Source organism: Halomonas sp. Ps84H-12 (assembly GCF_024124725.1).
Lineage (GTDB): Bacteria > Pseudomonadota > Gammaproteobacteria > Pseudomonadales > Halomonadaceae > Vreelandella > Vreelandella aquamarina.
Map to the genome: position 1 here is coordinate 1 of NZ_JAMXSJ010000021.1, position 57,171 is coordinate 57,171.

48 protein-coding genes, 3 tRNA genes, 1 rRNA gene and 3 pseudogenes (1 of these 55 only partly in view) are annotated in these 57,171 nt (G+C 59.4%); 29 read left to right on the forward strand and 26 right to left on the reverse strand.

Annotated elements, in window-relative coordinates:
• Nucleotides 1–103: ribosomal RNA gene (gene rrf, locus NH344_RS11160) — 5S ribosomal RNA — on the forward strand; the annotation flags it as partial.
• 140 nt (nt 104–243) lie between these two features.
• On the opposite strand, the gene hisC is transcribed toward rrf, so the two are convergent.
• Complete coding sequence (gene hisC / locus NH344_RS11165; RefSeq protein ID WP_082051480.1) at nt 244–1,305, reverse strand: histidinol-phosphate transaminase; 1,062 nt, start codon at nt 1,303–1,305, stop codon at nt 244–246.
• Between the two features lie 192 nt (nt 1,306–1,497).
• Here hisC and NH344_RS11170 point away from each other — a divergent pair, with 192 nt between their 5' ends.
• The 4 genes from NH344_RS11170 to mnmH all read left to right on the forward strand — a co-directional run bounded on the left by NH344_RS11170 (nt 1,498) and on the right by mnmH (nt 5,568).
• A complete protein-coding gene (locus tag NH344_RS11170) occupies nt 1,498–1,947 on the forward strand; it encodes a copper resistance protein NlpE N-terminal domain-containing protein (protein ID WP_044630451.1) in 450 nt (149 codons plus the stop codon).
• Nucleotides 1,948–2,040: 93 nt separating this feature from the next.
• Complete coding sequence (gene radA / locus NH344_RS11175; protein ID WP_044630452.1) at nt 2,041–3,411, forward strand: DNA repair protein RadA; 1,371 nt, start codon at nt 2,041–2,043, stop codon at nt 3,409–3,411.
• 34 nt (nt 3,412–3,445) lie between these two features.
• Nucleotides 3,446–4,483, forward strand: coding sequence for a selenide, water dikinase SelD (gene selD, locus NH344_RS11180; RefSeq protein ID WP_052509969.1), 1,038 nt, complete (start codon nt 3,446–3,448; stop codon nt 4,481–4,483).
• Complete coding sequence (gene mnmH, locus NH344_RS11185; RefSeq protein WP_044630454.1) at nt 4,480–5,568, forward strand: tRNA 2-selenouridine(34) synthase MnmH; 1,089 nt, start codon at nt 4,480–4,482, stop codon at nt 5,566–5,568. The genes selD and mnmH overlap by 4 nt, the downstream gene beginning before the upstream one ends.
• 19 nt (nt 5,569–5,587) lie before the next feature.
• On the opposite strand, the gene NH344_RS11190 is transcribed toward mnmH, so the two are convergent.
• Nucleotides 5,588–6,280: a type 1 glutamine amidotransferase gene (locus NH344_RS11190; protein WP_253027912.1), complete on the reverse strand. Its 693-nt coding sequence runs from the start codon at nt 6,278–6,280 to the stop codon at nt 5,588–5,590.
• A gap of 155 nt (nt 6,281–6,435) precedes the next feature.
• On the opposite strand from NH344_RS11190, the gene NH344_RS11195 reads away from it, so the two are divergent.
• Entirely contained in the window at nt 6,436–7,044 is a 609-nt protein-coding gene (locus NH344_RS11195) for a YjaG family protein (protein WP_058577847.1), read from the forward strand.
• A 27-nt stretch (nt 7,045–7,071) separates the two neighbouring features.
• Here NH344_RS11195 and hisF read toward each other — a convergent pair whose 3' ends face one another.
• From hisF to hisB, 4 genes are all read right to left on the reverse strand, one after another.
• On the reverse strand, nt 7,072–7,845 hold the full coding sequence (hisF, locus tag NH344_RS11200; RefSeq protein ID WP_253027913.1) for an imidazole glycerol phosphate synthase subunit HisF: 774 nt from the start codon (nt 7,843–7,845) through the stop codon (nt 7,072–7,074).
• Nucleotides 7,842–8,588: a 1-(5-phosphoribosyl)-5-[(5-phosphoribosylamino)methylideneamino]imidazole-4-carboxamide isomerase gene (hisA, locus tag NH344_RS11205; RefSeq protein ID WP_172514890.1), complete on the reverse strand. Its 747-nt coding sequence runs from the start codon at nt 8,586–8,588 to the stop codon at nt 7,842–7,844. The genes hisF and hisA overlap by 4 nt, the downstream gene beginning before the upstream one ends.
• A gap of 11 nt (nt 8,589–8,599) precedes the next feature.
• Nucleotides 8,600–9,241 carry an imidazole glycerol phosphate synthase subunit HisH gene (hisH, locus tag NH344_RS11210; protein ID WP_044630459.1) on the reverse strand — a complete coding sequence of 214 codons (642 nt, stop codon included), beginning with the start codon at nt 9,239–9,241 and terminating at the stop codon, nt 8,600–8,602.
• Between the two features lie 79 nt (nt 9,242–9,320).
• Nucleotides 9,321–9,914, reverse strand: coding sequence for an imidazoleglycerol-phosphate dehydratase HisB (hisB, locus tag NH344_RS11215; protein ID WP_044630460.1), 594 nt, complete (start codon nt 9,912–9,914; stop codon nt 9,321–9,323).
• A gap of 173 nt (nt 9,915–10,087) precedes the next feature.
• On the opposite strand from hisB, the gene NH344_RS11220 reads away from it, so the two are divergent.
• From NH344_RS11220 to NH344_RS11250, 7 genes are all read left to right on the forward strand, one after another.
• Nucleotides 10,088–10,570: an acetyl-CoA sensor PanZ family protein gene (locus NH344_RS11220; RefSeq protein ID WP_044630461.1), complete on the forward strand. Its 483-nt coding sequence runs from the start codon at nt 10,088–10,090 to the stop codon at nt 10,568–10,570.
• Nucleotides 10,570–12,903: an AsmA family protein gene (locus NH344_RS11225; RefSeq protein ID WP_044630462.1), complete on the forward strand. Its 2,334-nt coding sequence runs from the start codon at nt 10,570–10,572 to the stop codon at nt 12,901–12,903. The genes NH344_RS11220 and NH344_RS11225 overlap by 1 nt, the downstream gene beginning before the upstream one ends.
• A 103-nt stretch (nt 12,904–13,006) precedes the next feature.
• Nucleotides 13,007–14,104: an A/G-specific adenine glycosylase gene (gene mutY / locus NH344_RS11230; protein ID WP_058577851.1), complete on the forward strand. Its 1,098-nt coding sequence runs from the start codon at nt 13,007–13,009 to the stop codon at nt 14,102–14,104.
• A gap of 51 nt (nt 14,105–14,155) precedes the next feature.
• The gene (locus NH344_RS11235) at nt 14,156–14,431 is read left to right on the forward strand and encodes an oxidative damage protection protein (RefSeq protein ID WP_044630464.1); all 276 of its coding nucleotides are present in this window, start codon (nt 14,156–14,158) and stop codon (nt 14,429–14,431) included.
• Between the two features lie 152 nt (nt 14,432–14,583).
• Nucleotides 14,584–14,659 (forward strand) — tRNA-Phe (locus NH344_RS11240).
• A 6-nt stretch (nt 14,660–14,665) separates the two neighbouring features.
• Nucleotides 14,666–14,740, forward strand: a tRNA-Gln gene (locus NH344_RS11245).
• A gap of 72 nt (nt 14,741–14,812) precedes the next feature.
• Nucleotides 14,813–14,888, forward strand: a tRNA-Thr gene (locus tag NH344_RS11250).
• Nucleotides 14,889–15,493: 605 nt separating this feature from the next.
• On the opposite strand, the gene NH344_RS11255 is transcribed toward NH344_RS11250, so the two are convergent.
• The 5 genes and pseudogenes from NH344_RS11255 to NH344_RS11275 all read right to left on the reverse strand — a co-directional run.
• On the reverse strand, nt 15,494–15,964 hold the full coding sequence (locus NH344_RS11255) for a phosphate-starvation-inducible PsiE family protein (protein WP_044630465.1): 471 nt from the start codon (nt 15,962–15,964) through the stop codon (nt 15,494–15,496).
• A 28-nt stretch (nt 15,965–15,992) separates the two neighbouring features.
• Entirely contained in the window at nt 15,993–16,487 is a 495-nt protein-coding gene (locus NH344_RS11260) for a PAS domain-containing protein (protein WP_197746130.1), read from the reverse strand.
• Between the two features lie 222 nt (nt 16,488–16,709).
• Nucleotides 16,710–19,559, reverse strand: a pseudogene (clpK, locus tag NH344_RS11265) (heat shock survival AAA family ATPase ClpK).
• A gap of 94 nt (nt 19,560–19,653) precedes the next feature.
• A complete protein-coding gene (locus NH344_RS11270; RefSeq protein WP_253027914.1) occupies nt 19,654–20,223 on the reverse strand; it encodes an Hsp20/alpha crystallin family protein in 570 nt (189 codons plus the stop codon).
• Nucleotides 20,224–20,258: 35 nt separating this feature from the next.
• Nucleotides 20,259–20,429, reverse strand: a pseudogene (locus NH344_RS11275) (DNA-binding protein); the annotation flags it as partial.
• 301 nt (nt 20,430–20,730) lie between these two features.
• On the opposite strand from NH344_RS11275, the gene NH344_RS11280 reads away from it, so the two are divergent.
• The 5 genes and pseudogenes from NH344_RS11280 (at nt 20,731) to NH344_RS11300 (ending at nt 27,681) form a co-directional block, all read left to right on the forward strand.
• Nucleotides 20,731–24,279: a DEAD/DEAH box helicase gene (locus NH344_RS11280; RefSeq protein WP_058577852.1), complete on the forward strand. Its 3,549-nt coding sequence runs from the start codon at nt 20,731–20,733 to the stop codon at nt 24,277–24,279.
• Between the two features lie 91 nt (nt 24,280–24,370).
• On the forward strand, nt 24,371–24,547 hold the full coding sequence (locus tag NH344_RS11285) for a hypothetical protein (protein WP_253027915.1): 177 nt from the start codon (nt 24,371–24,373) through the stop codon (nt 24,545–24,547).
• Nucleotides 24,548–25,009: 462 nt separating this feature from the next.
• Nucleotides 25,010–25,738 (forward strand): annotated as a pseudogene (locus NH344_RS11290) (IS701 family transposase); the annotation flags it as partial.
• A gap of 166 nt (nt 25,739–25,904) precedes the next feature.
• The gene (thpD, locus tag NH344_RS11295) at nt 25,905–26,888 is read left to right on the forward strand and encodes an ectoine hydroxylase (RefSeq protein WP_054645159.1); all 984 of its coding nucleotides are present in this window, start codon (nt 25,905–25,907) and stop codon (nt 26,886–26,888) included.
• A 127-nt stretch (nt 26,889–27,015) separates the two neighbouring features.
• Nucleotides 27,016–27,681, forward strand: a complete 666-nt coding sequence (locus NH344_RS11300) for a fumarylacetoacetate hydrolase family protein (protein ID WP_044630473.1) — start codon at nt 27,016–27,018, stop codon at nt 27,679–27,681.
• Nucleotides 27,682–27,769: 88 nt separating this feature from the next.
• Here the strand turns inward: NH344_RS11300 and speA are convergent, their stop codons facing one another.
• Both speA and NH344_RS11310 read right to left on the reverse strand, forming a co-directional pair.
• Entirely contained in the window at nt 27,770–29,692 is a 1,923-nt protein-coding gene (gene speA, locus NH344_RS11305; RefSeq protein WP_044630135.1) for a biosynthetic arginine decarboxylase, read from the reverse strand.
• Nucleotides 29,689–30,648, reverse strand: a complete 960-nt coding sequence (locus NH344_RS11310; protein WP_044630136.1) for a homoserine kinase — start codon at nt 30,646–30,648, stop codon at nt 29,689–29,691. The genes speA and NH344_RS11310 overlap by 4 nt, the downstream gene beginning before the upstream one ends.
• Nucleotides 30,649–30,821: 173 nt before the next feature.
• Between NH344_RS11310 and polA the strand changes: the two genes are divergently transcribed.
• Complete coding sequence (polA, locus tag NH344_RS11315; RefSeq protein ID WP_253027916.1) at nt 30,822–33,587, forward strand: DNA polymerase I; 2,766 nt, start codon at nt 30,822–30,824, stop codon at nt 33,585–33,587.
• A gap of 112 nt (nt 33,588–33,699) precedes the next feature.
• Here the strand turns inward: polA and NH344_RS11320 are convergent, their stop codons facing one another.
• Nucleotides 33,700–34,725, reverse strand: coding sequence for a Fe(3+) ABC transporter substrate-binding protein (locus NH344_RS11320; protein ID WP_044630138.1), 1,026 nt, complete (start codon nt 34,723–34,725; stop codon nt 33,700–33,702).
• Between the two features lie 224 nt (nt 34,726–34,949).
• Here NH344_RS11320 and NH344_RS11325 point away from each other — a divergent pair, with 224 nt between their 5' ends.
• Entirely contained in the window at nt 34,950–36,047 is a 1,098-nt protein-coding gene (locus tag NH344_RS11325; protein ID WP_228219524.1) for an ABC transporter ATP-binding protein, read from the forward strand.
• 27 nt (nt 36,048–36,074) lie between these two features.
• Here the strand turns inward: NH344_RS11325 and NH344_RS11330 are convergent, their stop codons facing one another.
• The 4 genes from NH344_RS11330 to dctP all read right to left on the reverse strand — a co-directional run bounded on the left by NH344_RS11330 (nt 36,075) and on the right by dctP (nt 40,948).
• Nucleotides 36,075–37,775: an iron ABC transporter permease gene (locus NH344_RS11330; protein WP_089675069.1), complete on the reverse strand. Its 1,701-nt coding sequence runs from the start codon at nt 37,773–37,775 to the stop codon at nt 36,075–36,077.
• Nucleotides 37,776–37,938: 163 nt separating this feature from the next.
• Entirely contained in the window at nt 37,939–39,267 is a 1,329-nt protein-coding gene (locus NH344_RS11335; RefSeq protein ID WP_197931357.1) for a TRAP transporter large permease subunit, read from the reverse strand.
• Nucleotides 39,264–39,767, reverse strand: a complete 504-nt coding sequence (locus NH344_RS11340; protein ID WP_044630142.1) for a TRAP transporter small permease subunit — start codon at nt 39,765–39,767, stop codon at nt 39,264–39,266. The genes NH344_RS11335 and NH344_RS11340 overlap by 4 nt, the downstream gene beginning before the upstream one ends.
• Nucleotides 39,768–39,844: 77 nt before the next feature.
• Nucleotides 39,845–40,948: a TRAP transporter substrate-binding protein DctP gene (dctP, locus tag NH344_RS11345; RefSeq protein ID WP_044630143.1), complete on the reverse strand. Its 1,104-nt coding sequence runs from the start codon at nt 40,946–40,948 to the stop codon at nt 39,845–39,847.
• Nucleotides 40,949–41,280: 332 nt separating this feature from the next.
• On the opposite strand from dctP, the gene NH344_RS11350 reads away from it, so the two are divergent.
• Entirely contained in the window at nt 41,281–43,491 is a 2,211-nt protein-coding gene (locus NH344_RS11350) for a GNAT family N-acetyltransferase (RefSeq protein WP_253027917.1), read from the forward strand.
• 27 nt (nt 43,492–43,518) lie between these two features.
• The gene (locus NH344_RS11355) at nt 43,519–44,976 is read left to right on the forward strand and encodes an aminoacyl-histidine dipeptidase (RefSeq protein WP_089675073.1); all 1,458 of its coding nucleotides are present in this window, start codon (nt 43,519–43,521) and stop codon (nt 44,974–44,976) included.
• A gap of 106 nt (nt 44,977–45,082) precedes the next feature.
• Here the strand turns inward: NH344_RS11355 and NH344_RS11360 are convergent, their stop codons facing one another.
• On the reverse strand, nt 45,083–45,559 hold the full coding sequence (locus tag NH344_RS11360; protein WP_058577861.1) for a Dps family protein: 477 nt from the start codon (nt 45,557–45,559) through the stop codon (nt 45,083–45,085).
• Nucleotides 45,560–45,806: 247 nt separating this feature from the next.
• The gene (locus NH344_RS11365) at nt 45,807–46,940 is read right to left on the reverse strand and encodes a glycerate kinase (protein WP_253027918.1); all 1,134 of its coding nucleotides are present in this window, start codon (nt 46,938–46,940) and stop codon (nt 45,807–45,809) included.
• Between the two features lie 117 nt (nt 46,941–47,057).
• On the opposite strand from NH344_RS11365, the gene NH344_RS11370 reads away from it, so the two are divergent.
• Genes NH344_RS11370 through NH344_RS11385 form a run of 4 tightly spaced genes read left to right on the forward strand, consistent with a single transcriptional unit; the run spans nt 47,058 to nt 49,750 of the window.
• Complete coding sequence (locus NH344_RS11370; RefSeq protein WP_044630147.1) at nt 47,058–47,657, forward strand: hypothetical protein; 600 nt, start codon at nt 47,058–47,060, stop codon at nt 47,655–47,657.
• Nucleotides 47,654–48,028, forward strand: a complete 375-nt coding sequence (locus NH344_RS11375; RefSeq protein WP_044630148.1) for a hypothetical protein — start codon at nt 47,654–47,656, stop codon at nt 48,026–48,028. Before NH344_RS11370 ends, NH344_RS11375 begins: the two co-directional genes overlap by 4 nt.
• 44 nt (nt 48,029–48,072) lie before the next feature.
• Nucleotides 48,073–48,699: a DUF1007 family protein gene (locus tag NH344_RS11380; RefSeq protein WP_044630167.1), complete on the forward strand. Its 627-nt coding sequence runs from the start codon at nt 48,073–48,075 to the stop codon at nt 48,697–48,699.
• 58 nt (nt 48,700–48,757) lie between these two features.
• A complete protein-coding gene (locus NH344_RS11385) occupies nt 48,758–49,750 on the forward strand; it encodes a nickel/cobalt transporter (RefSeq protein WP_044630149.1) in 993 nt (330 codons plus the stop codon).
• A gap of 2 nt (nt 49,751–49,752) precedes the next feature.
• Here NH344_RS11385 and NH344_RS11390 read toward each other — a convergent pair whose 3' ends face one another.
• Entirely contained in the window at nt 49,753–50,172 is a 420-nt protein-coding gene (locus NH344_RS11390) for an HIT family protein (protein ID WP_044630150.1), read from the reverse strand.
• Between the two features lie 166 nt (nt 50,173–50,338).
• On the opposite strand from NH344_RS11390, the gene NH344_RS11395 reads away from it, so the two are divergent.
• A complete protein-coding gene (locus tag NH344_RS11395; RefSeq protein WP_044630151.1) occupies nt 50,339–50,470 on the forward strand; it encodes an entericidin A/B family lipoprotein in 132 nt (43 codons plus the stop codon).
• Nucleotides 50,471–50,567: 97 nt separating this feature from the next.
• On the forward strand, nt 50,568–50,927 hold the full coding sequence (locus tag NH344_RS11400; protein ID WP_240312650.1) for an I78 family peptidase inhibitor: 360 nt from the start codon (nt 50,568–50,570) through the stop codon (nt 50,925–50,927).
• Here the strand turns inward: NH344_RS11400 and NH344_RS11405 are convergent.
• Complete coding sequence (locus tag NH344_RS11405) at nt 50,924–51,529, reverse strand: LysE family translocator (RefSeq protein ID WP_044630168.1); 606 nt, start codon at nt 51,527–51,529, stop codon at nt 50,924–50,926. The genes NH344_RS11400 and NH344_RS11405 overlap by 4 nt on opposite strands.
• Before the next feature lie 96 nt (nt 51,530–51,625).
• Between NH344_RS11405 and NH344_RS11410 the strand changes: the two genes are divergently transcribed.
• Nucleotides 51,626–53,020 (forward strand): PLP-dependent aminotransferase family protein, encoded by a 1,395-nt coding sequence (locus NH344_RS11410; protein WP_044630169.1) that lies wholly within the window; start codon nt 51,626–51,628, stop codon nt 53,018–53,020.
• Here the strand turns inward: NH344_RS11410 and NH344_RS11415 are convergent, their stop codons facing one another.
• The 4 genes from NH344_RS11415 to NH344_RS11430 all read right to left on the reverse strand — a co-directional run.
• On the reverse strand, nt 53,021–54,025 hold the full coding sequence (locus tag NH344_RS11415; protein ID WP_044630153.1) for a hypothetical protein: 1,005 nt from the start codon (nt 54,023–54,025) through the stop codon (nt 53,021–53,023).
• 33 nt (nt 54,026–54,058) lie between these two features.
• Complete coding sequence (locus NH344_RS11420) at nt 54,059–54,604, reverse strand: acyl-CoA thioesterase (protein WP_044630154.1); 546 nt, start codon at nt 54,602–54,604, stop codon at nt 54,059–54,061.
• A 79-nt stretch (nt 54,605–54,683) separates the two neighbouring features.
• Entirely contained in the window at nt 54,684–55,994 is a 1,311-nt protein-coding gene (locus NH344_RS11425; protein ID WP_044630155.1) for a TIGR00366 family protein, read from the reverse strand.
• Nucleotides 55,995–56,160: 166 nt separating this feature from the next.
• Nucleotides 56,161–57,171 carry the 3' portion of an MATE family efflux transporter gene (locus NH344_RS11430; protein ID WP_044630156.1) on the reverse strand. 303 nt of this gene lie beyond the right edge of the window, so 1,011 of the gene's 1,314 nt are visible here — the last part of the coding sequence; its start codon lies beyond the right edge, outside the window; it ends in the stop codon at nt 56,161–56,163.

The following is a 57,171-nucleotide window of genomic DNA, read 5'->3' on the forward strand; positions in this document are numbered from 1 at the left end:
GCGAGCGTGAACCACCTGATCCCATGCCGAACTCAGCAGTGAAACCGCTTAGCGCCGATGGTAGTGTGGGGTCTCCCCATGCGAGAGTAGGTCATCGTCAGGCACTTATACCGCAAAAAACCCAGCCCATCGGCTGGGTTTTTTGTTGCGCCGAAGAAAATTGCCGAAAAGATCAAGTGAAATAAAAACCCAGCCATTTGGCTGGGTTTTTGCATTTAAGCACTCAGAGAACTGGATAATCCATTAACCGGAGAGTGACTCTAGGGCTTCAATGAAGCTATCCATCTCATCGTCGGTGCCGATGGAAATACGCAGGAAGTTGTTGAGTAGGTTGGTATTGAAGTGGCGTACCAAAATGCCTCGCTCCCGAAGGCCCGCAAACAGCTGCGCACCGGCAAAGTCAGGGTGCTGAGCCAGCAGGAAGTTGGCTTTTGAGGGCAGTACCTCAAAGCCCAGCCCTTCCAGCCGTTGGCGGGTTCGCTCACGGGTAGTAATGACGTTGTCCCGGCAGGCGTTGAAGTGCTGGGTATCTTTCAGTGCCTCAATACCGACCACACTGGCTAGGCTATCGACCGGATAGGAGTTAAACGAATCTTTTACCCGCTGTAAGCCTTCGATTAGCTCAGGGGAGCCAATCGCGTAGCCTAGACGTAAGCCCGCCAGACTGCGTGACTTGGAAAAGGTACCGGTGACCAGCAGGTTCGGATAACGCTCGACCAGTGCCACCGTGCTCTCTGCGCCAAAATCGACGTAGGCTTCATCGATCAACACCACGCGATCCGCCACACGTTTCAGCAGTGCTTCGATGCTCTCAAGGGAGTGAGCGTGGCCAGTAGGCGCATTGGGGTTGGCAAAAATCACCCCGCTACGTTCGGAATCGTTGGCAAGCGCATCCAGGTCGACTTCCCATTGATTGTTAAGCGGATGCTTGCGCAGTTCCACGCCATACAGGTTGGCATACACCGGGTAGAAGCTGTAAGTAATCGACGGTACATCCAGCGGTGCCCCATGGCAGAAGAACGCCTGGAACGCGAACGCCAGCACTTCGTCAGAACCATTGCCAACAAAGGTTTCTGCTACGCTTACACCATACGTGTCTGCCAAGGTTTCACGCAGGGCCAAGGACGTCGGATCAGGATAGAGACGCAAATGATCAACTGCATAGTTGCGTAGTGCCTCGCTGACACCAGGGGCAGGTGGGTACGGGTTCTCGTTTGTATTGAGTTTGATAACGCGTTCACGGGGCTGCTCGCCTGGCACGTAAGGGGTAAGCTCCCTAACGGCTGGGCTCCAATATTGGCTCATAAGGGTAACCTGATTATCCTAGCGGTAATGGCACCATGGTCGCCTGATGGCCGCTAGAGCGCAAGCATTCCCATGCAGGCTAGGTGAGAACTTACTTCTACGTCAGAGGGGGTGGGCGTCGCACCTTGTAGCGGTTATGCTGTCATAAGCGCGCGAAAGAAATGTATGTCCAACACGATAAGGAGACACCCAATGCAATTCAGGAGTTTGCTAGCCGGTTCGGCTATGTTGGCACTGTTGGCGGGCTGCGCAGCTGGCCCAACGGATCAGCGCGAAGATGCAGGCATGACCGCATCACAGGCTAACTACCAAGGCACTCTGCCTTGCCGTAACTGTGACGGCATTGACCTGGATGTAACGTTGGTGGGAGAAGAGATGAGCGCCCCGGAAGAGCGGACGTTCACGCTGGATGCGACTTACCGTAATCACCCCCAGACTCCGCCGGATGAAAACTATGCCGGTAACTGGGAAGTGCTGACTGGTACGCCCTCTGACCCCGATGCCACGGTATATGAGCTAACGCCGAACGGCGACGGCCAAATCTACTACTTCCAGCGTATTGATGAACGTACCCTGGAGCTAATCGACCCTGAGCGCCGCCGTTTCGAAAATGGCGAGATGCTGCAGTTACAGCGTCAGTAATCCAATACGCGACGCTCAAAGGCGGCCACTGGCCGCCTTTTGCATTTCTGCCCACTATATCAACGTGGCGCGATAGACAGGAGCAACAAGGCGGTGGCAAAAGCAAAAAGTGCCTTTGTCTGTACTGAATGTGGTGCAGAGTACCGTAAATGGCAGGGCCAGTGTACGAGCTGCCAAGAGTGGAACACGCTAACGGAGGTCAAGCTGGCAAGCGCTCGGCCCGGTAGCGGCACCACTACCGGGCGCGCCGGGTACGCAGGCGATCTATCACGAGATGTAGTCGACCTCAGTAATGTCGATTTAAGCGAGGTGCCAAGGCTGAGCTCCACCTTTGCAGAGTTTGACCGCGTGCTAGGCGGCGGCTTGGTGCCGGGCTCCGCCGTTTTGTTGGGTGGCAACCCAGGGGCTGGTAAATCGACGCTGCTGCTACAAACTGCCTGTAAGCTTGCCCAGCAGCGGCGTATTCTCTACGTCACGGGGGAGGAGTCGCTTTCCCAGGTGGCTATGCGCGCCCACCGCCTGCAGCTACCCACTAACGGGCTGAAGATGCTAGCGGAAACCAGCGTAGAGACCATTCTAGCGGTGGCCGAGCGGGAGAAGCCGGAAATATTGGTCATCGACTCCATTCAGACCATGCACTTGGAAGATATCAGTTCTGCCCCTGGCGGCGTTGCCCAGGTACGCGAATCCGCTGCCGCGCTTACCCGCTTTGCCAAGCAGACTAATACCGTGCTGCTGCTGGTGGGCCACGTCACCAAGGATGGCACCCTTGCGGGTCCCAAAGTGCTAGAGCATATGATTGACGCCTCGCTGCTGCTGGAAGGCGGTGCCGACTCCCGCTTTCGGACGCTGCGTGGGCAGAAGAACCGCTTTGGCGCGGTCAATGAGTTGGGCGTATTCGCCATGCTGGAGCAGGGGCTGAAAGAGGTGAAAAACCCCAGCGCGATATTTCTTTCGCGTCAAGAGGAGCAAGCGCCGGGCAGTCTCGTCATGGTGGTGTGGGAAGGTACGCGACCCATACTGGTAGAAGTACAGGCGTTAGTGGATGAGTCAGCGCTGGGCAATCCCCGCCGTGTGGCTGTGGGGGTCGATCAAAACCGCCTCGCCATGCTATTAGCCGTTCTTAACCGTCACGGCGGACTGTTTACCGGCGATCAGGATGTATTTCTTAACGTGGTGGGCGGTGTCAAAGTGCTGGAAACCAGCGCCGACCTCGCCGTGCTCTTGGCGGTCGTGTCGAGTCTGCAAAACCGCGCTTTACCGAAAGAGCTGGTCGTGTTTGGCGAAGTGGGTTTGTCCGGTGAGATACGCCCGGTACCCAGTGGGCAGGAGCGTATTGCAGAAGCGGCCAAACACGGTTTTCTTCGCGCTATCGTACCGCGTGCCAACGCCCCTAAGCAGGCACCCAAAGGCATGGAAGTGATCCCCGTGGATAAATTGAGCGATGCGCTAGAAGCGCTGTAACTTCGGCTATGCTTATCTAAAAAGGAGAGGGATGATGAGTTCGATTCGATTAACCCAATATAGCCACGGAGCGGGCTGCGGCTGCAAAATCGCCCCGGACGTACTCGATGGCATTCTCGCCAAGGCCGGACCGGCAGCCGGGCATCAGCGGCTGATCGTGGGCAACCAGGGGCGTGAAGACGCCGCCGTATACGATCTCGGCGACGGTCGCAGCATGATTGCCACCACCGACTTTTTCATGCCTATTGTCGATGACCCTTTTGATTTTGGCCGTATTGCCGCGACCAACGCCATTAGCGATGTGTACGCCATGGGTGGCACACCGGTCATGGCACTGGGCATTTTAGGCTGGCCGCTGGATAAACTTGGCCCAGAAATCGCCGGTGATGTGGTGGCGGGTGCCCAGGCCGTTTGCCGTGAACTGGGCATTGCCCTGGCCGGCGGTCACTCCATTGATGCCCCTGAGCCGATGTTTGGTTTAGCAGTGAACGGGCTGGTCGATCTTGAGCACTTAAAACTCAACAGCCAAGCTAAGCCCGGCGACCTGCTGTTTCTCACTAAACCGTTGGGCGTCGGGCTATTAACCACAGCGGAAAAGCGCGGCTTGCTAGAAGCCGGGCATCATGGCCTAGCCCGTGAAACCATGCTCAAACCCAACACCATTGGTATCGCGCTCTCCAAAGTGAAGGGCGTCAACGCCATGACGGATGTTACCGGCTTTGGTTTGGCAGGGCATCTCACCGAAATGTGCAGTGCCAGCGGTGTGATGGCGCAGATTGATTTCCGCCGTCTGCCCCGGTTAGCTGAAGCGGAAGGCTATCGCCGCCAAGGTGCCGTGCCCGGCGGCACCGTACGCAATCGCGACGCCCTGGGTAGCGCGCTGCCCGTCATGGATGAAGCCCACTGGCAGTGGCTCTGCGACCCGCAAACTTCTGGCGGGCTGCTGATTAGCGTAGACCCCGCATGGGAAGATGACGTTGAGCGTATTGGTCGTGAGTACGGCCTAACGTTGGAGCCGTTCGGTACCCTAAAAGCACCCCAGGGAGACGCTAAAATCGAGGTTATTGGATGACCCTGCCGACCACGCCTGCGTCCCTTAAGGTGATTGCGTCAAACACGCCGCTGATTGATGTACGCGCCCCGGTAGAGTTTGCCCAAGGCAGCCTGCCGGGGGCGGTCAACCTACCGCTGATGGTGGATGAAGAGCGCCACCAGGTAGGCATTGCCTACAAGCAGCAGGGCCAGCAAGCCGCCATCGCGCTGGGTGAGCGGCTGGTCAGCGGTGAAATAAAGCAAGCGCGTGTCGCCGCTTGGCAGGCCTACTTAGCCCAGCACCCGGATGCGAGTATCTACTGCTTTCGCGGCGGTCTGCGCTCGCAAATTGCCCAGCAGTGGCTTGTCGATGCAGGGCTTCATCGCCCACGCATTGAAGGCGGCTGGAAAGCGCTACGCCAGCAGCTCTGCCAACGGATTGACGAAGCCGCGCAGCAGCCTATGCTGGTGGTGGCAGGGCTCACCGGCTGCGCTAAGACGAAGCTGATTAACCAACTGCCCAACGGCATTGATTTGGAAGCCTGCGCCAATCATAAAGGTTCTGCTTTTGGGCGGCAGCCCGACGAACCCACCACCCAAATCGATTTTGAGCACGCGCTGGGCCAGCGTTTGATTGGGCAGCCGGGTAAGCTTGTGTTGGAAGATGAGTCCCGACAGATTGGCAATGCCAATCTCCCGCTCGATTTTTGGCATGCCCTACAGCAAGCGCCGCGTATTCGTATCGAAATGCCGCTAGATTGGCGGCTAGATCAGCTACGCCGCGACTATATCGAAGCGCTAGAGCAGGGTTACGCCGCTCGCTTTGGCCCAGAGGAAGGGTGGCAGCGCATGCAGCGTCAACTGGCGAGCGCGTTAGAGCGGCTGGCAAAACGCCTGGGCAATGCCCGGCTACAGCGTTTGCAACGTATGCAGGCCATGGCTTTCCGTGCCCATGCCGCCGGGGATATCCAAGCCCATGAGGCGTGGCTTGCCCCGCTGCTGACCGAATATTACGACCCGCTCTACCGTTACCACTTGGAGAAACAGCAGGGAAACCGGCCCACAGAACTTCATATAGGCGATTGGGAGAGCTGTCTCGCCGCTGCCAAACAGTGGAGTGCTTAGCGGCGGCAGGTGGTGGGGGTTAAGCGCGTTTCAGCCACTGGGCCATGACGCGATCTAACAGCGGTGCCAAGCGCTGAAAGCGCGTGGGGTCTTCCAGTATCTGCTCATCGGTTTGCACAAAGTGCCCGCTGGAAGGGCTTTTCGCCGTGGGCCGCTCGTTGGCGTTCAGCAGCGGTGCTACGCTGGCCAGGGTCGTTTCAAAGTGGCATAGCAGGCCCGCCACGCGGCCTGCGTCCCAGCTAAACCCTTGCAGCGGGGAGGCGGCACTGCCGCCTAATGGTAGCGCGCCATCGGGTAGGCTAAACACCAGGCGGTGCCACATAAAGGCCTCAAACTGCTCGGGTAGGTCGAAGGTGCTTTCCGAGGCTAGAGTGACGGTATGCCAGCCGGTTTCGGGGTAGGTGCCAGGGGCGACGACCGCCTCAAGCGCTTCCGCGATCCATAGCGCCCCTAGACCAATGCCCAGAATAGGTTTTTGGCCGTCCAAGTAGCGATTGATCAGTTTGCGCTCCGCTTTATGCCAAGCGGGCGGTTCGCTCAACAGGGCTTCGGGGCCATCTAGCACGATGAGCGCATCGCACTCCCCAGGGCGAGGCGTGAGTTCGCCCGCGTAGAGGTGAAAAACGGTGTAACTATGGCCCATACTCTCAAGCCAGTCGGTCAGACGGGCGGGGCCATGGTCAGGGCCGTGCTGTAGCAGATGAATATGCATGGTAATCTCCTCGCCGGCCGAGCACATCAAACGCCGCGGGGGTCGCCCGCCGCGTGGGTGCGACGATAACGCATCGCGTTCATTTCACCAACACAGTTTCACAGACTCAGTTTCATAGACTCAGTTTCACAAACCTAGTGACCCAGGAAATCAGCATGGTGGCTAAACCCCAAGGATTTTATCAGCGGCTTCAACTGCTGCCGCTGCCCGCCCAGCAAGCATTTATGGCAGCGCTGTGCGAGCGGCTGTTACCCAACTACGCCCTTTATGAGCAAACCAGCGGCCATGGCGATGGGCACACCCTGCGCACTGTGCTGAATCTTGTATGGGAGCGCCTTAGCGTACCCAACGCCAGCATCGACTTTGCCCGCCAAGCGGAAAAGCTGGCCGAATGCGAGCCGCCGGAGGGCGATGAGAGCTTCGGCGCACGTCGGGCGCTGGATGCGGTCGTGTCAATCTCTGCGTTACTCGATACGCTGCAAGGCGAATCCCCCGAAGCCGTGCTGGATGTCAGCCGCACCTCGCGGGCTGGTGTGCGGGCGTTTATCGAACTCACCGAAGGGGAAGTGGACGCTCAAGCATTGGCGCTGCTCATTCGCGACCATCCGCTGATGGAAGACGAAAACGACTTCCAAGATGCGGTTCTGGAAGCGGTCAGCGGGTCGATCAATAAAACAACACTCAAAGAGATTCGCACGCTTGGGCGCAATAACGGCATTAGTAATTTGGGGCTAACACTGGATGAGGAAGCCGGGGCAGAGTAACTGCCCCAGCCTAAAACGTCGCGCGGCTTATAAACGCATCTCGATGCCGCGCTCGGCCATATAGCGTTTTGCTTCTGGAATGGTGTACTCGCCAAAGTGGAAGATACTCGCCGCCAGCACCGCATCGGCACCGCCTTTAAGCACGCCATCCACCAAGTGATCTAAATTGCCGACGCCGCCGGAAGCAATCACCGGCACACTCACCGCCTCAGAAATGGCATGGGTGACACCCAGATCAAAGCCAATCTTAGTGCCGTCACGATCCATACTGGTGAGCAGCAGCTCGCCTGCGCCAAACTCGACCATTTTCTTGGCCCACTCCACCGCATCCAGGCCGGTGGGGCGACGGCCGCCGTGGGTGAAAATCTCCCAGCGGTCAGGCTCGCCTTCCTTAGACACTTTTTTAGCGTCAATCGCCACCACAATGCACTGGCTGCCAAAACGCTCGGCGGCTTCACGCACAAATTCGGGGTTCGTCACCGCCGCGGTGTTGATCGAGACCTTATCCGCCCCAGCGTTCAGCATGGTGCGGATATCGTCGCAGGTACGAATGCCGCCTCCCACGGTTAAGGGAATAAACACCTCACCCGCAATACGCTCGACCATATCCACCGTGGTGGCGCGGTCTTCGTGGCTCGCGGTGATATCAAGAAAGGTGATTTCATCGGCACCCTGCTGGTTATAGCGCTGAGCGATCTCCACCGGGTCGCCCGCGTCACGAATACCCACAAAGTTAACGCCTTTCACCACGCGCCCGGCATCCACATCCAGGCAGGGGATAATGCGTTTGGCTAAGCTCATTCGCTACCTCCACTCAACTGATCGCTTAAGCGCTGGGCTTCAGCGACATCCAGGCTGCCTTCGTAAATCGCCCGTCCGGTAATTGCGCCCAAAATGCCGCTATCGGCGACATCGCACAGGGCACGAATATCGTCCAGATTGGTTACGCCGCCGGAGGCGATCACCGGTAGGCCGCCTTCGCGGGCCAGTGCGGCGGTGGCTTCCACATTGACACCCTGCATCATGCCGTCGCGGGCAATATCGGTGTACACAATGCTGGAAACACCGTCGTTAGCGAAGCGCTTGGCAAGCTCGGTAGCTTTGACGGTGGAGACTTCTGCCCAGCCATCGGTGGCCACATAGCCATCTTTGGCATCCAGGCCAACAATAATGTGGCCAGGGAAGGCGCGGCACATGTCACCCACAAACTCAGGCTCTTTGACCGCTTTGGTACCGATGATCACGTAAGAAACACCGGCGCTGAGGTAGTGTTCAATCGTCTCTGCCGAGCGGATGCCACCGCCAATTTGAATCGGCAGGTTCGGGTAAGCGCGGGCAATGGCGGTGACCGCCTCACCGTTCACCGGCTTGCCTTCAAAGGCACCGTTCAAATCCACTAGGTGCAAACGGCGCGCGCCTGCTTCTACCCAGCGCGCGGCCATGGCCACCGGGTCGTCGCCGTAGGAGGTCGCATCGTCCATGCGGCCCTGCTTTAAGCGCACACACTGGCCGTCTTTGAGATCGATCGCGGGAATTACCAACATAGTGAAACCTCTCAGGGCGTCCAGGTGACAAAATTTTCCAGCAGGCGCAGGCCCGCACGGGAGCTTTTTTCCGGGTGGAACTGCACGGCAAAGGTGGCATCGCGGCCAATCGCCACGTGAGCGCTCACACTGCCGTACTGGGTGGTGCCGAATACCTGGGCATCGTCGGCGGCATTGACGTAATAGCTGTGCACGAAATAGAAGTGCTCATGATTATCGATGCCTGCCCAGAGCGGGTGGTCGTGGTGTTGATTCACCAGGTTCCAACCCATGTGCGGTACTTTCAAGCGCTGCTCTTGCGCGTCGCGCATATTGGCCGGGAAGCGGTCTACGCTGCCTTGGAAAAACCCCAAACAGTCCACGCCGCCATTCTCTTCGCTGCGCTCCATCAGCATCTGCTGGCCCACGCAAATGCCCAGCAGCGGTTTGGCTTGGCGGGTTAACACGTCATCCACTAGGCCGCGCAGTTCGGTGCGTTCGAGTTCGCCAACGCAGTCACGAATCGCCCCTTGGCCCGGCAGCACTAGACGGGTAGCGCCCAGAATACGCCGTGGGTCGCGGGTGATGATCACATTCTCATGGGTGACGTGCTCAAGCGCTTTAGCCACGGAGTGTAGGTTGCCCATTCCATAATCGATTACCGCAATGGTCATGAAGCGCTCCTTAAGGTCGTGGGCGATAGATTCGTAGGCGAGAGGCGTGCCGTTACGCCGCTAACCGCAACGATCGGCATTATAAGCTGCCTTTGGTAGAGGGCATTTGCCCAGCCATGCGCGGGTCTTCCGCAACGGCCATACGCAGTGCGCGGCCAAAGGCTTTGAAAATGGTTTCGGCCTGATGGTGAGCATTAAAGCCTTTTACGTTGTCGATATGCAGCGTCACTCGAGCATGGTTCACAAAGCCTTGGAAAAATTCCCAGAACAGCTGCGTATCCATACTGCCAATGGTATCGCGGGTGAACTCGACATTCATATAAAGGCCGGGGCGGCCGGAGAAATCAATCACTACCCGAGAGAGCGCCTCATCCAGCGGCACATAAGCGTGGCCGTAGCGGTAGATGCCGCGCTTATCGCCAATGGCCTCGTTGAATGCCTGGCCCAGGGTGATGCCCAAATCTTCAACGGTGTGGTGGTCGTCGATATGCAGGTCGCCTTTGGCATGAATATCGAGATCTACCATCCCATGCCGAGCCACTTGATCCAGCATGTGGTCTAGAAACGGAACGCCAGTTTCACAGTTCAAGCGGCCTTCGCCGTCAAGGTTGACGCTGACCGTAATCTGCGTTTCGTTGGTGTCACGGCTTACCGTGGCAATACGCGCTGACATGTTGCATCTCCTGCGCCGGGGCGCACTCTGAGGAATAATCGGCGGGCAGCAACTGCGGCCAAAACAACCATTATAGAGAATCGGCGCCCCCATCCGCTACAATGCGGGGAATGTCGCCGCTGTTTGCGGCGCTAACATAGCAGCCTAGCTGCGTTGGCAACGAGGATTTCACCATGCCGGTGACACTGCAATATGTCGACCAGGCCCGTTGGGAAGCAGAAGAGCAGGTGCGCATCGACTTAGTGCGCATATATGAAGACGCGCCCCAAGAGCGCATGCCCACTCCCACGGTTTTGCCATTTATCGAACAGCATTTAAAGGAACAGCAATTTTTTGCCTGTGCCCACTTCAATGACCGCCTGTTAGGCGCGGTGGCGGTGCAAGAAGCCGACGACCGCGCCTGGTGGCTGTCTGAGCTATGCGTGCGTAAAACTACGCGTCGTCGCGGTGTCGGCTCACGGCTGATGGCGCTAGTGGGCGAGCAAGCCAAGCAAGATGGCCGCGTACTGCGTATTGCTACCACCACTCTGCCGCTGGCAGACCGAGTACTGCTATCGAAATTAGGCTTTCGACCCGTTGCCGAGACCTCGTCTTCTGCCCCGGACCTGCCGGCGACCAGTGATTTTGTTGAGCTAGACCCACAAGGAAAAGGGTAATGAAACAGCTATTACGTATTTTGCTGGCCGCCATAGGCATTTTAGCCATTGTGGCAGTGGCCGCCGTGGTGTACGTCACCACCTTTTTAGACCCAGAAGACTTCAAACCACGCTTAACCGCTGTGGTCGAGGAGCAAACCGGCCTGAACTTAGCTCTGGAAGGCCCGATTACCTGGTCGTTTTACCCTCGTATTGGTGTCAGCGTTGAGCAGGCGCGCGCCTGGCTGCCTGATCAAGCACAAGATGAAACCGCCTTCGCCGCCATTAACCGTGCTGAAGTGAGCGTTGCCTTTGCTCCGCTGCTGCGCGGAGAGATTGCCGTGGATGGCCTGACGCTGGATGGCATGCGCCTCAATTTGGAGAAGAACGCTGAAGGCGAGGGCAACTGGCAGCCGCTGTTGGAGCGACTCTCTGAGCACAACAACGAATCCGCTGAAACCGTGCTAGCTCCGGCAAGTGCTGGCCCCAATGCCGATGCAGGCAGCCTCTCGGTGGTATTAAGCATCGCCAGCGTCGAAGTAAAAAATGCTGATATTCGTTACCGCGATGAGCAGAATCAAGCGCTCTGGCGGGTTCAGCCGCTGAATATTTCAGGCACCAATGTGAATCCGGTACGCTCCTTCCCGCTAAAAGCCATGTTCACGCTTACTAAGCATGACCGGCTGGATGCCGAAGAGCTTGAGCGCGCGCCAAACATGACCAGCGAGGTAAATCTTGAAACACGCCTGCGGCTTGGCCTAGAAGATGAACAGATCATCTTTGAAAACACCCAGCTAACCACGCATACCCGTCAGGGAGAAGCGAGCGAACCGCAGCAGCTCAGCTTAAAAGCGGCTGAAATTGTTGCCCGTTTAGCTGAGCAACAACTAAGCGTTACCGAAGGCGTGCTGGAAGCTGGGCTGCGCCACCCAGAAAACTGGCAAGGCAGTCTTGCCGTTGCCCTAGCATTTGGCCTGGAAACCGATTTTGCCGCCCAAACCGCGCAGCTTAAAGAGGTTCAGCTCACCGGGCCGGACGGCCTGCGTGTAAGCGGCCACTTGAATGTCGAGCAACTGCTGGACGCGCCGCAGTACAGCGGGCAACTGACCGCCGCGCCGTTTACGCTGCGGCCTTGGATTTCCCGCACGGGTGTGAAGCTCAATACTGCCAGCGAAGCCGCACTTAGCGATGTCGCGCTCACCAGCCCCATCGAAGGCAGCTTGAAGCGTATCTCCCTGCCGCGCCTCTCGCTGGTGGTAGATGACAGCACCTTTACCGGCGATATTGCCGCCGCGCTGGATGGTACCCAGCTCTCCTTCAACCTAGAAGGCGATACGCTCAATCTGGATCACTACCTGCCTGGCCCCGAAACCGCGCAGCAAGCCAGCCGTGGCCTGCTGCGTAAAGCCTTTGCTCAAACCAGCGGAACGCTGCTGCCCCAGGCATGGTTAAGTACGCTCACCCTTCAGGGCGATTTGAGCGTCGACCAACTGCTACTGGCTGGGCTGACTTTTGACGATACTCAGCTGGCGCTGCGCGGTGAAAACGGCAACCACCGCCTCACTGCCTTTGAGTCCCGTTTCTACGAAGGGGAGTTGAGCGCCACCGGCCAGCTGGATGCCACTGGTGATGTACTGGAGTGGCAGCTCTCGCCCAGCATTAGCAATGTGCAGGTAGCACCGTTAATCGAAACCTTCAGCGAAGAAGAGGCCCCGCTGCGCGGACGCTTCAATCTAGACGGCGCGCTGACTACCCAAGGCAACCGCCGCGATGTGCTCACCAGCAACCTCAACGGCGAATTAACCGCGCGGCTCAACGATGGCGCGATTCTACGCACCAACATCTCCCGAGAGATGTGCGAGCTGGTTGCTCAGCTAGAAGGCCAGCAGGTGGAGCGAGAATGGCACCCGGACACCCGCTTTGAGCGTTTTGAAGCCACCTTCCAGGTGCGCAACGGCGTGGTTGAAAGTGACGACTTGCTGATTACGCTACCGGGTATCAACGTGCAAGGGGAGGGCGACTTCAACCTCAATAGCCTCAACTTCACGACTCAAGCGAACGCACGGCTAGTGGATACCGCTGACGCCGCCTGCCAAGTCAACCCACGGCTTCAGCAGCTGTCGCTGCCGGTAAGCTGTGAAGGCCATGTAGGTGACGATAAAGCCCAGTGGTGCCGCTTCGACCGCACCGCCTTCGAAGCATCGGTGGTTGATCTGCTGCGTAACGAAGCCGGGAGCCGGGTAGAAGAAGAGCTAGAAGAGCGGATTGGTGAATCCATCGACCGCATTGATGAGCGCTTAGGCGAAGGCGCAGGCCAAGAGCTGCGTGACGGTATTCGTCGCCTGTTTAACTAACCAAAGACTGCTTAACGCCTAGCCGCGTTAATGCATCACGCACCGCACGCGCCGGCCTTACCGCCGGCGCTGTCGTTCATAGCGAGTGTTTTAAGGAATAACGATGGCCGATATGCCCACGCCGTGCCTACCGGCGGAAGAGTTTCAACACCGGCTGCTCACTTGGTTTAACAAGCATGGCCGCCACGACCTGCCTTGGCAGTCGCCGCGCAGCGCCTACCGGGTTTGGGTGTCTGAAATTATGCTGCAGCAAACCCAAGTGACTACAGTGATTCCCTACTTTGAGCGCTTTATGTCCCGCTTCCCCACGCTGGAAGCCCTGGCCACCGCGCCGCAAGATGACGTATTGCACCACTGGACGGGCCTGGGCTATTACGCCCGTGCCCGCAACCTGCACAAAGCGGCCCAGGTCGCCATGGAAGAGCACGGTGGCGAGCTACCCACCGAGAGCGTAGAAACGCTGATGGCGCTACCTGGTATTGGCCGCTCTACCGCTGGCGCGATTATCTCCCAAAGCACCGGCCGGCAGGCCGCTATTCTGGATGGCAATGTAAAGCGCTCGCTCACCCGTCTACACGCGGTAGCGGGCTGGCCGGGCAAGCCAGCAGTAGAACGCTCGCTGTGGGCGCTGGCCGAATACTTTACGCCCACCACACGGCTGGCGGATTACACCCAAGCCGTGATGGATTTTGGCGCGACACTGTGTAAGCGCAGCAAACCCGACTGTTTGATTTGTCCATTTAATGACGTATGCCGCGCCTACGCCCAAGGCGAGCCGCAGCGCTACCCAGAATCTAAGCCCAAAAAAGCCACCCCCACCCGCGAAACCATTATGTTGATGCTACGCGACCCACAAGGGCGCGTATGGCTAGAGCAGCGGCCACCTAGCGGCCTATGGGGCGGTTTATGGAGCCTGCCGCAGTTTGAGCGCCACAGCGAACTCAACGACTGGCTGGAAGACAACACCAAAGCCCCCGAGCGCCACGCTGCGCTGCCCAGCTTCACCCACACCTTCAGCCATTTTAAGCTGATGATTACGCCGCAGCCTGTTACCTGCAAACGAATCAGCGGCGTTCGCGAAAGCGGCGTATGGTATGACGTTAATCATCCGCCTGCGTTAGGCTTAGCGGCACCGGTTAAATCGCTGTTAAGCCAGTTGGCACCATTTACCCTAGACCCAACCCCAGGGCCTTCTTACTAACATCACAGGCTGACAGCCACCTACACACAACGTACTCAATAGGAGCACGCCATGAGCAACACGGTATTCTGCCGCAAGTATCAACAAGAGCTACCCGCGCTGCCGTTCCCGCCACTGCCGGGTAAGCAGGGCCAAGAGATTCAGGCCACGGTATCTAAAAAAGCGTGGGAAGAGTGGCAGGCGCTGCAAACCCGCCTGATCAATGAGAAGCACCTCAACATGCTGGAGCCAGAAGCACGCACCTATCTAATGGATCAGATGCAGCGCTTTCTAGATAACGAAACCACCGACCAAGCAGAAGGGTACGTGCCGCCCAGCCAGGCATAAACCTAGAAACGCAGCGCAAAGCCACGAATGGCGTGGCCTTTGCCACTTTTGGTTCAACGCCTGATGTGCCCTAAGCACGTGACTAGAAAGAAAGTTTCACAAAGGTGTTGACGAAAAGAGGAGCTTTTGGTTTAATACGCACCGTTGGCAAGGGCCAGATAGCTCAGTTGGTAGAGCAGGGGATTGAAAATCCCCGTGTCGGCGGTTCGATTCCGTCTCTGGCCACCACAACGTTGGGGTATCGCCAAGTGGTAAGGCACCGGTTTTTGGTATCGGCATTCCCAGGTTCGAATCCTGGTACCCCAGCCATTGCCAACAAGATTTCTTGTTGATTGGCTAGTCTAACGGCAACCCAATCAAGTTCTCAAGAAAATGCGAAGCGCCGACATAGCTCAGTTGGTAGAGCAACTGACTTGTAATCAGTAGGTCCCGGGTTCGACTCCTGGTGTCGGCACCACTTAAGTGGTTGAAAAGCAAAGCATTAGAGAATACAAAAGGCCACCCAAGCGGGTGGCCTTTTTTGTTGGGTCTATGGTGGGTATAGAAATACTGCAAGGTACTAGGCCTTCGATAAAAGTAAGGAAGACCTAGCCATTTCACAGCTGCACGAATTCCGGGACTCTGCGACCCCGTGTAGCGCTCAGGCCTGCTGGAAGAGCCTAGAGATTTTTTCTTGCCTGGGTGCTGCGGCTGGGATGGTCGTTGCCACCAAAGAAAAACGGTCTGCTTTCTGCTGGCTACGCACACCTGATCGCCACCCCCTATATACCTATTACCCTTCGAGAGCTTCAACGCGCCTGTAACATGGTGGTTGAAGCGTCGTTCTGGGGCGCAGGTCGGCGCTATAAATTGGGTGCTTACCTAGGGGGCCGGGAGTCTTAGATACCACCTCGCTTAATCGGCCACAAATGTCCCATCAGGCAGTTTGTGGCCGACAACTACCCCACCCAACCGGCCATTTTAATTGTCGCCAAGCGGCCAAAGTAGTTGGCAATAACTCGCCAGCGGTGCCACGACCTAGCATCGTGTCGATCGTCTAGACGATAAAGAGCCATGATCCAATCACTCGCTTATCCGGTCGTCGCGTTCACGCATGAGCCAATAGGTCAGACCTAAGGCCAGTATCATCCCCGCCAGGGCGGCCAGTTTGGCAGGATCAATGTCGGGGTCAAGGATGATGAACTTGCGGGCCAGTGCCAGGATCGCGATCAGAATGACGGTCTTGACCTGGATGATGCTTTCCTTACGCAGCGCCACTTTGACGATCGAATGCTTGAATTCCATCGCGATCAGGAGGGTCATGGTGGCACCGAATACCATCTGAAAAGCCTTATGATCCGTTGGATTCAGTGCATCCATGACGAGCAGCGTGAAGACGAGCCGAATCAACTGAATTAGCGACACCACGATGATGACGGCAATGACCGCCGACAGAACGAGAGCGACGACCTGCTCGAAGCGCTCGTAAAACGTCATCAACCGCCACTGGGAGCGCATCTCGTCAAGGGTCGTGTGGCCAGGTTCTTTATGCATAAGCGTTGCTCTCTCTTTCAATGAAACGTTAATGGAACGGGGAGTCCGAGCTGCCGTCCGGACGAAGACGGTATTGGTAAAGCATACCGGGAACGTGGCTGGCCAACTCTTCTCGCTGTCGGCGCATAGAGTTCAGCGCCTGCTCGACCCTCTTGAGATCGGTGATGTCCTCTACCGTCCCGTCTGCCGCTCTGGGCCGACCAGAGGCGTCGCCCTTGAATGTTGCCCGCAGGTGTATCCAGCGAACCTGCCCTCCGCTGACGATACGATACTGCAGATCAAGGGACTTTCCGCACATGGCAGCATCCCATGCCCTATCGAAGAGGGGGCGGTCTTCAGGGTGAATGCACTGCAGGAATCGCTCGAAGGCTATTGGCGCACCAACATCCAGGCCGAGCACGCGGCAGGCTTCATCGGAGCAAGTGAGGAGTTGCGAGCCAAGATCGAGATGCCAACTGCCAGAATGGGCATTCTGGTTAATCTGGTCGCCGTGTCGGGCTGAGATTTGAGGCGTCTCGTTCAAAGGTGACGCTCCTTAGGGGTGAAACAGAGGTTCCAAAGTTTCTGCAACTCGGAGCGCATTTCGTCAAAGATTGTGTGGCTGGGGTCGCTATGCATCGACTGGCCGGTGGCGCGTCCCACCAGGTGGGCCAGACCGGCAAGCGGTGGGATAGCGACCGCCAGCGACACGAGGGTGGCTGCCCATGTCAGCCCGTTGGGGTCGAACACGACAGCCACCCATCGCTCAAGATTCGCCGTCCGCCGGCTTCTTCTTGCGCGTAGCCTTGCTCTCGTCGCTAGGCGGTGCCTCGGCCACGTTCGCGGCATCGGGCTTTTCAGGCTCGGCCGGCTGCGCGGGTGGCTCCTGGCGCTCGAAGACCACCCGTTCGGCCTTGTCGTCCCAGCGGGCGTTGGCGTGATCGCCCTTGCCGATACCGCCACCCAGCATCTCGCGCGCCAGCGCGGTTTCCAGCTCGCTGCGGATCAGCCGCTTGAGTTCACGCGCGCCGAACTCGGGCTTGTAGCCTTCCTCCGCGAAGTGGTCGATCAAGGTCTGATCGAAGGTCAGCGTCACGCCCTGGCTGGAGGCGTTGCGGGCCACACGATCGAGCTGCAGGCCGACGATATGGCGGATCTCCTCCTTGCCCAGCGCATGGAAGACGATGATCTCGTCGATGCGGTTGATGAACTCGGGGCGGAAGTGTCCGCGCAGCACGTCCATCACCTCGGACTTGGCCTTCTCGTATTCCTCGCCGCCGGCACCGCCGGCCTTCAGCCGACGCTGGATGATGTCCGAGCCCAAGTTCGAGGTGGCGATGATGATGGTATTGGTGAAATCCACCACCCGGCCCTTGCCGTCGGTGAGCCGCCCGTCGTCGAATACCTGCAGCAGGATGTTGTAGACGTCGGGGTGCGCTTTTTCGATCTCATCGAGCAACAACACGCTGTAGGGTTTGCGCCGCACCTTCTCGGTGAGCTGGCCACCCTCGTCGTAGCCGACGTAACCCGGAGGCGCCCCCACCAGGCGTGCCACGGCATGGCGTTCCCCGTACTCGGACATGTCGATGCGCAGCAGCGCACCTTCATCGCCATAGATCGACTCGGCCAGCGCCTTGGCGAGTTCGGTCTTGCCCACGCCGGTCGGTCCGAGGAACAGGAAAGTCGCCACCGGCTTGCTGCCTTCGCGCAGGCCCGCCCGCGACAACCGCACGGCATCGGCCACCGCGCGCACCGCTTCGTCCTGGCCCACGAGGCGCTCGTGCAGCCGCTGCTCCAGATGCAGCAGCTTCTCGCGCTCTTCCACCGTCAGCTCGTTGACCGGAATGCCGGTCAGGCGCGAGACGATCTGCGCGACATGCTCGGCCTTGACTTCGGCGTTGCCCGAGGCGCGCTCGCGTTCCCATTCCTCGACGAGCTTCTTGAGTTCAGTCTCCTTGGCCTCGATGCGCTTGCCCAGCTCGGCGGCCTTGTCGTACTGCTTGCGCGAGGCCACATAGTCCTGCTCACGCCGCAGCTGGTGCAGTTCGGACTCCAGCTCTTGCACCGCCACCGGGCGGGCCGTGGCCGACAGCTTCACGCGTGCGGCCGCCTGGTCGAGCAGGTCGATGGCCTTGTCAGGCAAAAAGCGCGCGGTGATGTAGCGGTCCGACAACTCGGCGGCGGCGATGATCGCATCCTCGGTCATGCTGACCTTGTGGTGCGCCTCGAAGGTGTCGCGCAGGCCACGCAGGATCATCATGGTCTGCGCTACCGTCGGCTCGGGCACCATCACCGGCTGGAAGCGACGCTCCAGCGCGGCGTCCTTCTCGATGTACTTCTGATACTCGTTGAGCGTGGTGGCGCCGATCAGGTTCAGTTCGCCGCGCGCCATCATCGGCTTGAACACGTTGGCCACGTCCAGCCCGCCTTCGCCGCCACCCTGGCCGGCACCGACGATGGTGTGCACCTCGTCGATGAAGAGAATCAGCTCGCCCTGGTGCTCGGTCACTTCCTTGAGCACCTTCTGCACGCGCTCCTCGAATTCGCCGCGGTACTTGGCGCCTGCCACCATGGCGTTGATGTTGAGTTCCACCAAGCGCTTGTCGCGCAGCGTCTCGGGTACTTCGCCGGCGACCATCCGCTGCGCCAGTCCTTCGACAATGGCGGTCTTGCCGACGCCGGGCTCACCGATCAACACCGGGTTGTTTTTCTTGCGCCGGGCCAGCACCTCGATGGTGGTCTCGATCTCCTGCGCACGGCCGATGACCGGATCGAGCTTGCCGTCACGCGCCATTTTGGTGAGGTCGCGCGAGTACTTGTCGAGCTCAGGTGTGTTGGTCGGCGCCTCAGCGCGACCGTCCTCGGCCCCCTTACCGACCACCTTGCTCACCTGTTGACGCAGCGCCTGCGGTGTGAGGCCGTAACGGCGCAGCAGGTTGGCGGCCAAGCCTTCGCCTTCCTCGGCCAGCCCGATCAGGAAATGCTCCGGGCCGACATAGGAGTGGCTGAGTTCGTTGGATGCCACGAAAGCGCGGCTGAGTGCGTCCTTGACGCGGGGCGACACGCCGATTTCGCCCTCGAACGGCTTCTCGCCACGCTTGGCTTCGGATTCGATTTGCCGCTTGAGGTCATCGACCTTGATCTTGAATTGCCCCAGGATGGTCTTCACCACGTCGCTGTCGGCGAGCGCCAACAGCAGGTGTTCGGTATCGACTTCAGGGCGGCCAAATTCGGCGGCATGTTTGGCGGCCTCCTACAACAAAGCCTCGGACTGTTCGCTGATACGGCTGGCCAGCCCACTGCCGCGCCTGCGCGTTGTACCCGTAGCAGCCGGGGCGGGTTCGCCAAACGAGGCATCGACGACCTCGTCGGTATCGGTTGCCATGGACGGTGCGTCGTCACCGATGCGGAAGAAGTCGCTGCCAAGGAAGTCTTCGAACAGCCCGCTGCGCGAGCCGAACAAGGCTTCCAGCGGTGAGACGGTGCGCTTTTGCTGGCGCACCAGTTGGCGATAGTGATCGTCACACAACTGCATAGTGCTGTGGCGACCATTGAGATTGGCTTCCACCCGCGCCGTGGCGGGCTGACCGCAGACTTGGCATTGTTTTCTGGCCATGCTGATGCTCCTGTAAAGATTGATCTGACGAGGCACCGCCGATCACGGTGCCTCGACCTTCATCTGGTTTTTTCGGAGGAAGAGCCGATCGGCGTCAGCCGTTGATCGGGATCGAGCGGCCCTGCTTAGGCGCACTGGCCTCGCGCTTGTCCATCGTGATCGTGAGCACGCCGTTCTTGAATGCGGCCTTGATCGATTCCTGGTTGGCGTTGTCAGGCAGGTTCAGGACACGCTGGAAATTGCCGTAGGAGCGTTCGACGCGATGGAAGCCACCCTCCTTCTTTTCCTGCTCCTGGCGCTTCTCGCCCCGTACCATCAGCACGTCGTTGTCGAGCGTGATCTGAATGTCTTTTTCCTCGACGCCGGGAACCTCCAAGGAAATCTTGTACTGCTTGTCGGTTTCCTGGATGTCAACTACCGGCTTCAGCATGTCCGGCAAGTCCGACGGCCATGGTGGCATGCCCTGCGCCGGAAAACCGAAGCCTCGAAACGCATCGTCAAACAGGCGGTCGATCTCGCGATGCAATTGTAGGATGGGACTGACGGGACCGCCTGCCACCGGCAGGTCATTGCGCTGCACGGGCAGCGAGGCAGCGCTCTGTTGTTCTTCCTGCTCTTTCTTGAACCAGTTCCAGGGAGCCAATTTCTTGAAATCAATGTCCATGTCACACCTCCAGAAGAAAAGTTGAAGAATCTCGCTCACTCCGTTTGCCTGCGGCTATGGATAGCGCTCACAGGCAACACGGGATGTTTCGCTGCCTTCGGCTGCTCATCTGTACGTATCACCTCCTTCTTTCTGCCTGCTTGGGTCTGATCATTGATCCATTGATCGATTTCACTTTGACGAAACCGCCATGCCCCCCACAATTTCCGCCTTCGTACAGCCTCAATCGAGGGTTTTCTTCAAGACTTTGCAAAATATTGTGGCTAACATGCAGATAGTCAAGAGTCAATACCTCGCGATCTGCTGGGCGATTGATGTGAGTCAATCGTAAGCAACCAGGAAACAAATGTTGGCTGCCACCGCGATGGTGCTCCCTCCTGAGCTCAAGGCGCACTTCCCCCAACCCCCATGTGTTTTCTGTGCCGGGGACAGGAGGCGCGGCAACGATGGGCGTGGGGGATCGTGGTAGCATTATGTTCCCTGTAACATCGACCTCAAGGAGCCAATATGTCGGAGCGTTATCCTGAAGACCCTGCCCTGGATCTGTACTTGGCTCTGATGGAAGTGGATTGGCCGACCGTCTTCGATGCCGCCACCCTATCGCGTGGGTTGGGCTATGCCCACAAGGGGCGTGTGCATGATGGGCTCGACCTGCAGGTCGGCAGTGACATGCTGGGAATCTTCGGGCGCGTTGCCGGTAGCCGCAAGCAGGCCTACATGACCCGGGTTTACCTTGACCCAAGGGGGCTCGAGAAAGGGCTCTTTACCCTCTGCAATTGCCCGGTCGGTGTTCGCTGCAAGCATGCCGTGGCGCTGATCGAGACCTTCATGAATCAGATGGGCGAGGAGGGCTTCGCCTCGCCGGAGGAAAGCCTCGAGCCGTCTCCCGGTTCGCCCCCTGCGCCACCGCTTGCCAAGCGCTCGTCGTCGGCCGAACTGGCGTCGGCCAAGCGCGAGCGCCTGAAGCGCGACTGGGAAGCGTGGCTGAAGCGGGCGGATCGGCCTGCCTTGCAGGAGGAACCAGAAGGGCGGCGCGTCGGCGATGAGTATCGCCTCGCCCTGTTTCTGAGCGCGCCCGGTGCCTATCGTGAGCCGGTGCTGCGGGTGGTGCCGGTGTGGGTGCGTCCGTCGCGCCAGAGCCATCGCCACTCGGGGTGGGTGGCGCCACGGATCATCGAGGCGGCCTCCGACCTGGTGCCAGTGCCCGAGGGTGGTTGGCCTGCGGCCCAGGAGGAGGCCCTGACACTGCTTTTGCACGGCCCTCAGGAGTCCACTTTGATATCAGGTCAGATGCGCCGTGCGGCGGTCATCGACCAGCCACTGCAGGGGCGGGCGCTGTGGAATCTGCTTGAAGGCGATGAGCTCCCACTGCTGTTCCATGAAAAGCAGACGGGCCCCGTTCTTGAACTGGGCCCTGCCGGGCAGCTGGCGCCTCGCTGGCAGGCGGATGAAGAGGGGGTACAGCATCTGGCGCTGGATACGCAGCCAGAAGGATTGCTCTCGCAAACGGCGCTTGTGCTGCGTAGTGGGCGCGAGTTGTGCTACCTGGACGTTGAGCAGGGCTTGTTCGGCCGCCTGGCCGGTAGTCCCGAGTGGCTTAAAAGGGTGGCGCAGGCGCCGCCGCTACCCCCCGAGATGAGTGGCTGGTTGAGTGAGCGCCTGGGTGAGGCGCCGGCACTGGCCGAGACATTGCCGGCGCCGCATCAGGTCGAGGAGCGCCAGCTGGATGATGTGGTGCCGCGGCTCAAGGTCACCATGCAGGTAGCCGCAGGTCAGCTGGGCTTTCGTGACGGTGCACCTCTGCCGCGCTGGGTGGAAGTCGGTGCGGCGGTGGTGGGGCTTGACTATGCTGGTATCGAGGTGGTCCCGGAGCCCGGCGACTGGGTGCAGGGGTACCGTGATGGCCAGCGACTCAAGATCAAGCGCGATGCCGAGGCGGAGTTGGCGCTGGTGCGCGGGCTGCCATCGGGCATGATCACCCTGGAGTGGCTGCGCGAGGCCGAGCTGGTGCCGGCCTATCTGAAGCTGCCTGACTGGTCGCTGCTGCTGCCGAATGCCGAGGGTCCTCCGGCCACGATCCTCGAATGGTCGACCCACCTGGCCGGCCCCGATGAGTGGTGGGAGATGATCGCCCGGCTGCGCCAGGCGGGTTGCCTGGTTCACTTCAGCGACGACTTTCCCGAAGAACCCACCTATGTGGAGCCGGACGATTGGTACGGCGAGCTGGAGCCGGCCGGCAACGGCTGGTTCGACCTGGCGCTGGATATCGAGGTGGAGGGCGAACGCCTCAACCTGCTGCCGATCCTGCGCCGCCTGTTTCGGGATCCCGGCTTTCCGCTGGAGCCGGCCGCTGATGAACCAGAGGACGCCAGCTGGACGCTGGCCCTGCCGGAGAATCGCCGCCTGGTGATGCCGCTCTCGCGCCTGCGCTCGCTGATGGCGCCCATCCTCGACTGGTTGAATGATGAGAGCGACCCCGAGGCGGCGGTGCGCCTGCCGGTGACCGCCGCCGAGAAGGTAGCGCCCCTGGCCGAGCACGAGTGCTGGGCGGGACGAGACGACGTGACCAAACTGGCCCGGCGCCTGCGCGAGCTGCCCGCCAGCCTGCCGGCACCGCCGGGCTTAGTTGGCGAGCTGCGTGACTACCAGGCCCGAGGCATCGCCTGGATGCGCTTTCTCTCCGAGCTGGGCACCGGCGGCATCCTGGCCGACGATATGGGCCTGGGCAAGACCGTCCAGGTATTGGCTCATGTGCTCGATGAGCGCGCCCGCGGGGCGCTGACCGGCCCGACCCTGGTGGTGGCGCCCACCAGCCTGGTGGGCAACTGGTGCGCCGAGGCTGAACGCTTCGCCCCCGAGCTCAACGTCGTCGCCCTGCAGGGGGGGAAGGCTCAGCGCGAGCGCCAGTTCGAGGAGGCGCTTCCCGGTGCCGACCTCGCGGTGACCACCTATGCGTTGCTGATCCGCGATCTCGAACGCCTGCGCGAGCACGACTTCGGCCTGCTGGTGCTTGACGAGGCCCAGGCGATCAAGAATGCCGCCAGCCAGACCGCGCGGGCGGTGCGCGAGCTCAATGTGGCCCGCGCCATCGCCATGACCGGTACGCCACTGGAAAACCACCTGGGTGAGCTGTGGGCGCAGCTCGATGCCGTGGCCCCGGGCGCCCTGGGCAGCCAGCAGTGGTTCGGTCAGCGCTTTCGCACCCCCATCGAGAAAGAGGGCGACGTCGAGCTGCGCCAGCGGCTCTCCCGGCGCATCGCTCCGCTGATGCTGCGCCGGACCAAGCAACAGGTGCTCGCCGAGCTGCCGGAGAAGACCGAGACCCGTCGCGAGGTCACCCTGAGCGGCGCCCAGCGCGAGCTCTACGAGAGCCTGCGCCTGGCCCAGCACCAGCGGGTGCAGCAGGCGGTGGCCGAGCGCGGCCTGGCCGCTTCCGGCATCGTGATGCTCGATGCGCTGCTCAAGCTGCGCCAGGTGTGCTGCGACCCGCGGTTGGTCAAACTGGAGAGTGTGCGCAAGACCAAGCGCTCGGCCAAGCTGGAGCAACTGCGCGAACTGGTGGGGCCCTTGGTGGAGGAGGGGAGGCGCATCCTGATCTTCTCCCAGTTCACTGAGATGCTCACGCTGATCGGTGAGGCGCTGGAGAAGGACGGCATCCCCTTCACCACCCTGACCGGCGACACGCCGGGCAAGACCCGTACGCAGCGGGTGGCGCTGTTTCAGCAGGGCGAGATCCCGGTATTTCTGATCAGCCTCAAGGCCGGCGGTACGGGCCTGAACCTCACCGCCGCGGACACCGTGATCCACTACGATCCCTGGTGGAATCCGGCGGTGGAGGCCCAGGCCACCGGCCGCGCCCACCGCATGGGCCAGCAGAACCCGGTGTTCGTCTATAAGCTGGTATGCGCCGGCACCGTGGAGGAGCGCATCCTCGACCTGCAGGCGCGCAAGGCCGATCTCGCCGCCTCGATCCTTGAGGGTGGCGCCGAGCACAAGAGCGACGGCCCGCTATTCGACGAGGAGGATCTGGCGCTGCTCTTTGCGCCGGTAGTGTAGTGAGATGGGTTAAGAAAAAATCCCCCTCTGGTTGTTGGCTGAAGATTTTCCTGCTGAAGTGAACGAAATACCTCGCTTCCTGAGCATGAAGATGAAAAACGTTGGTTATGTGCACCTTCATGGGCACCTGGCGCTGGGCGTCCTGCCGCCGGAGCGAGCGCCTGCCGATGACGATCTCCTCTCGCATCTGCTGTTTGCTCTGAAGCATGAGGGCGTGGCAGCACACGCCATCCCCGGATGTTCTGGGGCCTCGCACTTCTGGGGCTGATGCTGGTGGTCTCGGTGGGTGAGTATGGCATTGCTCACTGGCGTCAGGCTTTCGATAACCCGCGATTTCGGCCCGACTTTGGTGTAATGAATGCCCCGCATCCTGCGATGTTCTTCGGAGCAACAATGTTGGCGGGCGTGAGCTTCGCTGCGCGTTGCTGGCGTTCGGGGAGGTGGGCGTGGACTCGGCACTTGGGCTGGCTGAGTGTCAATGGCTTCCTGACCGAACACGCCAGTATGGCCACCTACACAATACTACACTAGAGGTTCTGGTTGCCTATGGCGTGTTGGGTCTTAGTGTGATGATCGTGCTTGGGGCTTAGGTTGGTCTAGTACTACAGTCGTAACTGAATAAGCTACAATGCATGTGGTTGATATGGAAGCGATTACAGGGTGAAGGATGCAAGAACTGGATCTTTCTGTCTCAGCATTGTTGGATGACCTGGCAGAGCGGTTAGGCCCGCTCTTTCCGCGTTCGGAAACGCGCGCTCGAGCTCTACGTTACATCCAGGGGCTGCTCAGCCAGTGTGAACGTAAGAATAGCTGGCATCTTGCCGAATGGCTCGGCGATGCCACCCCAGATGGGGTACAGTACCTGTTGGATCGTGCCCGCTGGGATGCGGACGTAGCACGCGATATTCTCCGCCAATGGGTCATCGATACGCTGGGCTCGCCTAAGGGTGTCCTAGTCCTGGACGAGACCGGCTTTACCAAGAAAGGCCAGCACTCGGCCGGCGTGCAACGCCAGTACAGTGGCACCGCTGGCCGTATCGAAAATAGTCAGATCGGGGTCTTTCTTCTCTACGCTAGCCCGGCGGGACATGCCTTCCTGGATCGCGCCCTGTACTTGCCCAAATCCTGGACACTGGACCGCGAGCGTTGTCGGCGTGCGGGCATCCCTGATGACGTCGAATTTGCCAGCAAACCCGAGCTCGCTCGCCGGATGCTGGAGCGCGCGATGGATCAGGGAGTGCCGGCTGCCTGGGTGACGGGAGATAGCGTCTATGGCGGCAACCGCAGTCTGCGTCTGTGGCTGGAGGAGCGCTCGCAACCTTTTGTTTTAGAAGTGGCTTGCAACGAACCCTTGTGGTGGAAGAGCTTCCAGTACACGCGAGCCGACGAGATCGCAGCGGCATTGCCGGATGACGCATGGCAGACCCTATCCGCTGGCTCAGGCAGCAAGGGCGAACGCTGGTTTTGCGATAGTCAGAGATGAGGAGGTGAATGTCATAACCCACGTTATGAAAGGAGCCATCCTAGGTTGCAAGCGCAGAAAGGTTCGCTACCCTATCTACTGCGCTGTGTTTCTAAATGAGACACGTTTTAACTGAAGTTTAATCATACAAGGAGTGGATTAGATGACAGTCAGCAATACACCGCTTAACCATGTGACCGCCCACAAACAGTATAGCGAGATGGCCGACGTGCCCACGGCGGGCAATGCCAGGGTGGTAGACGCTTATCCCACACGCTTGGCCCAAGCCCCTGCATCACTCACACAGCCCCGCCAGGATGGCGTCGTAAAAGGGCGTGCGCTACCGGGACCGCTGAGTGAGGCTCAGCTCGATGAGTTCGAACGCAAGGGATATTTGTTCATTCCCAATTTGATCGATGGCGAAGAGCTGGAGGCGCTTCGCAAAGAGATGAATGCCCTGCTGAGCAACGACGCCTATCGCGATAAGGCGTTCAGCATCACCGAGCCAGAAAGCCATGAGATTCGCTCACTATTTGCCGTGCATCGCCTTTCTGAGCGATTAGGGGCGCTTGCCAGCGACGAGCGCGTGGCTGGTGCGGCTCGTCAGATCATCGGTGACGACCCCTACGTGCATCAGTCGCGTATCAACTACAAGCCGGGCTTTGCCGGTAAAGGCTTCAATTGGCACTCGGACTTCGAGACCTGGCACGCTGAAGATGGTATGCCCAACATGCACGCGGTCAGCGCCTCGCTGATTTTGACCGACAACCACGAGTTCAATGGCCCGCTGATGTTGATTCCGGGCTCGCATATGGAATTCGTGCCTTGCCAGGGAGAAACGCCGGAAGACAACCACAAGCGCTCGTTGAAAGCGCAGGAAGTGGGCGTGCCGAGCCCAGAGGCGTTGACACACTTGGTCGATAAATACGGCATCGATGCCCCCAAAGGGAAAGCTGGCGGGCTGCTGTTGTTCGATTGCAACACGCTGCATGCGTCCAACGCCAACCTCTCGCCGGATCCGCGCAGCAACGTGTTCTTCGTGTTCAATCGGCCCGATAACCGCTGCGTTGCCCCGTTTGCCGCGCCTAAACAGCGTCCTTCGTTCTTGGCGCATGGGCCTGAGGAGAGCGGGTATCCCGAGGCATAAGCGATCCAGATACTCCTGCAATTCGGAAATACGCGGTCGATACTGTGGAACATGGGCATGGCTGGGGTAGACTAATGCGCCTGTCGTTGCGAATACGGCACGCATAACGAGAAGGAGAAGACCCGCCATGCGTTTTGTTCCACAGTTTACCGATGGTCAGGAGTTTCCCCACGCGCTGGGCAAGGTCATCTGTGTCGGCCGCAACTATGCCGAACATGCCAAAGAGCTGGATAACCCGGTTCCCAGTGAGCCGCTGCTGTTCATCAAGCCCGCCACTAGCGTGGTGGACTTAACCAAGCCTCTCGACCCGCCATTTTCGCGAGGCGATGTTCATTATGAAGTCGAGCTGGCGCTACTGGTAGGGGAGACCCTCACCCACGCCACGCAAGATGAAGCCGAGCGTGCCATTGCAGGCATTGGCCTTGCGATGGATTTAACCCTGCGCGATGTGCAAACCAAGTTAAAAGAGAAAGGCCACCCTTGGGAAATCGCCAAGGCCTTTGATGGCGCCTGCCCGCTGTCGCCTTTCTTGCCGCTGAGCCGCGTGCCTAACTGGAACGCGCTGACCTTCACCCTAGAAATCGACGGTGAAGAGCGCCAGCACGGCGAAGGCGCGGATATGATTTTTGCTATTCCCACGCTGGTGGCAGAAATGAGCCGTCACTTCACCCTGGAGCCAGGCGATGTGATTTTGACCGGCACGCCTGCCGGAGTCGGCGAGCTACCCCGCGGCGCGGCGCTACGCTTAACGCTGACTGGCGGCCTGGAGATTTCGACCAGCGTCGTTGAGTAACGACCTGCTCACGGGTTCAGCACGCAAAACAAAGGCCACCGATACGCTCGGTGGCCTTTTTTGTGAAACGCGTTAAGCCGGTGAAGGGTTACTCCAGGTAGGTGTAGCCCTCTAGGCCTTCGGTCAGGCTAGCGGCAAAGTGCGCCTGCTCTTCCGGAGAGAAACCGCTTGTGACCAGCTGCTCGGTGAGCTTCTGTTTCAGTACGCAGGCATCGAAATTCACGTAGGCCAATACGTTGGCCACCGAATCCCCCGCCTGCGGGTTAGAGAGCACCCACTCGCCATCTTCACCTAGCGCTGCATCCACCGAATCGGTATCGCCGAACAGGTTGTGCAGGTCGCCAAGAATCTCCTGGTAGGCGCCCACCAGGAAGAAGCCTAACCAGCGCTCGTCGTCATTGGCCCACTCAGGCAGCGGCAGGGTGGTTTCTACCCCTTGGCCATCCACATAGCTATCGATACGGCCATCAGAGTCGCAGGTGATGTCCTGGATCACCGCACGGCGGGTGGGCGCTTTGTCCAGCCCACTGAGTGGTAGCACGGGGAAAATCTGCTCGATGCCCCACACGTCTGGCACTGACTGGAACAGCGAGAAATTGACGAACAGCTTGTCGGCCAATTTTTCGGCCAGCTCGTCCATGATTTCCCGGTGCGCGCGGTTGCGGGTATCCAGCTTTCCACGCAGGCGCGTGCAGGCGGCCATGTAGAGGCGCTCGCCTTCGGCGCGGGCGTTGATGCTGCTCAGACCCAGAACGAAACGGTCGTGTAGCTCGCTAACTGCCTGCAACAGGTCGTGCCACGCCTCGACCAGCACCCGCGGTTCTTGGGTCTCGGCCAACTGGTCGAACACCCGCCACAGCTCTTCTACCTGTGGATCTTCTTCCTGGGTTGTGCGCTCTGGCGGCGTGTCGTTGACGCGCTCTTCACCAATGACATTGGTGATCAGCACTGCATGGTGGGCGGTGAGCGAACGGCCGGACTCACTGATCAGGTGCGGTTGGGGCAGGTCAGCCTCCTGGCAGAGCTGGGAGAACGCGTTGACCACGTTGCGGGCGTACTCCTGCATGGAGTAGTTCGCCGAGCAGTAGCTGCGCGAGCGGGTGCCTTCGTAGTCGATCCCTAAGCCGCCGCCCACATCGACGGTGTCGATGGGCGCGCCCAGGCTCATCAGGTTTTGATAGAAGCGCGCGCACTCCCGCAGGCCGCGCTGAATATCGCGAATGTTGGCGATCTGCGAGCCTAGATGGAAGTGCACGAGCTGCAGGCTGGCCAGAGCATCCTGGGCGCGTAGGGTTTCGACCACTTCCAGAATCTGGCTGGCGGTGAGACCGAACTTCGACTTCTCACCGCCAGTATTCTGCCACTTGCCTTTACCCACCGAGGCTAGTCGCGCGCGCAGGCCAATGCGCGGGGTTACGTCCAGCTCGCGGGCCTCTTCTAAAATCAGCTCCAGTTCGGAGAGCTTCTCCACCACCAGATACACTTTGTGGCCGAGCTTCTCGCCCAGCAGCGCCAGGCGCACGTACTCGCGGTCTTTATAGCCATTGCAGACGATCAGTGACGAACCGCCGTCGGAGAGCGCCAGCACCGCCAGCAGTTCAGGCTTGCTGCCCGCTTCCAAGCCCACACGGCCATTACCCCGCTCAGAGGTAGCGAGAATCTCTTCTACCACCCGACGCTGCTGGTTCACCTTAATCGGGTAAACCGCGGTATAGCCGCCCTGGTAGTCCACGTCCTGCATGGCGGCGTCAAAGGCACCGCAAAGCTGTTCGACGCGATCGTGAAGAATATCGCTAAAGCGCACCAGCACCGGTAAGCGTAACCCCGCCGCCTGTAACTGACGGACTAACGCACTGATAGGCAGCGCCGGGCCTTCCGCATCGCTGCCCAGCGGGCGTACCAGGGCTTGGCCGTGGTCGTCGACATCAAAGTAACCGCTGCCCCACTGGTCCATGTTCCAAGTGCGGCGGGCACGCACGGCGGGGCTGCTGGTCGTTGCCATTTCACTCATGAAGATGCCTCTGGAATCGGGAGTGCGCCAAACGCGATGCGTGCTTTAAGAATCACGCGGAAGCGCTCGGGGTCGTGGGGAGTTAAGTCATGGGCCGGTGGGTCGACATACACCACCAGCAGCCGTGACAGCCAATAACGCAGTGCGGTCATACGCAGCATCGTCGGCCAAAGCGTGCGTTCGGATTCGGTCAGCGGGCGTCGCGCTTGATAGGCGCTTAAAATGGCGTTGTAACGCTCGGCGTTCAGCGAACCGTCCTCATTGGAGGCCCAGTCGTTGATCACGATGGCGAGATCAAACAGCAAGTCACCGGTGCAGCCGTTATAAAAATCGATAATACCGCCCAGGGCGTCGCCCTCGAACAGCGTGTTATCGCGGAACAAATCGCCATGCACTGCTCCTTGGGGAAGCTCGCCATGCTGGCTAAATTCGCTCTCGAAATCATCCACTGCGTTCTTCATCAGTGTTTGATCGTCAGGGCTGATGTAGGTGAGCACCTTATGGTGTACCGCCCGCAGCCAGTGCAGGTCACGGGGGTTGGGGCGATGCCCGGGAAAGTGCTGCGATACTTTATGCATCTGCCCAAGCGTGCTGCCCAGCGCTTGGCACTGGGCAAGGTTGGGGGCGCTGGGGTGCTTGCCCGGCAGGCGCGGGAACAGCAGCGCAGGCTTGCCCGCCAGGCTGTGCAGCGCCACGCCTTCGCGGTCATGAATAGTGCCGGGCACCGGTAAGCGGTGCTCGTCTAAGTAATCGAGCAACTCAACAAAAAACGGCAGCTCTTCGTGTTCGCCTTGCTCAAACAGGGTGAGCACCAGCTCGCGGCGGTCGGTGGTCACGAAAAACGTCGAGTTCTCCGTGCCGCCTGCCACGCCTTGAAGCGCAACAAAGCTGCCAACATCAAATTTTTCCAAAAACGCGGCGACCTGTGCGTCGCTAAGCGGGGTGAATACTGCCATGAGAATCTCGCCCAGGTTGCTAAGCCGATTATTGTAGCGGCTTGCCGCACGAGTTGGCAGCGTTGTGTGGTGAAGAGTAGCGAGTTTTAGGGCTCTTTTCTGCAGGCCCGGCGTTGAACGCGTATCATAGAGAGCAGACATCCTTACCGTTTTGCTGACTATGGAATTTGGTTATGGCCCGTGCCCCAATCGTGCTCGTCGATGGCTCTTCGTACCTCTACCGCGCGTTTCATGCGCTGCCGCCGCTAACGACCTCTAACGGTCAGCCGACCGGAGCCGTGAAGGGCGTGCTGAACATGCTCAAACGGCTGATGAAAGACTACCCCGATAGCCCCATGGCGGTGGTGTTCGACGCGCCGGGTAAAACCTTCCGCGATGAGCTGTACAGCGATTACAAGGCCCACCGCCCACCCATGCCGGATGACCTACGCAGCCAGATCGAACCGCTGCACGCCTGTGTCAAAGCACTCGGCCTGCCGCTGCTGTGCATCGAAGGGGTCGAGGCGGATGACGTGATTGGCACGTTGGCGCACCAAGCCACTCAGGCTGGCCGCGACGCGGTCATCTCCACCGGCGATAAGGACATGGCCCAACTGGTGAACGGCCACATCACGCTGGTCAACACCATGAAAGAGGAAACCCTCGATGAAGCGGGCGTGGAGGAGAAGTTTGGCCTGCCGCCGGCGCTGATTATCGACTTCCTCGCACTGATGGGCGACAAGGTGGACAACATCCCCGGCGTGCCTGGGGTGGGCGAGAAAACCGCCATTGGCCTGCTGCAAGGTATGGGCGGCGGTTTAGACACGATTTATGGCGATTTAGAGCGCGTGACCACCCTCGGTTTCCGCGGCGCGAAAACGTTACCCAAAAAACTGGAAGAGCACCGCGAGCAAGCGTTTCTCTCCTATCAGTTAGCGACGATCAAAACCGACTGCGACTTGCCGGTGGGGTTGGATGATTTGGACATTGCCCACCCGGACCGCGAAGCGCTGGTCGAGCTCTACAAACAGATGGAGTTCAAACAGTGGCTCGCCGAGCTGCTGGAAGGCAACGACGAAGGCGTGGACGATGTGGCAGGCGGTGAGCCCGTCTCGGAAACAACCGACAGCACGACGGAAACGGCGCCGACCGAGCGCCACGACCATGTGATTACCGAGCAGGCCGAGCTGGAGGCGTGGCTCGAACGGCTCAACGAGGCCGAACGTTTCTGCTTCGACTTGGAAACCACCAGCCTCAACTACATGGATGCAGAAATTGTGGGTATCGGCGTGTCGCTGGAAGCCGGGGAAGCTGCCTATATTCCGGTGGCCCATGATTACTTGGATGCTCCCCAGCAGCTTGATCGCAAAGCGGTGCTGGCAGCGTTAAAGCCACTGCTGGAAGACCCGGCCAAAACCAAAATTGGACAAAACCTCAAATACGATATTTCCGTACTGGCGAACTACGACATTTCTGTCGTTGGCCCGTTTGCCGACACCATGCTAGCGTCGTATGTGCTCAACTCCACCGCCACGCGCCACGATATGGATTCGCTGGCGCTGAAGTACCTGGGCGAGAAAACCATTTCGTTTGAAGAGATCGCGGGCAAAGGCGCCAAGCAGCTGACGTTTAATCAGATTGCCCTAGAGCAAGCGGCTCCCTACGCCTGCGAGGATGTAGATATCACCCTGCGCCTACAGGACACGCTGCGTCCCCAAGTGGAGCGGGAAGGGCGCTTGGCCGAGGTGCTCGACCACCTTGAGCTACCACTAATCAGCGTGCTGTCGCGCATCGAGCGTAACGGCGTGGCCGTGGATGCCGAGCGCCTGTACGAGCAGAGCCAGCAGCTCGAACAGCGCATCCGCGAGATAGAGAGTGAAGCTTTTGAGCTGGCGGGCCGCGAGTTCAACCTGGGGTCTCCCAAGCAGCTGGGCCAGATTCTGTTCGAAGAGCAGAAGATTCCGGTCATCAAGAAAACCCCCAAGGGCGCGCCTTCCACCGCCGAAGCCGTGCTGGAAGAGCTGGCGCTGGACTACCCCTTGCCCAAGGTGATCATGCAGCACCGTGGCCTGGCCAAGCTGAAGTCCACCTATACCGATAAGCTGCCGCGCCTGCTCAATAAAACCACCGGGCGGGTACACACCAGCTATCATCAGGCGGTTACGGCCACCGGGCGGCTGTCGTCGTCGGACCCGAACCTGCAGAATATTCCCATCCGTACCGAGGAGGGGCGCAAAATCCGCCAGGCGTTCGTGGCGCGCCCTGGCTACCGCATTGTGGCGGCGGACTACTCGCAGATCGAGCTGCGTATTATGGCGCACCTTTCGGAAGATAAAGGGCTGCTGGAAGCGTTTGCTGAAGGGCGCGATATCCACACCGCTACCGCGGCGGAAGTTTTTGGCACCTCGCTTGAAAAGGTGTCTGGCGACCAGCGGCGCAGCGCTAAGGCGATTAACTTTGGCTTGATTTACGGCATGAGCGCTTGGGGGCTGGCTCGTCAGCTGCGTATTGACCGTAGCCAGGCCCAAACCTACATCGACCGCTATTTTGACCGCTACCCAGGCGTCGCCCGCTATATGGACCGCATTCGTACCCAGGCGGCGGAAGATGGCTTTGTCGAAACCGTGATGGGGCGGCGTTTATACCTGCCAGAGATTCACTCGCAAAACCGCAACCGCCGCCAAGGGGCCGAGCGCACGGCCATCAACGCGCCGATGCAGGGCACGGCGGCGGATATTATCAAACAGGCCATGATTGATGTGGATGCGTGGCTAGCGGAAGGGGAGTTCGATGCGCTGATGGTCATGCAGGTACACGATGAATTGGTGTTCGAGGTGGCCGAGGCGCAGGTAGAGCGCTTTATTGAGCAAGTGCAGGCACGCATGCAGGCCGCGGCCTCGCTCAGCGTACCGCTGATTGTGGAAGCGCAAAGCGGCGCGAATTGGGATGAAGCCCACTAACGAACGAGAGAGCACTCGCCAATAACACACAACCCCCACAGCGGTCGCTGCGGGGGTTGTGTTGAGTACGTTACTTAAGCACCGGCTTCAAAAGCGTGTGCCCAAGCCGCGCTTAACGCCAGCTAACGCGGTCGAAGATACGTACCGCTTCCGGGTTGTTCTCACCCAGGATGCTGATGTTGATGTCGTCTTTGGCAAAATCGCCCCAAGACTCCAGCACCGGGTTTTTCTTCACGCCTTCTACCACCGGGAACTCGTAGTTACGCTCGGCCAGCACTTCTTGCGCTTGGTCAGAGGCCAGGAACTCCAGGAAGCGAATGCCGTTTTCCGGGTTTTGTGCGTTGGCGACTAAGCCTGCACCACCTACGTTCACGTGGGTGCCGCGGTCATCCTGATTGGGGAAGATCACGCCCACTTTGCGCGCGGCTTCACGCTCGGCGGCATCGTCAGAGTGCAGCAGGCGCACGTAGTAGTAGTGGTTGGCGACGGCGAGGTTACACTCACCGCTGGCAACGCCAAGAATCTGATCGGTATCACCGCCTTCGGGGTCGCGGGCCATGTTGTTCACAACGCCCTGGGCCCACTCCTGCGCGCCTTCCTCGCCGTGGTGCTCAATCAGCGATGCCAGCAGTGACTGGTTGTAGATGTTGTTGGAAGAACGGATACACACTTGGCCTTCAAACTGCGGGTCGGCAAGATCTTCGTAGGTAGCGATCTGGCTCGGGTCGAAGTTTTCGCGGTTGTAGTAGATCACACGGGCACGCTGGCTAAAGCCAAACCACATGCCTTCTGGGTGACGCATGGATTCCGGCAGGCGCTCGTTAAGTGCATCAGAGTTTACGCTTTGAAAAATACCGTCTTGCTCGGCGCGCCACAGGTTGCCTGCATCCACGGTCAGCATAACGTCGGCGGGGCTAGCCACGCCTTCACGCTGCATACGCTCCATTAGTTGGTTAGCGTCGCCTTCCAGTACATTCACTTCAATGCCAGTCTCATCGGTGAACGCTTGGTAGAGCATTTCGTCAGAGTCATAGTGGCGAGCGGAGTAGATGTTGACTTCATTAGCGAGTGCGCTGCTGGCAAACGCAGAGCCGGCCATGATGGCAGCTACGGAGGCCGAAAGACGTGCTTGTTTCATAACAAATACCCTGAATGTTTATGATAATAAGTTGCATTAACGGCGTGTGCTATTGAAACGCCTTGTTCGAAGGACGTCAAGCGAAATGCTAATGACTCGCATCACTTTTTGTGCCTAGACGTGCATCTCACGCCAATAGAAAATAGAATGCAAATAACTTTCAACCGTGTTCGCAATGGCTGAGCGGTCAGCGCTCTCCCGGCGAACAAACCATGGGTGAACGAATGACGGCAACTGTGTCCCTTTCTGAGGTGGCGGAGCCTGCATCGGCGCTGTCGCTACGCGATGTTCAGCATACGTTTGCGGCTAACAAAGTTGTTAAAGGTATTGATCTCGACATTGCTCAGGGCGAAGTGGTCTGCCTGCTTGGCCCTTCCGGCTGCGGTAAAACCACGCTACTGCGCATTGCGGCAGGGCTGGAAGTGGTCCAAGAAGGCACCGTCAGCCTGGAAGGGCAGGCCATTGCCGCCCCCGGCAAACGCCATGTACCGCCGGAAAAGCGCAACGTCGGGCTGGCGTTTCAGGATTCGGCGCTCTTCCCCCACCTTAGCGTGTTGGAAAATGTCACTTTCGGCTTAAAGCATCTACCCTCCAGCCAGCGCCGTGAACGTGCGCTGGAGCTATTAACCCAGCTTGGCATGGCTGACTACGCCGATACCTACCCGCATATGCTCTCCGGCGGTCAGCAGCAGCGCGTGGCGCTGGCCCGAGCTCTGGCACCTACGCCCAAGCTAATGCTGTTGGATGAACCCTTCTCCAGCCTGGACGCTCGGCTGCGTGATCGGATTCGCGACGATACGCTGCACGTGTTGAAAAAGCTGGGCTCGGCCACGCTACTGGTGACTCACGATCCGGAAGAAGCGATGTTTATGGCCGACCGCATCGCCTTGATGCGCGATGGCAAAATCGTCCAAACGGGTACCCCGCGGGAGCTTTACTGCGCTCCCGTCGACCCATTTGTGGTGACCTTCTTTGGGGAAGTGAACGAGCTTGAAGGGGTGGTGGAAGGAGGCGTGATACAAACGCCGGTAGGCGACATAGATGCCAGCTGGCTGCCAGAGGGTAGCCAGGCCCAGGTGATGATCCGCCCGGAGGCGCTGCGTATCAAAGAGCGCGACCTGCCTGCGGAAACCCACAGCCACAGCCACGTGGTGATGGCGAAACTACTGGGCCGCACTAGCTTGATTCACCTATGTGCCCACGGTGCTGATGGCCAAGAAGCGCACCTGCACGCACGGGTACCAGGGGTCTTCCTGCCCCAGGAGGGGCAGCCGATCGATATCGACCTCGACCACACCCAGGTGTTTATCTTTCCGCGTTAGTCTTTCCGCGTTAGTTGCGCGTTTTAATTACTCAGCTTGGCTGCCTGGGCGCGCCCGGCGCATCGCCAGGCTGAGTAGAATTACCGGTAAAATCCCCACCACCACAATGGTGAGCGATGCAGTAGACGCCTCCGCCAAGCGCTCATCGGACGCCAAACTGTGAGCGCGCACCGCCAGCGTGTCGAAGTTAAACGGCCGCAAAATAATCGTGGCGGGCAGCTCCTTCATCACATCCACAAACACCAGAATGCCCGCGGCCAATAGGCTGCTGCGCATCAGTGGCGTATGAATGCGGCGCAGCGTGCCCCCGGCTGTTTGCCCCAGGGTGCGCGAGGCGGCGTCCATGCTTGGCGTCACTTTGCCCAGGCTCGCCTCTACTGCGTTAAACGACACCGCCAAAAAGCGCACCACATAGGCGTAAATCAAGATGAACGCCGTGCCGCTAAACACCAGCCCGATGATCTTATCGTAATGGGTGTGAAGCCAAGTGTTGAGCGCGTTATCCAGCCAGGCAAACGGAATCAAAATACCCACGGCCACCACCGAGCCAGGAATGGCGTAACCCATCGCCGCAATGCGGGTAAACAGTCGCGCACTGGGGGAGTTATGCAGCCGCACGCCGTAGCTCAGCAGCACCGCCAGCCCCACCGCAATCAGCGCTGCCACCGTAGCGAGGCTCAGGCTGTTCATGGCAAAGCCGATGAAGCGCGTGCCAAATAGGCTGTCGCCGGTAGTCATCGCCATTTCCAGCAGAATACCGCTGGGCAGCAAGAAGCCAACGGTGATTGGTAACAGGCAGGCCAGCGTCGCCCCGACGGCGTGCCAGCCGTGCAACCTGTACTCAGGCAACTGTTGATAGCGGTTGGTGGTGTGGAAGTAGCGGCGCTTACCCCGCGACCAGCGCTCCAGCAGCACGAAGGCGATCACGAAGGTCAGCAGGCAGGCGGCTAGCTGGGCCGCGGCAATCGGCTCGCCTAGGCCAAACCAGGTGCGGTAAATACCCGTGGTAAAGGTATCCACCCCAAAAAACTGCACCGCGCCAAACTCATTGAGCGTTTCCATCAGCACCAGCGAGACGCCGCCCACCAGCGCCGGGCGTGCCAGCGGCAGCGCAACGCTGGCAAATAAACGCCAGGGGCCGCGCCCTAACGTGCGACCAACATCCAAGACGCACACCGACTGCTCTAAGAAGGAAGCGCGGGCCAGCAGGTACACATAGGGGTAAAGCACGAAGGTGATCAGCGTGGCAGCGCCCCCCAACGAGCGTACATTGGGGAAGTAGTAGTCGCCGACCTGCCAGTGAAACCACTCCCGCAGCAGGCTTTGTAGCGGCCCCGCCACCTGTAGAAAATCGGTGTAGGCATAAGCAATCACATAGGTCGGCACCGCCAGCGGCAGCAGTAGCGCCCACTCAAATAGGCGCTTGCCGGGGAAGCGACACATCACCACCAGCCAAGCGGTCCCTGTGCCAATTACCAGTGTGCCTAACCCCACCCACAGTACCAGCCAGAAGGTGTTGGATAAGTAGCGAGGCAGAACCGTGCTGGCCAAGTGCTGCCAAACGCCTTCGGTGGGCATCACGATATGGCCAAGCACGACCAAAATAGGCAGTGCCACAATCAGGGCAATCAGAAAAAGTGCAATTGACCAAGGGTTAAGCGACAGCGTAAAGCGTGATGCGAAACCTGAAAGCAGAGCCGATGGTGACCGGCGAGCAGGTGTAGACACGTCGTTGGCTCCTTGGACGAGGGGCAGTATGGCTCGTCAATGCGAAAAAATAGCGGTTGCAAATAGTATCACTTGCGTCAGTGGGGTGCAGCCAGCATTCGGGCAGGCAAAAAAATCCCCCCGCAAAGCGGAGGGATTTAGCGCTGGCCTAACCGCTGATGTGTTAGTAGCCCACCATCATGCTAGGTAGCCCGGTAATCAAGCTGGGGAAGATAGACATCAGGATACAGGCCAGAATGATGATCGCTACAAACGGTACCACCGCTTTGTACAGATCGACGATCTCAACCCCTGGCGGGGCGACCCCTTTGAGGTAGAACAGTGCATAGCCAAACGGTGGCGTGAGGAAGGAGGTCTGCAGCACCACGGCCACCATCACCACGAACCACAATACGTCCACGCCCATCTGAGCAATGATCGGCAGCATAATCGGGAAGCTCAGCAGCACAATGCCGGTCCAGTCCAGGAACATACCCAGGATAAAGACCAGGAACAGCATCAGCAGCAGCGCACCAAAGGTGCCGCCCGGCATGGCGAGTACAAAATCACTGATCACAGTCATGCCGCCACCAATGGAGAACACGCCGGTAAATGCCGTTGCCCCTACCAGTACCAGCATCACCATGGTGGTGGTTTTACCCGCTTCGATGAGCGTGTTGTAGCAGGTCGAGAGCTTGCGGTCACCGAAGATCAGGAACAGCAGGAAAGCGATGAACACACCAATCGCCGAGGCCTCGGTCGCGGTGGCGATCCCGGTAAATAGAGCACCGAGCACGCCCAGGATCAGCGACATCGGCGGCACCACGTACTTGCCCAGCATAATAAGCAGCTCTTTGGTACTGACCTCGGCGCGCTCCTCTTTCGGCACCTTGGGGCCGTAGCTGGGTTTCAGCCAGCAGATCAGCACCACGTACAGCGCGTACATCACGCCCAGCAGCAGGCCTGGAATCAGCGCCCCGGCAAACAGCGCACCCACCGACACCGGCGAGTAGCTGGCCATTAGAATCAGCATGATGCTGGGCGGAATCAAAATGCCCAGGCAGCCGCTCGCCATGATCACGCCCGCGCTGAGCTCTTTGTTGTAGCCATACTTCAGCATCGGCACCAGCGCGATCATCCCCATGACGGCGATGGACGCCCCGACGATGCCGGTCGTGGCTGCCAGCAGTACCGAAACAACAACGACGGTTAAGGCGAGGCCGCCGCGCACATTCGCCAGCAGCAGGCGCATGGCGTCGAACATCTTCTCCGTCACGCCGGAGTCGTTGAGAAAGCGCGCCATCAAAATAAACAGCGGAATGGCGACCAGCACATAGTTGTCCATGGCGTTGCCATAAACGTTATTAATAATAATGCCGAGGGTATTAATGCCGGGGCCTAGATACGCGCCGATTACCGCCATGCCGCCCAGCACAAAGGCTAGCGGATGGCCCATAAACAGCCCGACCAGCAGCCCGCCGAACATCACCAGCGTCAGTAGCTCTGCACTCATGCGGATGTCTCCTCACGCAACTGCATAATGGCGCGCAGCACGATGGCGACCGCCTGTAGCAAAATCAGTGCGGCGGCCAAGACGATCACGCCTTTCACCGGATAAACGGGAATCGAGACCATGCCATAGGTGGTTTCGCCACGGCTAAAGGAGCGCTCGAAGAAGCGCCAGCCGTAGGTCAGCAGCAGCCAAATAAACGGCACGAAGAAAACTAGGTAGCCAATGAGATCCAGCACGGCCTGCTTCTTACGAGATAGCAAACGCTTCACCACATCCACCTCAACGTGGGCGTGATGACGCAACCCGTAAGCCGCCATGAGCATAAAGTGAGCGCCGAACAGCATCTTCGTAATATCGAACGCCCAGTCGCTTGGGCGGCCGAAAAAAAAGCGCGACACAATGTCGTAAAGCACTATGAGAGTAATGATGGCAATTAACGGCGCGATAATGCGGCCAAACAGCTCGTTAATCGCATCGATCGCCTTGGCAATCGCATTCATGGAAGATCTCCGCAACTGAGCTAAGGCCGCCCCGGCAGGTGCTGGGGCGGCAATGTTACGCTTTTATAGTGAATGCCTTATAGGCAGGCTTCGATCTCTTCCAGTGAGGGCAGGTTATCCATGGTACGGCTCATGTTGAAGGGGGCCGTCACATCACGCCATGCGGCGTACTCTTGCAGGTAGGTGATCATGGAGTGGTAGACCTTAGCATGGTCTGGATTCTCACAGGCGCCGCGTACGATGACCTCGTTGGTGATCTCCTGGATACGCGCCAGATCCTCTTCAGAGAACTGGTTGATGGTCACGCCCGCGTCGATAAACTTCTGGGTCGCTTCGGTGGATTCGCGCTCAGACCAGGAGAGTGACCACGCCATGGTGGCTTCGGCAGCGATACGCAGCTTGGCTTGCGTCTCTTCAGAAAGCGCATCCCAAGAATCTTTGTTGATCATAACGCCGAACACGCTCGCTGACTGGTGCCAGCCGGGGGTCGCCCAGTAGTCGGCCACTTCGGCAAAGCCTGCATTGAAGTCAACGCCAGGGGTGGAGAACTCACCTGCGTCAATCACGCCACGCTCAATGGCTTGGTACACTTCGCCACCAGCCAGTGTGACCTGTGAGCCGCCCAACTCTTCAAGCACACGGCCCTGGTCACGGCCAGAAAGACGCAGGCGCTTGCCTTCTAGGTCGGCGATGCTCTCGATGGGCGTGCGGCCCATAAAGCCGGATTCATTGTTGGTAATACCGTAGGGCAGGTAAACCATGTTGTACTGGCCATAGATCTCTTGGTAGAGCTCAAAACCGCCCCACTGTTGGATCCAGTTCAGATAATCGACACCGTTGAACAAACTGGTGGTGGTGGCCAGCGGCGAGAACGCTGGGTTTAAGCCTGCCCAGTAGCCGGGCCAGTCACCTGCGGCTTGGATAGCGCCGGTTTCAGTGGCGTCGAAGACTTCGGTGCCGGGCATCAAGGTGCCGCCTGCGCGGAAGTTAATTTGAACTTCGTCGCCCGCTAGTTGGTTAACCAACTCTGCCCAGTGCTGGTCGATCTTGATCAGATCCAGGTTCTCCGGCCAGGTGGAGGTCATGGTCCACTGCTCTTGTGCCTGGGCGGTGGAGGTGAGAGCGGCGAAAGCGACGCCAGCGGCAAGGCTGGTCAATGCGAATTTTGTAGTCTTTTTCATTGTATGTTTCCTGGTACTTTGGCGGTTAGCGTTATTAGTGTTAATGACCTGAAAGCAGGAAAGTACAGCGGGCAGGCTAACGTTTACGTAAAGTAAAACATCCTGCGCTGCATCGCTAAGCTAGCACATACCCCCCGCTGCAGCGCAATATCAGTAATACAAGGAAGCTAACGCGGGCTTTGTTGCCGTTTTATTTGAAAAATAGCAGTCAAAACATCGCTTTAAAATGCTATTAGGTGCACTTCCACAGGGGGGATATGGTGATAAAACGTTGAAAAGCGCCTATTTGTTAAACCAAAGTTGTAAGAGAATTTTTATTTTAAGGAGTTGCCATGGGCAGGCCGCACCACGCTGAGCCTACCTCACCGGCTGGCACTGCCGTTGCACAACAAGCTGCTGTGTTAGCCAGCTATGCCCGCCGTTTAAAGCGGCGCGGCTGGCGGGGGTTAGTGTGGCTTAACGGTGCTCCAGAGCAGGCGCGCCAGCAGGCGTTGGCGCTATGGCAAGCACTCGACTGGAGTGCGCCACTGTGGATAGGGGATGGCCAGCAAGCGCCGGTAGCACCGAGCTTGCCAAGCCGCAAAGCGCGCACCCGGCTGGGAGCAGAGCATCAGCTGGTGATCCTGGATGCCAGCGGCCACCAAGGGTTAGATCCAGATGCCCTAGGCGCACTAGCGGGCACCGTCAGCGCTGGCGGTCTGCTGGTGCTGGTCACCCCAGCGACGTGGGGCAGCCAACCCGATCCCGACTACGCCCGCTTTGCCGATTACCCTTGGCAGTGGGAAGCGCTCAGCGCGCACTATTTAGCGCGGTTGGCCTGTCAGTTGGGCGAGTCTAATGCCGTGATCCACTGGCCCGTTGGTGGTGCGCTATGGCTACCCGCGTTGAGCAAACGGCAAGCAGCCGCCGCGCAATGGGACGATGCTGACTGCCTCACCCTAGACCAGGCCAGCGCAGTGAGCGCGCTGGTCAAGCTCAAACGCCGCCGCCCGCTGGTAGTGACTGCCGACCGGGGACGAGGCAAAAGTGCCGCTTTGGGCATAGCCTGCGCGCGCTTACTGCAGCAAAGCGGTGACGTAGAACTCCTGCTTACGGCCCCTCGGCTTAGCGCAGTGGAGAGCGTCTTTAGCCGAGTGGCGGCGCTGTGCCCTGAAGCACAGCACCACGGCCCCGCCGAGGTGTCGCTTCCCAACGGCAGTCGGCTGCGCTTTTTGCCGCCGGATGTTCTGACAGAACAGATAGAACAGGGCACGCTAGTAGGCAGCGGCAGTATGCTGCTGGTGGATGAAGCCGCCGCCATTCCGGCGTCGTTGCTGGCCCGCTGGCTGGCGGCTTTTCCGCGCATTGCGTTTGCCACGACGGTGCATGGCTACGAAGGCTCGGGGCGCGGCTTTGCGCTGCGTTTTCGCGATATATTGGACCGCCAAGCGCCCCAGTGGCGTGAATTGACGCTGCAAGCGCCAATACGCTGGTCAGCCGGTGACCCGCTGGAAGCCGTCATTCAGCACCTGCTTTTACTCGATGCGCCGCTGCCCAAAGGAGAGCCACACCAGGGCGAGCGGCTTCCCAGCATGGTGATTAGCCAAGCGCAGCTAGCGGAGCGGGGGGCTTTGCTGGAAAAGCTGTTTGGCCTGCTGGTGCAGTCCCACTACCGCACCACGCCGAGTGATTTACGCCAACTGCTGGATGGCCCCGGCACGTCGCTGCGCATGGTGCTAGGCAGCGATGGGGCTGGCCCCCAAGCGGTACTGGTCACGCGAGAGGAGGGTGGCTTTGATGCCGCGCTTGCCGAGCAGGTAGCGCGAGGCGAGCGCAGACCTCAGGGGCATTTGTTGGCGCAGTCGCTGGCGGCCCATTGCGGCAGCCGTGAGGCGCTAACCGCCCGCTGGCGGCGGGTGGCGCGCATTGCTGCCCACCCACAGCGCCGTCGCGAAGGGCTGGGGCGGCAGCTGTTGGAAGAGGATATGGCCAGCGCTGCTCAGCAAGGTATTGTGCTGTATGGGGCTACTTTTGGTGCTGAGGCAGGGTTGCTCCAATTTTGGCTGGCGCTGGGGTTTGTGCCGGTGCGTTTAGGCATTACCCGAGAAGCCGCCACTGGCGAATACGCCGTGATGGTCGCCAAACCGCTCAACCAAGAGGGTCAGTCGGTGCTCGGTGAATTAACCGCAGGCTTTGCCGCTTCGCTACCCGGCCTGTTGGCGTTTGAGTTGGCAACACTGCCCGCTCCGGTGGTGGCGCTGTTGCTCACCTCGCTCTCCGGCCAGCCGCTTAGCGCAGCCGAGCATCAGGCTGTTCACGACGTAGCCTATGCCCGCCGCGACCCCGCCCTGGCTCGCCCGGCGCTGCAGGCGCTGGCGCGTGAAGCCAGCCGCCAACCGTTAGGTGAGGCCCAGCAGGCGCATCAGCAGCTCGCTGCTTGGGCCTACCAAAATCAGCCGTTCGCTAAGGCTCAAAAAGAGGCCGTACAACGCTTACGTCAGGCTGTACAGCAGGTGATCGAAGCATGCGCGCTTTTCCCCAGTGAGCCAGAGCGGTTAAAGTAAGCCCGTTATCGATAATGAAGAGTTTCCATGAACGCACATCTAGCAGCGCTCGAACCACGCCTTGTATGGCAGCACTTTCGCACCCTGTGTAACACGCCACGCCCCTCCGGCCATGAAGCCGCTTTGGTGGCGACGTTAGAAGCCTGGGCCGATGCTCAGGGGCTCACCCACGACCGGGATGCCTTTGGCAACCTGCGCATTCGCAAGCCCGCAACGCCCGGCTGTGAAGACGCTCCCGGTATCGTGCTGCAGGGGCACCTGGATATGGTGGCCCAGGCCAACTCGGGGCATGAGCACGACTTTACCCGTGACCCCATTCGCACCGTGGTCAAAGAGGGGTGGCTTTACGCTGAAGGCACCACTCTAGGGGCGGATAATGGCATGGGCGTGGCGGCCATTTTGGCCGTACTGGAAGACCCCGAGCTGACCCATGGCCCGCTGGAAGCGCTGTTCACCCTGGAAGAAGAGACCTCCATGGGCGGTGCGCTGAATCTTGCTGAAAATTGGTTGGAAGGCTCGCTGCTGCTCAACTTGGATAGCGAAGACCGTGGCGAGGTGTATATCGGCTGTGCGGGCGGCGCGGATGTGGTGGTTGACGCTCAACTGCCCAGCGCTGCCCTGCAGGAGGGCGAGCAACTCCTTTCTCTCTCGCTCACCGGCCTGAAAGGCGGCCACTCGGGCATGGATATCCATAAGCCTTTGGGAAACGCTAACCGCCTGCTGGTGCGCGTGCTGTGGGCACTGGAGGCCTTCGGTGCCCGCCTGGTGAGCTACCAGGGCGGCACGCTGCGCAACGCCATTCCCCGTGAAGCCTTTGCCCAGGTAGCACTGCCCGCCGATGATATGGACGCCGCCCTGGCGGCCGTTGAGAAGCTGGCCGTGACCCTCAAAGCCGAGCTGGGCAGTGGCGATAGCGGCTTGGTATTGACCGCCACCCGTGCGGAACAGGCCGACGCTGAGCCGCTGACCCTGGACGCTAGCGCCATGCTGCTGGCCGCGCTACATGCCGCCCCGTGTGGCGTCGAGCGCATGAGCGCCGACGTGCCAGGCGTAGTCGAAACCTCCAACAACCTGGGCGTGTTAAGTGTCGAGCAGGGGCGTTTCCACCTCTGCGCCCTGGTGCGTTCGTTGCACGATAGCGCTGCCCAAGCGATGGCCGAGCGCTTTCAGGCGCTGTTTGGGCTAATGGGCGCACGGGTGAAAGTCGAAAACGGCTACCCCGGCTGGGCACCCAACCCGGATAGCCCGCTACTGGCCACCTTCAAGGCGCGCCACGCGGCGCTGATGGGCCACGAGCCCGAGGTGAAAGTGATCCATGCAGGGCTAGAGTGCGGTATTTTGGGCAGCAAATACCCGCACTTGGACATGATTTCCTTTGGCCCGCTGATTCGCGGCGCGCACTCGCCGGATGAGCGGGTGGAGATCGAATCCGTGGCGGAGTTCTGGGCCATGCTGCGCGATCTGGTAGCGGCGCTGGCGAAGTAACGCCATGCTAAAGTAGCAAAAGAGCAATAAAAACGGCACCGCGAAGGTGCCGTTTTTATTAGGGAGGAATATCCGCAGTGTTATTAATCGCGGCTGTTCACCGAACTTACTTGCCTAAATAGGCGTTGAGCATCCACACGGTTTTTTCCTGCTCGCGGATGTAGTCGCCCGCCTGGGCGGCGGTGCCTTCGTCGTCGGCGTCGGACGCTAGCGCCAGCAGTTCGCGCTGCAGTTCGATCAGCGTTTGATAGCCTGCCAGAACGCCTTGCACGCAGGTCTTGCCATCGTGGACATCTTTGTCTTCTTGGATGCGCGACAGCTTCACGTAATCGCTGTAGGCGTGTACCGGCTTATGCCCCAGGGTGAGAATACGCTCGGCCACTTCATCTACTTTGGTCAGCAGGTCAGTGTAGAACTCTTCAAACTTGGCATGCAGCTCAAAGAAGTCGTTGCCCTTCACGTTCCAGTGGTAGCCACGCACATTCATGTAAAAAATCTGATAGTTGGCCAGCAGGTGATTGAGTTTCTCGGCTAACTGGCTGGCGCTGCCTTCGTGTAGGCCAATGCTGTTCATATTATCCATTATCTGCTCCTCCATGGTTGGAGCCGCGCTGAAAAAGTACGGCCATCAAATCGTTTGATCTAGCTTAAGGCGCTGTGCTTGTGATGCAAAACAGGTTTTTTGCATCGCAGCTATAGCGCCCTACCATTAGAGCGGTGAGCTGGCGACGGCTGACTCATCGCTGATGGATAAAGAAATGTAGGCGCAGGCGCGTCATTTCAAGGGGCTTATCGTCAAGGCTCGCTCCAAGACCTGCTCAAAGGCGCGCTCAGCGGCTTGCAAGCCACAGGCGTGCGATGCTTTCGCAACGGTCTGCCAGAAGCTCTGCCGTACGGGGTAGCGCCTGTTCTAATGTCATTAGGCCATCGGCTAGCGCAAAGGCGGCGGTAACGCCTTCTTCCGTGCAGGCTTGCCAGCCATCGCCTAGGCTACCCGCGAGCACAATCACCGGCTTGCCCTGGCGCTTAGCGGCGCGGGAGACACCAATCGGCGTTTTGCCCGCCAAGCTCTGGCCATCTAGGCGGCCCTCGCCGGTAATCACTAAATCTGCATCGTTCAGTAATTGGGCAAAATTCGCCTGCTGCATGATCATTTCAATGCCCGGCGTTAGCGTCGCGTTCAAAAAGCAGTGCGCCGCAAACCCCATGCCGCCTGCTGCCCCTGCTCCCGGCAGTGCTCTGTCATCTTTACCGAGCGCTTTGGCAGTAAGGTCAGCAAAGTGGCCGAGCGCGCGGTCTAGCGTTGCTACATCGGCGTCTGTCGCGCCCTTTTGTGGGCCGAAGACGGCACTGGCACCGCGTTCGCCTAGCAGTGGGTTATCCACATCCACGGCGGCCTCTACGCGTAATTCGGCTAAGCGCGGGTCTAACGTCGAAAGATCCAGGGTCGCAAGCTGCTGGAGCGCGGCGCCGCCTGGAGGCAGCGGCTGGCCCTGGGCATCCAGTAGCGTAGCCCCCAATGCTTGCAGCATACCGGCACCGGCGTCGTTGGTGGCGCTACCACCAAGTAGCAGTAAGGCATGGGTGGCGCCTGCTTTTAGGGCAGCGAGAAACAGCTCGCCTACGCCAAAGGTGGTGGTATGCAGGGCGCTGCGCTCTGCGTGGGTCAGGTGCTGCAGGCCGCTGGCTTCTGCCAGCTCGATAAACGCGGTACGCTGCTCGCTTAGCCAGCCCCAGGCGGCTTGGCGTGGCCGCCCAAGGGCGTCTTGCACCGTGAGCGTACGGCGCTCGGCATGGGTGGCGGCAATTAAGGCATCAAGGCTGCCTTCGCCGCCATCCGCCAGGGGGCAGAGCTGTGTGATGGCGTTGGGCGCTGCCCGTTGAATACCTTGTGCCATGGCCTTGGCGGCCTCTTCGGCCCCCAAGGCGTCCTTAAAACTGTCAGGGCAAAGCAGTACTTTCATCGCACAACCTCCTTAAAACGTTGTCTCAGCGTGTTGTCGTTCTTTTTAATGTCTGTTGGCGAGCTTAGCGCGCTGCTTGGTGGCACACCAGCCACGAAGGTAGCGAGAGGATTTATCATGAAGGCCATACCCCTTAGCATTACCTGCCTGTTGGCACTGGCGGGTTGTCAGACGGTTCCTGACCGGCTGCCCCAAGCGGAGCCTGCGCCAGCGGTGGCTTGTTACTTTCCTACCGACCCTCCCACCGACCCTCCCACCGACCTTCCCACCGGCCAGTCTGCACCGGATGAAACGCTGAGCGTTTTGACGGCAAGCATCGACGTGCTGGAAGCCTGGGGGTTTTCGTTGGAGACCACTGATACGGAGCTTGGGCTAGTGAGTGCCTCCCGGGAGCGCGAGCTGATCGGCTACTACGACCGCTATGACTACGACTATGGCTACGGCAGCGGCTTCCGCCTGTTTGGCGGGTTGGGTATTGGTCGCGGTGTAGGGATTGGCGTGGGAGGCTCCTTCGGCCCAGGCTTTGGCCAGCAGCCCGTTGAGGTAGAGCGGGTATCGCTGCTTGCCCGCGATGGCCATCTGCGCATTTCAAGGGACATTCGACGCTTTGACCACCTGGGCGACCTGCGAGAGTCCTATAGCGCCAGTAACGATGATTTCTGTGGCCGTTTCCAGGACGCTTTTTCGTCATCCGTCACACCGCAGGGGGCATCATGACACCGTTTCGCCATACCTCATGGGTAGCGCTCACGCTATGCGCCACGCTGTGGCTGGCAGGCTGTGCCACCACGCAACCTCTTGAACCGCGCGAGCTGCGCTATAGCGCGCCAATGGAGCAAACCTTCCGCGAGGCGGTAGCACTGATGATGGAGCAGGGCTATGTGATACGCCACGCTGACTTGACCTTAGGGCGCGCCGAGGCAAGCCTGGCACGCTGGCCGGAGTATCGCATCCAACTACAAGTAAGCGATGCACAAGGAGGCAGCTTAGTGAGCGTGTCGGCGCTGCGCGGTAGTCAGCCGATACCGCCTTATGTGCTAGATCCCTGGCTCGTGGAGTTACAGCGCAAATTAGGAGAATTACCGTGATAAGAGCATGGCCACGGGTATCGGTTCGGCGCACCTGTCAGGCGTTGGTGGTGGGTAGCCTGTTGGCTAGCCCTTTAGCCATGGCGCACCCCCATGGCTGGATCGATATGAGCGTGCGGGTCATCACCGATGATAACGGTGTGGCAATCGGGCTTCACCAAACATGGCGGATGGACCCTTTTTATAGTTTGGTCGTGTTTGAGGAGTTGCAGCAGGTACCGGGCGGCAGCATGGAAGAGGGGCTTGACCAGCTCGGGGGAGAAATTCGCGATAATCTGGCGGCCCAACACTACTTTACCGAAGTGCGCATCGGCAGCGAAAAACAGTCCTTTGGTGATGTGACCGAGTACACCGCACTGGAGCGGGACGGCCGTTTAACGTTTATGTTTATTTTACCGCTGACCTCACCCCAGCCTTTGAGCGGTCAGGTGCTGGAGTATCAAGTCTTTGACCCCACGTACTACATCGAGATGGTACATGAGGAAGAGGGCGACGAGCCCTCTCCTCAGGCGCTGATTCTCAACGGCGAACCCGATTGCACGCTAAGCGTGCTACCCGCCGACCCCGATCCGGAGAAGGTGTTGCAGGCGTCACTACTAGACGTGGACGAGGAAGGCGAACCGGGATTAGGCCGCCACTTTGCGGAAACAGGGCGGGTGGATTGCCGCTAGCGGCCTACTGGCTGGTCATGTATAAAGTGTTACTTTATATCTTTTGTGCGGAGGGGGAATGCCGTTAACGGGACGACAGTTGGCCACTGGTGCCCTGGTGCTATTAGGCGTGGCGCTGCTGGTGTGGGCGGTACAGGCGAACTTACAGGGTGCCAGCCTGCAGCTACTTACGTGGCAGCGAGAACTACACCGCAGCCTGACCCTGGCGATTACCGAGTTGTCACGAACGCCTTCCACTGGCACGTGGCTAACGCTGCTTGGCGTGAGCTTCGCCTACGGCGTGTTTCATGCCGCAGGGCCTGGGCATGGTAAAGCAGTATTGGCCACCTATTTGGCGTCTCATGGCGGTGCGACTCGCCGGGCGCTAGGGCTCTCGTTTGCTGCCTCGCTACTGCAGGGCGTGACGGCCATTGCGATGGTGGCGATATTGGTACACGGGCTGGGCTGGGTGACGCGTCAAGCCATGGGCAGCGTGGTATGGGTGGAACAGGCCAGCTTTTTTCTGGTAGCGCTATTAGGGGCTTGGCTCTGCTGGCGAGCGGTGAAGCAGCTGCGCCATGCCTATGCCGTGCAGAGTGAGCCGGTCATGGAGCACGTACATGCGCATGATCACAGCCACGACCACAGCCACTGCTGTGGCGGTGCCCATCATATTGAACCCGAGCAGGCGTTGGATTGGCGTACGGCCTTGATGACCGTCGGGGCGATTGGTATGCGCCCCTGCAGCGGAGCGATCTTGATGCTGGGTGCCGCGAGCCTTTTGGGCCAATTTTACGTGGGGGTCGCGTCGGTGGTGGCGATGTCGCTGGGCACGGGCATTACCGTTTCGATACTGGCCCTGGCGAGTATCGTGGCCCGAGGATGGGCCACCAAGCGGCTACACAAGCAGAGCCAGCAACGGGTCGAGAAAGCGGCGGGCTGGGCGGCACTCACCGGTGGGGCCGTGATTATTGCGCTGGGAATTTCCTTAGCGCTGGCCGGTGCGGCGCAGCCTGCCAGCGGCCCGTTACTCAACGAGCCGCCCGCGCGTGGCTCAATGCTGGGCGGTTGAGCTTAAAGCGACAGCCCCTCAATTTGCGCTAGCAGCTGTTCCCGTCGCTCCCCCTGCTGGGCGAGCTCATAAGGCTTGGGAGTGCCGTTGCCCCACACCGGCGCGGGCCAGCTGGCGTCATCGGTATAGCGCACCACTAAATGGATATGTAGCTGGCTGACCACGTTGCCCAGCGTGGCGATATTGAGCTTGTCGCCCTGGAAGGCCTCTTTCATGGCCGCTCCCAGTTGAGTGGCCTCCTGCCAGAGCTGCGCCTGCTCCTCTTGACTGAGTTCAAACACTTCGCTGACCGATGCTACTCTGGGCACTAGCACCACCCAAGGGTAGCGAGCATCGTTCATCAGCAGAGCGCGGCAAAGCGGTAGGTCGGCGAGGGGAAAGGTATCGGCCTCTAAGCGTGGATCGATTTCAAAGGTTGCCAAACGGAGTGCTCCTAAGCCAAACGGTTAGACTAGCATCATAGCAGGCAACAGTTATGTCAGGGAAAACAGGCGAAATGATTAAAACCTGTTACGCTGAAAACACTCCCAGGCGGTAAGGCTGCCGCCGGAGCTTCCCGATGTTGAATGACCTGTTAAGGAGAACACCATGAAAAAACTACTGGCGACTAGCTTTATTCTGCTCATCACTGCGGGTGCTCTAGCGGGCTGCAACACCATTGCAGGGGCAGGACAAGACGTTGAAGAGGGCGGCCAAGCAGTACAGGACGCCGCGAGTTAAGGTTCGGTCTAACGGTTTATTGTGCAATGTGCGGGCTAGGCAGCAATGCCTGGCCCGCACTGCTATCGAGACAGGGATTTGTGGAGGGAGGTAAATAATGACGCCAGGAAAGCTTTGGATGACCACCACTCAGCGCCATATAAAAGGTCTGGGCAGTGCGCTGGCCGTGATGCTGCTAGCCGGGTGTAGCAGCGCGCCCAATGAGTCCGCCGTGCCTAAGCCGCCGACGGTCGATCAAACCGCGCCGACTAGCCAAACATGCGATGCCAGCGCCGTGCAGTATGCCATTGGTGCGCCCTTTGATGAGGCCAACTTGGCGACGCTAGAAGAGCAGAGTGGCGCTCGTCAGGTGCGCGTGCTGCGCCCCGGCACGGCCGCGACCATGGATTTCCGTGACGACCGGCTCAATATTCATCTGGAAAGCAACGACATGATTGAGGCACTGCGCTGCGGCTAACGCAAAATCAGCCATACGCAGGCGGCGGTGAGAACGCCCATGGTGATGTTAAACCCGCGCCATGCTCGGTCGCTTTTGATCCACTGCCCGATGGCGCTGCCAAACGCGGCCCACAGGGCAATGCAGGGCAGCGCCACCAGCTCCGCAAACCCGGCCAGTACGAAGGCATTGATGGCCGGCTGGCCGCTTTCCGGTAGAAAACCCGCCATCAGCGCCAGCCCCATCACCCACGCTTTGGGATTAGCGAACTGGAACATGGCCGCCTGCCAAAACGTCAGCGGCACCCCGTGCTGGCTACCGTGTAAGTTGGGCGGCGGTGCGGTGGCGATTTTCCAGGCAAGGTAGAGCAAATAAGCACTCCCTACCCAACGCAGTGTGGTTTGCACCACAGGGAAGCGTTCAAACAGTACGCCTAACCCCAGCGCAATGCCGGCAAACAGTAAAAAGCAGCCTCCTAAAATCCCCCACATATGCGGCATCGTACGTCGAAAGCCAAAGTTAGCCCCCGAAGCGGTAAGCATGATGTTATTGGGCCCAGGGGTGAGCGTCATCGACATCATATAGAGCGCGGCAGGGCCAAGGATTAGCCATTCACTATGCATTTTTTGTACCCATACAATTTTGATGATTGAGTTGTTGGTGGGCGTTTTTGTTAGCATAATGTGGCTAATTTTCACGTCAAAGGTTTTATTGTCACCATGACAATTTGGGTGCCTACGCTTGAACACATAACCGGCCCACGCTATCGGGCGATTGCCCAGGCGATTGGTGATGCCATTACCAGCGGTGAATTAGCGCCAGATGACAAGCTGCCGCCTCAGCGACGATTGGCGGATGCGTTAGGCGTCACCGTGGGCACGGTCACCCGTGGCTATGCTGAAGCAGAGCATCGCGGCTGGGTGAGTGCCCGGGTAGGCAGCGGCACCTACGTGAAACAGCGCGGGCCAGCCTGTGTATTTGGCGGTCAGCCTGCCACGCGAGCCGGTGACGACACGATTGATTTAAGCCTCAGCCTACCGCCGCCCCACGCCCTGCGAGAGCAGGCGATGAGCACGGCACTGAGTGCGCTAAGCACCTCGGCGGATGCGCTCAGGCGCAGCGTGGCTTACTCAAGTTCTCAAGGCAGTGACCACCACCGCGCCGCTCTCTCTCAGTGGCTCACTCAGTTAGACATGACCCTGAACGCTGAGGAGTTGCTGATTACCCAAGGCGGGCAACACGGCATTAGCCTAACGCTCGGCACACTTTTGCGCCCGGGGGAGCTGGTCGCCGCGGATGCGCTGACGTACCCAGGAGCCATCAGTGCAGCCCAGCAGGCGCATCTCAAGGTGGTCGGCATTCCCTTTGATCAAGATGGAATGTGTATGGAGGCGCTGGAAGCACAGTGCGCCCGCCAGCCGCCCCGCTTGATTTACCTCACCCCCGATCAAAACAACCCCACCGGCCTCTGCCTGAGCGAAGCACGCCGGGAGCAGCTTGTGGCTTTAGCAAGGCGCTACGATATATGGCTACTGGAGGATGGCGTACAGTACCTACCCGTCGAACAGCGCGGCACGCCGATGTATCAGCTCGCGCCAGAGCGCACGCTGTTTGTGTTTAGCACGGCGAAAGTGCTGGCAGGCGGGCTGCGTATGGGCGTGCTGCGCGCGCCGCCTGCGCTGTTGGAGCGGCTGGCGGCGGCCTTGAGGGCGCAAAGTTGGATGGTGCCACCACTCATGGTGGATTTGGTCTGCCACTGGGTGAGCCAGCCCACCGCACACGAGCTGCTGGCGTGGCAAACCCAGGAGCTGGCAGTGCGCCAGCAGATCGTGACGGACTATCTGGCGGGCTATTCGCTGAGCCGCCAGCCAAACGGCAGCAATGTATGGCTCACGCTACCCGATGGCGTGCGGGCGCTAGAGCTGTGCGAACGGCTCTGTCTGCAAGGCGTTAAAGTGACCAGCGCGGAACCCTTCTGCGTGGGCAGCGCCCCCGCACCCCAGGCGGTGCGGATTTGCATCGGAGCGGCCGTTGATCAGGCGGCGCTTACGCGTGCGCTGTCCATTGTGCGCGCGAGCCTAGAGCAGACGCCCCTGGCGACCACAACGGTCTAGCTAGTCGTAGCGATCTTTCCAACCCTGATGGCGCACCTGCTCTTTGAGCATGTCGAGCACGTCGTAAAGCACCTGTTCGGTCACTTTGGCGCTGGTGTCGTCGACGGTCAACCAACTGTCAAAGCTGGTGTCGGCGGTGCGCTCGACGAGTTGGCGAAAGGCGGGGGAGTGCATGCCTTGCGCCATTTCATCCACCAGCCGCTGGGCGACGCTGCTGATAGAAGCTTGCATCGCGCTTGATGCGGTTTTTCCCATGGGTAAGCGGTGTAGTCGTTGAATTTCCGGGCTCTCCCGCAGCGTGTGGCTCACCAGATCATCGATGGCCGCCATAATGGCGGGGCGATTTTGCTGATAGGCTCGGCCTGCCGTGGCTTCCAAGCGCTCGGCAATTTCATGGATCAACTGGGTTTTGCGCGGCATGATCACCCGCTCGATGACGCGTTCGGTGAGCGAGTCGCTGGACATGATCTGCTCCTGAGCGTTGCCTAGCAAACGCAGCGCTATACGGTCTGAGAGCTCCTCCAGCAAAATATCGTAATACTTGGCAAAAAATCGATAGACCGACCAGCGGGTCACATCGATCAAGCGCAGTCGATGTAACCGGTGTAGGAGCGAAATGACGCGTAAGGCACGTAGCCAACGAAACCCACTGAGTGGGATGCAGCCCAGCACGTCGTACCAGTGTACGAAGGGATAGAAAAACCAACGGTGATAGCGCCGCTCGGCAATGGCTACGGCCCAGCCCAGCAGCACATCGGCAATAAAGAAACTGACAAAGACCAAATCAATGGCAATAAATCGACTGTGAATCGCCGTATCGTAAAAACGGTGAAAACCAGGCGCGATAGCGGCAATTGCTTGGTTGATCGGGCCAATCAGAAACAGCGAGTCAAACAGCAGCAGGCTTAGGTTGAGGACAACGGCGGCAAGGATCAAGAGATCCCAGCCGATGTGCGCATACTCAACGGCCTTGGGCAGGTGGGGGTAGCGCTGCCTGATGGGCATGATGACTCCTTGTCGTTGAAAGTAGAGCAGCGCTTAGCGCTGCTGGTGATGCTGTTGAGTCAGCTCCTCTTCGCGCTCGGCCTGCTTACGCAGCTTCTTGCGCAGCGCCGCCTTTTCGAAGCGCAGCTTCTGTAGCGGGGTCTCCAACGCCAGGGGCGGCACCCGGGCAGGTTTGCCGTTGGCGTCCACGGCTACCATGGTGAGGTAGCAGCTATTGGTATGGCGAATCAGCTTCTGGCGAATATCCTCGGCCACTACCTTAATGCCAATTTCCATGGAGGAGCGCCCCACATGGTTCACGCTGGCGAGAAACGTCACCAGCTCGCCCACATGGATTGGCTGTTTGAACAGCACTTGATCCACCGATAGCGTCACCACATAGTGGCCGGAGTAGCGGCTGGCGCAGGCGTAGGCGACTTCATCGAGCTTTTTAAGAATAGCACCGCCATGCACTTTACCGCTGAAGTTCGCCATGTCCGGCGTCATCAAGACCGTCATGGAGAGCTCGTGCTGGCCCGGTAAGACGCTGTGTTCAAGGCTCTGGTCTGGGGCGTTGGGTACAGCAGAGGCGTCGGACATAAAGGTCACCTTACGATTAAAAATGCCCGCCCCCAGGCGGATACCACGGGGGGCGGGCGTTGACATCGTGCTTAGCAGCTTAGAACCACACTAAGCCCACGGAAATGATAATACCGGTAATGAACAGCTGGATCAGGCAGAAGCCCATGATGTCCTTAGCTTTCAAGCCGGCAATCGCCAGCACTGGCAGTGCCCAGAACGGCTGCAGCAGGTTAGTCCAGGCATCGCCCCAGGCCACCGCCATGGCCACGCGGGCAATATCAGCACCCAGCGCTTCTGCGGCAGGCAGCATGACCGGTGCCTGTACCGCCCACTGGCCACCACCGGAAGGCACAAACAGGTTCACGATACCGGCGCTGATGAACGACCAGAACGGCAGCGAGCTAGCGGTTGCAAACGAGACCAGCCACTCCGACATGCTCTGGGCCAGGCCCGACTGCACCATGATCGCCATAATGCCCGCATAAAAGGGGAACTGGATGACGATGCCCGCGCCGCCCTTGATGGCTTCGTTCAGGCTGGTAAGCAGGTTGCGCGGTGTGCGGTGCAGCACGATCGCCAGGAACAGGAACATGAAATTCACCACGTTCAGGTTCAGGCTGCCGCCGCGCAGCAGGAAGTGGTCCAGCAAGAACAGCAGGCCAGGTACACCTACCAGCAGGGCCAGCGGCATGCTGTTTTCGAGCTTTTCGGCAGGGCGGGTAATGCGACCGACGGGCTCGGGCTCGTCATCCAGCAGCCTGGGGTCTACATACACGCTGTCCTTTTCATCCGGCAGCATCAGACGATTGACCAGCGGCACAGCGATAAAGAGACACACCACAATGGCCAAGTTGAAGAAGGCGAAAATGGTCGAACCCGTGCCAATGACACCGATCTGATCGGCAGAGAAGTGGCCTTCGGTGGCAATCGTCAGCGGCACCGAACCGGCCAAGCCGCCGTGCCACACCACGAAGCCCGAGTAGGCGCTGGCCACCAACAGGCGGTAATCGACCTTGATCAGCCGGGCCAGCTCTTTGGCGAACAGAGCACCGACCACCAGGCCAAAGCCCCAGTTGATCCAGCTAGCGGCTAAAGAGACCAGCGTGACGAGAATAATTGCGCCGCCGGGCGACTTCGCAGTACCGGCAATTTTCTGCAGAATGCGTTTCACGGGCGGCGAGCTTGCCAGCATAAAGCCGGTGACCAGCACGAGCAGCATCTGCATCGAGAAGGTGAGTAGCCCCCAGAAACCGTCGCCCCACATACGCAGCACGGCCAAGGGTGTTTGGCGCTCCACGGCAATGGCGGCCACAGCGGCAATCAGGGTCAACAATAGAACGAAGATATACGGGTCTGGTAAATAACGCTCGACCAGCTTAACTGCTGGTTTTGATATGAGTTTTAGCATGGGGTGCTCACTTTATTCGTTATTAGGAAGTGCGCGGCTAATATACGGCGGTGCGGCACAATTTTCACCCCTCAACGGCCAATGCGACGGGTGCTTAACATTGTTACATCACCTTACGTTAGCGCAGTTTGCTCGCCCTGCCCGTTGTGGCGTTCAACGCTGCTGATCAAAGGTGAGAAACGCCGGATGACGGCCGCCAGCGGGTCAGCCGGTAGTGCCGATAATAGCCAATGAGCACCGCCGAGCGGGTGAGCATAAAAAGTGTGAAGGCTAGCCAGAGGCCGTGATTGCCCAGCCCCTGGCATAGCCACCAGCTAGGCAGGTAGACCGCGAGGCCCGCAAAAATGCTGTTGCGCATCTCGCGTACCGCCGTGGTGCCGATAAACACGCCGTCAAGCAGGTAGCTCCACACGGCAATCAGCGGCATGACCACCATCCACGGCAAATAGCTGGCGGCGGTGGCGCGCACGTCGCTCAGTCCAGTCAGTAGGGCGATCAGTTGATTACCACCCAGGGCAAAAAGCAGCGCCGCCGCAGCGGATGTCCAGAAAGAAAACTGTGCCGTGGCCCGCACCGTGGCGGCAAACTCTCGCCAATCGCGACGCCCGTAAGCGCGCCCTACTAGCGACTCAGCCGCGTGGGCAAAGCCATCCAGCGCGTAGCTGGTCAGCATAATAAATTGCAGCAGCACGGCATTGGCGGCGAGCACGGTATCGCCCTGACGGGCGCCTTGCGCGGTAAAAAACGCCATGGCAAACAGTAGTCCAAGCGTTCGCACAAACAGGTTCGCATTAACGTTAAAGAGCGCTGAATAGGCCTTCAGAGCCAACAGGCGCTGGCGCTGAAAGTGGCCTTCAAGATGCCCCAACTGGCGCAGCACCAAATAGCCACCGAACAGCAGCGCGCTGTAGTCAGCGAGCACGCTAGCCAGCGCCACGCCGTTACTGGTCATCCCCAAGCCCACCACGAACCATAGGTCAAGCACGATATTGACGCTGTTGGTCAGTACTAGAATCATCAGCGTGACGCGGGAGTTCTGCTGCCCTAAAAACCACCCCAAAATGGCGTAGTTGGCCAGTACGGCAGGGGCAGACCAGAGGCGAATCTCGGCATACTCGCGGGCCAGCGGCGTGGCCTGTACGCTGCCATCTAATAGCCATAGGCCAAGCGAGATGAG

What these genes read in the sequence shown, in the direction of transcription:
- hisC (WP_082051480.1), bottom strand. Translation starts at nt 1,305, where the DNA reads ATGAGCCAATATTGGAGCCCAGCCGTTAGGGAGCTTACCCCTTACGTG.
- NH344_RS11170 (WP_044630451.1), top strand. Translation starts at nt 1,498, where the DNA reads ATGCAATTCAGGAGTTTGCTAGCCGGTTCGGCTATGTTGGCACTGTTG.
- selD (WP_052509969.1), top strand. Translation starts at nt 3,446, where the DNA reads ATGAGTTCGATTCGATTAACCCAATATAGCCACGGAGCGGGCTGCGGC.
- mnmH (WP_044630454.1), top strand. Translation starts at nt 4,480, where the DNA reads ATGACCCTGCCGACCACGCCTGCGTCCCTTAAGGTGATTGCGTCAAAC.
- NH344_RS11190 (WP_253027912.1), bottom strand. Translation starts at nt 6,280, where the DNA reads ATGCATATTCATCTGCTACAGCACGGCCCTGACCATGGCCCCGCCCGT.
- NH344_RS11195 (WP_058577847.1), top strand. Translation starts at nt 6,436, where the DNA reads ATGGTGGCTAAACCCCAAGGATTTTATCAGCGGCTTCAACTGCTGCCG.
- hisF (WP_253027913.1), bottom strand. Translation starts at nt 7,845, where the DNA reads ATGAGCTTAGCCAAACGCATTATCCCCTGCCTGGATGTGGATGCCGGG.
- hisA (WP_172514890.1), bottom strand. Translation starts at nt 8,588, where the DNA reads ATGTTGGTAATTCCCGCGATCGATCTCAAAGACGGCCAGTGTGTGCGC.
- hisH (WP_044630459.1), bottom strand. Translation starts at nt 9,241, where the DNA reads ATGACCATTGCGGTAATCGATTATGGAATGGGCAACCTACACTCCGTG.
- hisB (WP_044630460.1), bottom strand. Translation starts at nt 9,914, where the DNA reads ATGTCAGCGCGTATTGCCACGGTAAGCCGTGACACCAACGAAACGCAG.
- NH344_RS11220 (WP_044630461.1), top strand. Translation starts at nt 10,088, where the DNA reads ATGCCGGTGACACTGCAATATGTCGACCAGGCCCGTTGGGAAGCAGAA.
- NH344_RS11225 (WP_044630462.1), top strand. Translation starts at nt 10,570, where the DNA reads ATGAAACAGCTATTACGTATTTTGCTGGCCGCCATAGGCATTTTAGCC.
- mutY (WP_058577851.1), top strand. Translation starts at nt 13,007, where the DNA reads ATGGCCGATATGCCCACGCCGTGCCTACCGGCGGAAGAGTTTCAACAC.
- NH344_RS11235 (WP_044630464.1), top strand. Translation starts at nt 14,156, where the DNA reads ATGAGCAACACGGTATTCTGCCGCAAGTATCAACAAGAGCTACCCGCG.
- NH344_RS11255 (WP_044630465.1), bottom strand. Translation starts at nt 15,964, where the DNA reads ATGCATAAAGAACCTGGCCACACGACCCTTGACGAGATGCGCTCCCAG.
- NH344_RS11270 (WP_253027914.1), bottom strand. Translation starts at nt 20,223, where the DNA reads ATGGACATTGATTTCAAGAAATTGGCTCCCTGGAACTGGTTCAAGAAA.
- NH344_RS11280 (WP_058577852.1), top strand. Translation starts at nt 20,731, where the DNA reads ATGTCGGAGCGTTATCCTGAAGACCCTGCCCTGGATCTGTACTTGGCT.
- NH344_RS11285 (WP_253027915.1), top strand. Translation starts at nt 24,371, where the DNA reads ATGAAAAACGTTGGTTATGTGCACCTTCATGGGCACCTGGCGCTGGGC.
- thpD (WP_054645159.1), top strand. Translation starts at nt 25,905, where the DNA reads ATGACAGTCAGCAATACACCGCTTAACCATGTGACCGCCCACAAACAG.
- NH344_RS11300 (WP_044630473.1), top strand. Translation starts at nt 27,016, where the DNA reads ATGCGTTTTGTTCCACAGTTTACCGATGGTCAGGAGTTTCCCCACGCG.
- speA (WP_044630135.1), bottom strand. Translation starts at nt 29,692, where the DNA reads ATGAGTGAAATGGCAACGACCAGCAGCCCCGCCGTGCGTGCCCGCCGC.
- NH344_RS11310 (WP_044630136.1), bottom strand. Translation starts at nt 30,648, where the DNA reads ATGGCAGTATTCACCCCGCTTAGCGACGCACAGGTCGCCGCGTTTTTG.
- polA (WP_253027916.1), top strand. Translation starts at nt 30,822, where the DNA reads ATGGCCCGTGCCCCAATCGTGCTCGTCGATGGCTCTTCGTACCTCTAC.
- NH344_RS11320 (WP_044630138.1), bottom strand. Translation starts at nt 34,725, where the DNA reads ATGAAACAAGCACGTCTTTCGGCCTCCGTAGCTGCCATCATGGCCGGC.
- NH344_RS11325 (WP_228219524.1), top strand. Translation starts at nt 34,950, where the DNA reads ATGACGGCAACTGTGTCCCTTTCTGAGGTGGCGGAGCCTGCATCGGCG.
- NH344_RS11335 (WP_197931357.1), bottom strand. Translation starts at nt 39,267, where the DNA reads ATGAGTGCAGAGCTACTGACGCTGGTGATGTTCGGCGGGCTGCTGGTC.
- NH344_RS11340 (WP_044630142.1), bottom strand. Translation starts at nt 39,767, where the DNA reads ATGAATGCGATTGCCAAGGCGATCGATGCGATTAACGAGCTGTTTGGC.
- dctP (WP_044630143.1), bottom strand. Translation starts at nt 40,948, where the DNA reads ATGAAAAAGACTACAAAATTCGCATTGACCAGCCTTGCCGCTGGCGTC.
- NH344_RS11350 (WP_253027917.1), top strand. Translation starts at nt 41,281, where the DNA reads ATGGGCAGGCCGCACCACGCTGAGCCTACCTCACCGGCTGGCACTGCC.
- NH344_RS11355 (WP_089675073.1), top strand. Translation starts at nt 43,519, where the DNA reads ATGAACGCACATCTAGCAGCGCTCGAACCACGCCTTGTATGGCAGCAC.
- NH344_RS11360 (WP_058577861.1), bottom strand. Translation starts at nt 45,559, where the DNA reads ATGGATAATATGAACAGCATTGGCCTACACGAAGGCAGCGCCAGCCAG.
- NH344_RS11365 (WP_253027918.1), bottom strand. Translation starts at nt 46,940, where the DNA reads ATGAAAGTACTGCTTTGCCCTGACAGTTTTAAGGACGCCTTGGGGGCC.
- NH344_RS11370 (WP_044630147.1), top strand. Translation starts at nt 47,058, where the DNA reads ATGAAGGCCATACCCCTTAGCATTACCTGCCTGTTGGCACTGGCGGGT.
- NH344_RS11375 (WP_044630148.1), top strand. Translation starts at nt 47,654, where the DNA reads ATGACACCGTTTCGCCATACCTCATGGGTAGCGCTCACGCTATGCGCC.
- NH344_RS11385 (WP_044630149.1), top strand. Translation starts at nt 48,758, where the DNA reads ATGCCGTTAACGGGACGACAGTTGGCCACTGGTGCCCTGGTGCTATTA.
- NH344_RS11395 (WP_044630151.1), top strand. Translation starts at nt 50,339, where the DNA reads ATGAAAAAACTACTGGCGACTAGCTTTATTCTGCTCATCACTGCGGGT.
- NH344_RS11400 (WP_240312650.1), top strand. Translation starts at nt 50,568, where the DNA reads ATGACGCCAGGAAAGCTTTGGATGACCACCACTCAGCGCCATATAAAA.
- NH344_RS11405 (WP_044630168.1), bottom strand. Translation starts at nt 51,529, where the DNA reads ATGCATAGTGAATGGCTAATCCTTGGCCCTGCCGCGCTCTATATGATG.
- NH344_RS11410 (WP_044630169.1), top strand. Translation starts at nt 51,626, where the DNA reads ATGACAATTTGGGTGCCTACGCTTGAACACATAACCGGCCCACGCTAT.
- NH344_RS11415 (WP_044630153.1), bottom strand. Translation starts at nt 54,025, where the DNA reads ATGCCCATCAGGCAGCGCTACCCCCACCTGCCCAAGGCCGTTGAGTAT.
- NH344_RS11420 (WP_044630154.1), bottom strand. Translation starts at nt 54,604, where the DNA reads ATGTCCGACGCCTCTGCTGTACCCAACGCCCCAGACCAGAGCCTTGAA.
- NH344_RS11425 (WP_044630155.1), bottom strand. Translation starts at nt 55,994, where the DNA reads ATGCTAAAACTCATATCAAAACCAGCAGTTAAGCTGGTCGAGCGTTAT.